Source organism: Streptomyces sp. NPDC044044, from assembly GCF_056434405.1.
In genome coordinates, this window is sequence record NZ_JBWKFG010000003.1 from 618012 (window position 1) to 675682 (window position 57671).

General features: G+C 71.1%; 49 protein-coding genes and 2 tRNA genes (2 of these 51 cut by a window edge). 32 read left to right on the forward strand and 19 right to left on the reverse strand.

The genetic code is table 11. From position 1 onward, the window contains the following. The 3 genes from AC07AG_RS13730 to AC07AG_RS13740 form a co-directional block, all read right to left on the reverse strand. A protein-coding gene (locus AC07AG_RS13730) for an alpha/beta hydrolase (protein ID WP_478754881.1) crosses the window boundary here: on the reverse strand, nucleotides 1–1358 show its 5' portion. The gene continues 205 nt to the left of window position 1, outside the view; 1358 of the gene's 1563 nt are visible here — the first part of the coding sequence; its start codon is at nucleotides 1356–1358; its stop codon lies beyond the left edge, outside the window. A gap of 112 nt (nucleotides 1359–1470) precedes the next feature. Beyond that, nucleotides 1471–3024: an alpha/beta hydrolase gene (locus AC07AG_RS13735; protein ID WP_478754883.1), complete on the reverse strand. Its 1554-nt coding sequence runs from the start codon at nucleotides 3022–3024 to the stop codon at nucleotides 1471–1473. Between the two features lie 105 nt (nucleotides 3025–3129). Further along, complete coding sequence (locus tag AC07AG_RS13740) at nucleotides 3130–5925, reverse strand: lysylphosphatidylglycerol synthase transmembrane domain-containing protein (protein WP_478754885.1); 2796 nt, start codon at nucleotides 5923–5925, stop codon at nucleotides 3130–3132. Between the two features lie 200 nt (nucleotides 5926–6125). Here AC07AG_RS13740 and AC07AG_RS13745 point away from each other — a divergent pair, with 200 nt between their 5' ends. The 6 genes from AC07AG_RS13745 (at nucleotide 6126) to nudC (ending at nucleotide 17447) form a co-directional block, all read left to right on the forward strand. Further along, complete coding sequence (locus tag AC07AG_RS13745; RefSeq protein WP_478754887.1) at nucleotides 6126–6662, forward strand: MGMT family protein; 537 nt, start codon at nucleotides 6126–6128, stop codon at nucleotides 6660–6662. Nucleotides 6663–6829: 167 nt separating this feature from the next. Further along, nucleotides 6830–10441 carry an ATP-dependent helicase gene (locus tag AC07AG_RS13750; RefSeq protein WP_478754889.1) on the forward strand — a complete coding sequence of 1204 codons (3612 nt, stop codon included), beginning with the start codon at nucleotides 6830–6832 and terminating at the stop codon, nucleotides 10439–10441. Between the two features lie 147 nt (nucleotides 10442–10588). After that, nucleotides 10589–11284 carry a hypothetical protein gene (locus AC07AG_RS13755; protein WP_478754891.1) on the forward strand — a complete coding sequence of 232 codons (696 nt, stop codon included), beginning with the start codon at nucleotides 10589–10591 and terminating at the stop codon, nucleotides 11282–11284. A 77-nt stretch (nucleotides 11285–11361) separates the two neighbouring features. Continuing rightward, complete coding sequence (locus AC07AG_RS13760; RefSeq protein ID WP_478754893.1) at nucleotides 11362–15009, forward strand: UvrD-helicase domain-containing protein; 3648 nt, start codon at nucleotides 11362–11364, stop codon at nucleotides 15007–15009. 10 nt (nucleotides 15010–15019) lie between these two features. Further along, entirely contained in the window at nucleotides 15020–16441 is a 1422-nt protein-coding gene (locus tag AC07AG_RS13765) for a dipeptidase (protein ID WP_478754895.1), read from the forward strand. A gap of 58 nt (nucleotides 16442–16499) precedes the next feature. Beyond that, nucleotides 16500–17447 carry an NAD(+) diphosphatase gene (gene nudC, locus AC07AG_RS13770; RefSeq protein WP_478754897.1) on the forward strand — a complete coding sequence of 316 codons (948 nt, stop codon included), beginning with the start codon at nucleotides 16500–16502 and terminating at the stop codon, nucleotides 17445–17447. Nucleotides 17448–17469: 22 nt separating this feature from the next. Here nudC and AC07AG_RS13775 read toward each other — a convergent pair whose 3' ends face one another. Next, nucleotides 17470–17712, reverse strand: coding sequence for a mycoredoxin (locus tag AC07AG_RS13775; RefSeq protein WP_249587883.1), 243 nt, complete (start codon nucleotides 17710–17712; stop codon nucleotides 17470–17472). A 151-nt stretch (nucleotides 17713–17863) separates the two neighbouring features. On the opposite strand from AC07AG_RS13775, the gene AC07AG_RS13780 reads away from it, so the two are divergent. The 5 genes from AC07AG_RS13780 (at nucleotide 17864) to AC07AG_RS13800 (ending at nucleotide 21774) form a co-directional block, all read left to right on the forward strand. Then, on the forward strand, nucleotides 17864–20071 hold the full coding sequence (locus AC07AG_RS13780) for an ATP-dependent DNA helicase UvrD2 (protein ID WP_478754899.1): 2208 nt from the start codon (nucleotides 17864–17866) through the stop codon (nucleotides 20069–20071). Between the two features lie 163 nt (nucleotides 20072–20234). Next, nucleotides 20235–20609, forward strand: coding sequence for a hypothetical protein (locus AC07AG_RS13785; RefSeq protein ID WP_478754901.1), 375 nt, complete (start codon nucleotides 20235–20237; stop codon nucleotides 20607–20609). Between the two features lie 167 nt (nucleotides 20610–20776). Further along, entirely contained in the window at nucleotides 20777–21145 is a 369-nt protein-coding gene (locus AC07AG_RS13790; RefSeq protein ID WP_393405741.1) for a WhiB family transcriptional regulator, read from the forward strand. Beyond that, nucleotides 21142–21465, forward strand: coding sequence for a hypothetical protein (locus AC07AG_RS13795; protein WP_361050391.1), 324 nt, complete (start codon nucleotides 21142–21144; stop codon nucleotides 21463–21465). Before AC07AG_RS13790 ends, AC07AG_RS13795 begins: the two co-directional genes overlap by 4 nt. 117 nt (nucleotides 21466–21582) lie before the next feature. Then, on the forward strand, nucleotides 21583–21774 hold the full coding sequence (locus tag AC07AG_RS13800; RefSeq protein ID WP_478754903.1) for a hypothetical protein: 192 nt from the start codon (nucleotides 21583–21585) through the stop codon (nucleotides 21772–21774). A 15-nt stretch (nucleotides 21775–21789) separates the two neighbouring features. Here AC07AG_RS13800 and AC07AG_RS13805 read toward each other — a convergent pair whose 3' ends face one another. After that, a complete protein-coding gene (locus tag AC07AG_RS13805) occupies nucleotides 21790–23172 on the reverse strand; it encodes an ABC1 kinase family protein (protein WP_478754905.1) in 1383 nt (460 codons plus the stop codon). Nucleotides 23173–23205: 33 nt separating this feature from the next. Then, nucleotides 23206–24363, reverse strand: coding sequence for a ThiF family adenylyltransferase (locus AC07AG_RS13810; RefSeq protein ID WP_478754907.1), 1158 nt, complete (start codon nucleotides 24361–24363; stop codon nucleotides 23206–23208). A 206-nt stretch (nucleotides 24364–24569) separates the two neighbouring features. On the opposite strand from AC07AG_RS13810, the gene AC07AG_RS13815 reads away from it, so the two are divergent. The 4 genes from AC07AG_RS13815 (at nucleotide 24570) to AC07AG_RS13830 (ending at nucleotide 28466) form a co-directional block, all read left to right on the forward strand. Continuing rightward, on the forward strand, nucleotides 24570–25166 hold the full coding sequence (locus AC07AG_RS13815; protein WP_249587876.1) for a M48 metallopeptidase family protein: 597 nt from the start codon (nucleotides 24570–24572) through the stop codon (nucleotides 25164–25166). Nucleotides 25167–25283: 117 nt separating this feature from the next. Further along, entirely contained in the window at nucleotides 25284–27002 is a 1719-nt protein-coding gene (locus AC07AG_RS13820; RefSeq protein ID WP_478754917.1) for a TerD family protein, read from the forward strand. 11 nt (nucleotides 27003–27013) lie between these two features. Further along, complete coding sequence (locus tag AC07AG_RS13825) at nucleotides 27014–27694, forward strand: AIM24 family protein (protein WP_478754919.1); 681 nt, start codon at nucleotides 27014–27016, stop codon at nucleotides 27692–27694. A gap of 16 nt (nucleotides 27695–27710) precedes the next feature. Next, nucleotides 27711–28466, forward strand: coding sequence for an AIM24 family protein (locus AC07AG_RS13830; RefSeq protein WP_478754921.1), 756 nt, complete (start codon nucleotides 27711–27713; stop codon nucleotides 28464–28466). 116 nt (nucleotides 28467–28582) lie between these two features. On the opposite strand, the gene AC07AG_RS13835 is transcribed toward AC07AG_RS13830, so the two are convergent. Next, entirely contained in the window at nucleotides 28583–29113 is a 531-nt protein-coding gene (locus tag AC07AG_RS13835; RefSeq protein ID WP_478754923.1) for an NUDIX hydrolase, read from the reverse strand. Continuing rightward, entirely contained in the window at nucleotides 29110–30597 is a 1488-nt protein-coding gene (locus tag AC07AG_RS13840) for a zinc-dependent metalloprotease (protein WP_478754925.1), read from the reverse strand. The genes AC07AG_RS13835 and AC07AG_RS13840 overlap by 4 nt, the downstream gene beginning before the upstream one ends. A gap of 191 nt (nucleotides 30598–30788) precedes the next feature. Between AC07AG_RS13840 and AC07AG_RS13845 the strand changes: the two genes are divergently transcribed. The 4 genes from AC07AG_RS13845 (at nucleotide 30789) to AC07AG_RS13860 (ending at nucleotide 33970) form a co-directional block, all read left to right on the forward strand. After that, nucleotides 30789–31901 (forward strand): SDR family oxidoreductase, encoded by a 1113-nt coding sequence (locus AC07AG_RS13845; RefSeq protein ID WP_361050367.1) that lies wholly within the window; start codon nucleotides 30789–30791, stop codon nucleotides 31899–31901. 117 nt (nucleotides 31902–32018) lie between these two features. Continuing rightward, nucleotides 32019–32483 carry a molybdenum cofactor biosynthesis protein MoaE gene (locus tag AC07AG_RS13850; RefSeq protein ID WP_478754927.1) on the forward strand — a complete coding sequence of 155 codons (465 nt, stop codon included), beginning with the start codon at nucleotides 32019–32021 and terminating at the stop codon, nucleotides 32481–32483. Between the two features lie 162 nt (nucleotides 32484–32645). Then, nucleotides 32646–32816, forward strand: coding sequence for a hypothetical protein (locus tag AC07AG_RS13855; RefSeq protein ID WP_478754929.1), 171 nt, complete (start codon nucleotides 32646–32648; stop codon nucleotides 32814–32816). A 68-nt stretch (nucleotides 32817–32884) separates the two neighbouring features. Then, nucleotides 32885–33970 carry a YlbL family protein gene (locus AC07AG_RS13860; RefSeq protein ID WP_478754931.1) on the forward strand — a complete coding sequence of 362 codons (1086 nt, stop codon included), beginning with the start codon at nucleotides 32885–32887 and terminating at the stop codon, nucleotides 33968–33970. A 108-nt stretch (nucleotides 33971–34078) separates the two neighbouring features. Here AC07AG_RS13860 and AC07AG_RS13865 read toward each other — a convergent pair whose 3' ends face one another. Then, nucleotides 34079–34621: a PPA1309 family protein gene (locus tag AC07AG_RS13865; RefSeq protein WP_361050358.1), complete on the reverse strand. Its 543-nt coding sequence runs from the start codon at nucleotides 34619–34621 to the stop codon at nucleotides 34079–34081. A gap of 146 nt (nucleotides 34622–34767) precedes the next feature. On the opposite strand from AC07AG_RS13865, the gene AC07AG_RS13870 reads away from it, so the two are divergent. The 4 genes from AC07AG_RS13870 to AC07AG_RS13885 all read left to right on the forward strand — a co-directional run bounded on the left by AC07AG_RS13870 (nucleotide 34768) and on the right by AC07AG_RS13885 (nucleotide 40143). Further along, nucleotides 34768–37689, forward strand: coding sequence for a UPF0182 family membrane protein (locus AC07AG_RS13870; RefSeq protein WP_478755549.1), 2922 nt, complete (start codon nucleotides 34768–34770; stop codon nucleotides 37687–37689). A gap of 50 nt (nucleotides 37690–37739) precedes the next feature. Further along, nucleotides 37740–37813, forward strand: a tRNA-Met gene (locus AC07AG_RS13875). 220 nt (nucleotides 37814–38033) lie between these two features. Next, nucleotides 38034–39866, forward strand: coding sequence for a tetratricopeptide repeat protein (locus tag AC07AG_RS13880; protein WP_478754933.1), 1833 nt, complete (start codon nucleotides 38034–38036; stop codon nucleotides 39864–39866). Between the two features lie 203 nt (nucleotides 39867–40069). Continuing rightward, nucleotides 40070–40143 (forward strand) — tRNA-Met (locus tag AC07AG_RS13885). 58 nt (nucleotides 40144–40201) lie between these two features. On the opposite strand, the gene AC07AG_RS13890 is transcribed toward AC07AG_RS13885, so the two are convergent. The 4 genes from AC07AG_RS13890 to AC07AG_RS13905 all read right to left on the reverse strand — a co-directional run bounded on the left by AC07AG_RS13890 (nucleotide 40202) and on the right by AC07AG_RS13905 (nucleotide 43590). Next, entirely contained in the window at nucleotides 40202–41344 is a 1143-nt protein-coding gene (locus AC07AG_RS13890; RefSeq protein ID WP_478755551.1) for an ABC transporter substrate-binding protein, read from the reverse strand. Nucleotides 41345–41370: 26 nt separating this feature from the next. Beyond that, a complete protein-coding gene (locus tag AC07AG_RS13895; RefSeq protein ID WP_478754935.1) occupies nucleotides 41371–42246 on the reverse strand; it encodes an ABC transporter permease in 876 nt (291 codons plus the stop codon). Next, complete coding sequence (locus AC07AG_RS13900) at nucleotides 42243–43028, reverse strand: ABC transporter ATP-binding protein (RefSeq protein ID WP_478754937.1); 786 nt, start codon at nucleotides 43026–43028, stop codon at nucleotides 42243–42245. Before AC07AG_RS13900 ends, AC07AG_RS13895 begins: the two co-directional genes overlap by 4 nt. A gap of 145 nt (nucleotides 43029–43173) precedes the next feature. Then, nucleotides 43174–43590 carry a Fur family transcriptional regulator gene (locus tag AC07AG_RS13905; protein ID WP_249587862.1) on the reverse strand — a complete coding sequence of 139 codons (417 nt, stop codon included), beginning with the start codon at nucleotides 43588–43590 and terminating at the stop codon, nucleotides 43174–43176. A gap of 165 nt (nucleotides 43591–43755) precedes the next feature. Here AC07AG_RS13905 and AC07AG_RS13910 point away from each other — a divergent pair, with 165 nt between their 5' ends. Next, nucleotides 43756–45225, forward strand: coding sequence for a catalase (locus tag AC07AG_RS13910; protein WP_478755553.1), 1470 nt, complete (start codon nucleotides 43756–43758; stop codon nucleotides 45223–45225). Between the two features lie 89 nt (nucleotides 45226–45314). On the opposite strand, the gene AC07AG_RS13915 is transcribed toward AC07AG_RS13910, so the two are convergent. Together AC07AG_RS13915 and hisN are read right to left on the reverse strand one after the other, a co-directional pair. Continuing rightward, nucleotides 45315–45716 carry a CBS domain-containing protein gene (locus AC07AG_RS13915; RefSeq protein WP_478754939.1) on the reverse strand — a complete coding sequence of 134 codons (402 nt, stop codon included), beginning with the start codon at nucleotides 45714–45716 and terminating at the stop codon, nucleotides 45315–45317. Between the two features lie 146 nt (nucleotides 45717–45862). Next, nucleotides 45863–46663 carry a histidinol-phosphatase gene (gene hisN / locus AC07AG_RS13920; RefSeq protein ID WP_249587859.1) on the reverse strand — a complete coding sequence of 267 codons (801 nt, stop codon included), beginning with the start codon at nucleotides 46661–46663 and terminating at the stop codon, nucleotides 45863–45865. A 163-nt stretch (nucleotides 46664–46826) separates the two neighbouring features. On the opposite strand from hisN, the gene AC07AG_RS13925 reads away from it, so the two are divergent. Beyond that, nucleotides 46827–47432 (forward strand): TetR/AcrR family transcriptional regulator, encoded by a 606-nt coding sequence (locus tag AC07AG_RS13925; protein ID WP_478754942.1) that lies wholly within the window; start codon nucleotides 46827–46829, stop codon nucleotides 47430–47432. 78 nt (nucleotides 47433–47510) lie between these two features. Here AC07AG_RS13925 and AC07AG_RS13930 read toward each other — a convergent pair whose 3' ends face one another. The 4 genes from AC07AG_RS13930 to AC07AG_RS13945 form a co-directional block, all read right to left on the reverse strand. Continuing rightward, nucleotides 47511–47834, reverse strand: coding sequence for a DMT family transporter (locus AC07AG_RS13930; RefSeq protein WP_249587857.1), 324 nt, complete (start codon nucleotides 47832–47834; stop codon nucleotides 47511–47513). Between the two features lie 109 nt (nucleotides 47835–47943). Further along, nucleotides 47944–48957 (reverse strand): ribosome small subunit-dependent GTPase A, encoded by a 1014-nt coding sequence (gene rsgA, locus AC07AG_RS13935; RefSeq protein WP_478754944.1) that lies wholly within the window; start codon nucleotides 48955–48957, stop codon nucleotides 47944–47946. 15 nt (nucleotides 48958–48972) lie between these two features. Then, nucleotides 48973–50289: a 3-phosphoshikimate 1-carboxyvinyltransferase gene (gene aroA / locus AC07AG_RS13940; RefSeq protein ID WP_478754946.1), complete on the reverse strand. Its 1317-nt coding sequence runs from the start codon at nucleotides 50287–50289 to the stop codon at nucleotides 48973–48975. A gap of 41 nt (nucleotides 50290–50330) precedes the next feature. Next, nucleotides 50331–51053: a M50 family metallopeptidase gene (locus AC07AG_RS13945; RefSeq protein WP_478754948.1), complete on the reverse strand. Its 723-nt coding sequence runs from the start codon at nucleotides 51051–51053 to the stop codon at nucleotides 50331–50333. Nucleotides 51054–51114: 61 nt separating this feature from the next. Between AC07AG_RS13945 and AC07AG_RS13950 the strand changes: the two genes are divergently transcribed. From AC07AG_RS13950 to AC07AG_RS13980, 7 genes are all read left to right on the forward strand, one after another. Then, on the forward strand, nucleotides 51115–51930 hold the full coding sequence (locus tag AC07AG_RS13950) for an SOS response-associated peptidase (protein ID WP_478754950.1): 816 nt from the start codon (nucleotides 51115–51117) through the stop codon (nucleotides 51928–51930). Between the two features lies 1 nt (nucleotide 51931). After that, nucleotides 51932–52585, forward strand: a complete 654-nt coding sequence (locus AC07AG_RS13955; protein WP_478754952.1) for an alpha/beta hydrolase family protein — start codon at nucleotides 51932–51934, stop codon at nucleotides 52583–52585. 221 nt (nucleotides 52586–52806) lie between these two features. Further along, nucleotides 52807–53487: a sigma-70 family RNA polymerase sigma factor gene (locus tag AC07AG_RS13960; protein ID WP_361050325.1), complete on the forward strand. Its 681-nt coding sequence runs from the start codon at nucleotides 52807–52809 to the stop codon at nucleotides 53485–53487. Next, a complete protein-coding gene (gene rsrA, locus AC07AG_RS13965) occupies nucleotides 53484–53828 on the forward strand; it encodes a mycothiol system anti-sigma-R factor (RefSeq protein ID WP_249587851.1) in 345 nt (114 codons plus the stop codon). Before AC07AG_RS13960 ends, rsrA begins: the two co-directional genes overlap by 4 nt. A 183-nt stretch (nucleotides 53829–54011) precedes the next feature. Next, on the forward strand, nucleotides 54012–55367 hold the full coding sequence (locus AC07AG_RS13970) for an HD-GYP domain-containing protein (protein WP_478754956.1): 1356 nt from the start codon (nucleotides 54012–54014) through the stop codon (nucleotides 55365–55367). Next, the gene (locus AC07AG_RS13975) at nucleotides 55364–56635 is read left to right on the forward strand and encodes an HD-GYP domain-containing protein (protein WP_478754958.1); all 1272 of its coding nucleotides are present in this window, start codon (nucleotides 55364–55366) and stop codon (nucleotides 56633–56635) included. The genes AC07AG_RS13970 and AC07AG_RS13975 overlap by 4 nt, the downstream gene beginning before the upstream one ends. Nucleotides 56636–56737: 102 nt before the next feature. Then, nucleotides 56738–57671, forward strand: partial view of a tetratricopeptide repeat protein gene (locus tag AC07AG_RS13980; RefSeq protein WP_344530122.1) — the 5' portion only. Its footprint extends 47 nt past the window's final position; 934 of the gene's 981 nt are visible here — the first part of the coding sequence; it begins with the start codon at nucleotides 56738–56740; its stop codon lies off the right edge, out of view.

Sequence of the window (57671 nt, forward strand, 5' to 3'; positions counted from 1 at the left end):
ACGACCAGGACCGGGGCGGCGCCCGGAGCGCTCACGTCGGGGGAGTCGTGCAGCCCGGCCACCGGCCAGTCGTGGCACCAGCCCGCCGTGTCCCAGCCCATGAACTCGCCGAAGACCGGCGATATCTCGCGGAACTCACCGAGCCGCTGCTTCGCCTCGGCCGGCGTCGTCCGCGCCTTGGCGTCGCGGCAGGAGATCGAGCGCTGCGAGTGGCTCTGTGTGCTGTAACGGCCCGACGGATCCCGTTCGTTGTAGGCGTCGGCCAGCTGGAGCAGCGCCGATCCGTCGCCCTTCTCCGCCTGTTCCAGGCCCCGCGTCAGGGCGGGCCAGCTCTGCTTGCTGTACAGGGTGACCGTGATGCCGGTGAGCGCCAGGGACTGGGTGAGCTTCCGGTCGCCCGATCCGGGCAGCGGCTTCGCGTCGAGACGCTTCAGGAGGCGCACTATCTTCTGCGAGCCCGCCTTCGGGTCCTGGCCCGATGACTTCAGATAGTTCTCCAGGGCGCGCTGGAAGCCCCGCGCCTGGTTCTTGGCGTGGCCCACCGAGTCCGCGCTCGGGTCGACGACGGCGTCCAGGGTGAGGCGTCCCACCTTCTTGGGGAACAAGTGGGCGTACGTCCCGCCCAGTTCGGTGCCGTACGAGATGCCCATGTAGTGCAGCTTCTCGTCGCCGAGCACCTGGCGCATCACGTCCATGTCCTGGGCGGCCTCGACCGTCGAGACATGGCCGAGGAGCTTGCCCGAGTCGCGCGCGCAGCCCGCGCCGAAGTCGGCCGCGTCCTTGAAGTACGCCGCTTCCTCGGCCGGGGTGTCCGGCGTGAGGTCGACGGACTCCGCGGCCTGCGTCTCCTTGTCGCTGCGACAGCGCACGCCCTCGCTGCCCGCGACCCCGCGGGGATCGAAGCTCACCAGGTCGTACCGCTCGCGCAGCGTGTCGTACATGTCGGCGAACGAGGGCAGCATGGAGACGCCGGAGCCGCCGGGCCCGCCGAAGTTGAACAGGAGCGAGCCGATGCGCTCGCCCTTGCCGGTGGACCTGGCGCGGATCAGCGCGACGTCGATCGTCTCGCCGTCCGGCTTCGCGTAGTCCAAGGGGACCTTGAGGGTCGAGCACTGCCACTCGGATCCGGGCGCCGGGTCGCTGCCGCTCGCCTTGCAGCCGCCCCAGTCGAGCTTCTGGGTGGTGAGCGAGGCGGGCAGCGTCGAGGAGGGGTCGGGTTTCGGCGACTGCTCGGGACCGGTCGGCGCGGGCTTCGCGTCGCCCTCGCCGCCGTCGGACGAGCCGCCGCAGCCGACGGCGAGCCCCGCGACCAGGAGCCCTGCTGTGGCCAGCGCCGCTGACCGTACGAAACGCGGCATGGAGCGCTTCCCCCCTCGGAAGACAGTCAAGCCATAGTAGGCGGGGCCACTGACAGTGATCCGGGCCGCCCCGGATCACTGTGAGCGGCCCTCGTGAGCGGCCCTCACCACGTCACGAGCAGACCGTGCCTTCCTTCGGCACGGTGCCGTCGAGCAGATATCCGTTCACCGCGCCGCGCACGCACTTGTTCTTGCTGTCGTACGCCCCGTGCCCCTGGCCCTTGTACGTCAGCTCGACCCCGACGCCCTCGCCCAGCGCCTGCGCCATCTTCTTGGCGCCCTCGTACGGCGTGGCCGGGTCGCCCGTGTTGCCGATGACGACGATGGGCGCCGCGTCCGGCGCGCTGACGTCCGGGTGGTCGGCGGCGCCGTCCACCGCCCAGTCGGTGCAGCCGACCATGCCCCACGCCAGATAGTCGCCGAACAGCGGAGAGGCCTCACGGAACCCGGGGAGCTTCTTCTCGACGTACTCCGGCGTGTAGCGCGCCTTGTCGTCCGCGCAGTTGATGGAGATGTTGGCGGCCTGGATGTTGCTGTACGTACCGTCTTCGTTGCGGCCGTTCATGGAGTCCGAGAGCGTCATCAGGATCCTGCCGTCGCCGTCGTAGGCCTGGTCGAGGCCCTCGGTGAGGTACGGCCAGAAGTCCTTGGAGTACAGCGACTGCGCGATGCCGTTCGTGGCGGCGGTCTGCGTGAGCTTGCGCGGGGGCAGCGCGGGCAGCGGCTTGGAGTCCAGGTCCTTGAGCAGCCCCGCGATCTTGTCCTTCACATCCTGTTCGGTGTCGCCGACGGGGCAGTCGTCGACCTTCGACGTGCAGTCCTTGGCGTAGTTGTCGAGCGCGAGCTGGAAGCCCTCGGCCTGGCCGAGCGAGCCCTGCTCCGCCGTCTCGGTGGGGTCGACGACCGCGTCGAAGACGGCTCGGCCCACCTTCTTGGGGAACAAGTGCGCGTAGACGCCGCCGAGTTCGGTGCCGTACGAGATGCCGAAGTAGTGCAGCTTGTCGTCGCCGAGCACCTGGCGCATCAGGTCCATGTCGCGGGCCGCGTCGGTGGTGCGCACGTGGGGGAGCACCTCGCCGGAGTTCTTCTCGCAGGCTCCGTTGAAGCTCTTCACGTTGTCGACGAGCTTCTTCTGCTCGGCGTCGTCGTCGGGCGTGGAGTCCTCCTGGAAGTACGCGTCGAGCTGTTCGTCGTCCTCGCACTCGATGCCCGCGCTGCGGCCGACGCCCCGGGGGTCGAAGCTCACCAGGTCGTAGCGGGTGCGCAGCTTGGCGTAGTCGTCTCCGAAGGCGGGCAGCGTGGTGACGCCCGATCCGCCGGGGCCGCCGAAGTTGAAGACGAGCGAGCCGATCCGCCGGTCCTTCCCGCCGCTCGACGCGGCGCGGATCAGGGCGATGTCGAGGGTGTCCCCCTTGGGCTTGTCCCAGTCGAGAGGGGCCTTCATGGTGGCGCACTGCCACTCGGCGCCGCCGGGCAGCGGGGACGGGGCCTCACCGCCGCCCTCGGAGGCGGCGGGCGCGGGACAGTCCTTCCAGCTCAGCTCCTGGGCCGACAGGTCTGTGTCCTTGGCGGCCTCGGAGTCCTTGGAGCCGTCACCGCCGCAGGCCGCGAGGGTCGCAGACAGCAGGACGACGGTGGCGGCGGCACGCGCCTTGAGGTTGGGCATGCTCCCCATCCTGCGGGGGGCGCAGACGGGGCGCACGGCTGCTTCGGCCTTCCGTGGACCGGCGTCCCTCTCCTAGGAGAAGGCCCTCCCTTGCCCTTCCTCCTCCTAGAGAAGGCCCTTCCTCGTCAGGTGGTTGAAGAACAGCCACCCCGGAAGCACCGGCAGCCACAGCGTGAGCAGCCGGTACAGAAGCACCGCCGGCGCCGCCACGTCCTTGGGCACGCCCACCGCGATCAGACCGAAGGTGAGCGTCGCCTCGACCGCCCCGACACCGCCGGGCGTGGGCGCCGCCGAGCCGAGTGCGTTGCCCGCGAGGAAGACCACGGCCACGCTGGCCAGGGTCAGCGGCTTCATCTCCGTGGTGCTGAAGGCCCGTACGGAGGCGTCGAGACAGAGCACGAACAACAGCGTCAGGAGCAGCATGCCGCCGATGCCGGTGAGCAGCTTCTGCGGGCGCTGCAGTACGTCGAGCATGCGCGGCACGACGCCCGCGAACAGCGAGCGCACGCGCGTGACCACGAACTTCCGCAGGAACGGGATCGCGGTCACCACGAGCACGAGCACGGCGACCGAGAGCAGACCGGCGATGACGGTGCGGGACGGCGACAGGGACGGCGTCTTCTCCGTGCCCGTCACGTAACCGAAGATCATCAGCAGCATGATGTGCGAGCCGAGCCCGAACAGCTGCGATGCGCCGACGCTCGCCACCGCGAGGCCGGAGCGCACCCCGGAGCGCTGCAGGAAGCGTGTGTTGAGCGCGACACCGCCCACCGCGGCGGGCGCCACGATCTTCACGAACGAACCGGCGACCTGCGCCTGCACCGCCCGCAGGAACGGCACACGCTCCGGCACGAAGCCGAGCAGGCTCATCGCCGCCGCGAAGTAGCTCAGCGCCGAGCACGCCACGGCCACCAGGACCCAGCCCCACTCGGCCTCGCCGATGATGGTGTTGAAGTCGACGTGGGTGAGCTGCGAGAGCAGGAAGTACGCGCCGATGGCGCCGGCGATGAAGCTGATCAGCGTGCGCGGCCTGATCCGCTCCAGCTGGGCGGGCTCGACGGGCGCCTGCGGACGGATGAGCAGCACCTGGTGACGGATCTGGGTGAGCAGATCCTCCTCGCGGGCCTGGTCGAGCGCCACGTCTATGGCCTGCTTCTCGGCCTGCTTCTCGGCGCGCACGGTCTTGCGGTCGGGGCCCTTGGTGCCGTCGACCGTCTCCGCCGCTTCCGCCGCCGCGGTCGCGTCCGCCTCCGCCGCGCGGGCCAGCTTGTCCTTGCGGGACGCTTCGAGGACCGCCTCGCGCTCGCGCTGCGACCGCTCCCTGGCGAGCTTGCGCAGGGTGCCGCGGGTGGAGCGGGTCAGGGCGATGGGCTGGAGCAGCGGCAGACAGTCGGCGACCGAGTCGGGGCCGAGGACGTCGACCGCGGTCGCGACCGCGCGCTCGGCGCCCACGCGCAGGCCGAAGGCGGTCAGGAGCTGGGCGATGTCCATCCGCAGGACCAGGTCGCCCGCGGCGATCTCACCGCCCCGCAGATCGGTCAGGATCACCGTGCCGGAACGATCCACCAAAATCGCGTCGCCCGCGAGCCTGCGGTGCGCGATCCGCCGCGACTGGAGCGCCTGCACCTGCCGCCAGGTGTCGCACAGCAGCTCATCGGTGATGACGTCGTCCGGCAGGGAGTCCAGGGTGCGGCCGCCCGTGTGCTCGTAGACGAGGATCACCGCGTCGGGGCCGAGCTCGGAGGTGGCGATCAGCTTGGGCGCGTTGGCCCCGGCCGCGATCGCCGCGTATGCGAGGAGTGCCTCCTGCTCCAGGGCCTGGCGCAGCGACTGCAGGCTGCGGCGCTGGGTGATGCCGCGCAGCGTGAGCCTGCGCCACACGCGGTAGAAGAAGCCCTGCGCCTGTTGCTCGCGGTCGATGACCGTGACGTCCAGGGGCGGGCCGTCCTCAAGGGTGACGAAGTAGCGGCGGCCCCGGTCGTGCTCGCTGTCGGGGGACTCCTCGCGGGCCGCGCTCACCGGGTGGAAGCCGACGTGCCGCAGACCGGCGAGCAGCGTCTGGCCGGTGGGCCGGACGTTCGGCGAGCCGACCGCGTAGAGCGTTCCGTAGGCCACGCTCCAGCCGAGCAGGACCGTCAGGATGATCGAGAACGGCGTCGTGTAGCCGGTGACGAGCATGGTGAAGGCGTCGAGCAGCAGCACCACCCACAGCACCACGCGCCAGCGTGGTCTTCGGGACATCCCGACGGCGGTCATGTACGCGATGACGGGCGCGAGATAGCCGTGCACCGGGTCGGTGAGCGCGTGCAGATCGCCGGGCGAGGGCCGGGTCAGCGCCTCCTGGATGGAGTCCGGGGCGGCCTTGGCGACCCAGAGGTCGGTGGCGAGCGTCACGCCGTGCGCGAGGACGGCCGCGAGGACGCCGTCGGCGATGCGCAGTCCGTCCCGCTTGACCAGGCGCTCGATGGCGAACGCCACGGGGACGAGCAGGACGCCGATGCTCGCGGTGAGTCCCGCGAACTTGATCAGGAGGTCGGGTGCCTGGTCGGTGCCCTTGTCGATGTCCTGGGCGAGACCCGACGTCGTGCCGTGCGCGAACGCGGCGATGGCGAGGACGATGACGATCCCGAGGACGCCGACGAGCAGTCGCATCAGGTCCGACGGACGGTGCACGCGCGCGGAGAGCAGCGGTTCGTCACCGGCGACGCGGTCGGCGTGGGCTCCCTCGCCGTCGGCGCAGTCGTCCCGGACGAGGGAGGCGCCGGTGTCCTGCTCGGCTCCGGGCCGCCCGTCCTCGTCCTTGCCGGACTTCTCGAACTTCTCGTGCTTCTTCAGGGAGTGCCCACCGGTGTCCGGGTGCGCCTCGGCCGCAGGGGTGCCCGCCGACTCATCGGGGTGCACATCCTGCTGCTCCGTCGCCTCTTCTTGATCTCGTATCACCAGTCACCGCCCGCACGATGGTGGCATGCCGCACCGACAGAGGGGGGCATCAGGGTGCAATGCGGGGGCGCAAAGTGTTCACCGGGCTCCAGTTTGTCTCGTGCCGCACACTCTGTCGCGGGCCCGTCACTGTGTCGGTGGGGTACGGCAGGATGGTGCGGATGAGCGAGGAGAGCGGAGCCGCCACCCCACCGGAGCAAGGCCTCTCGGCGTACCCGGAGTACGCCGAGCGGGTCTTCGAGGTCGCGGAGCTGATCCCGCCGGGTCGGGTGATGACGTACGGGGACGTCGCGGAGTGGCTGGAGGAGGGCGGCCCCCGGCAGGTCGGCCGGGTGATGGCCCTCTACGGGGACGCGGTTCCGTGGTGGCGCGTGGTGCGCGCGGACGGCCGGCTGCTGCCGGGCCACGAGCTGCGGGCGCTCGGCCACTACCGCGCGGAGGGCACGCCGCTGCGCGAGGCGGGCCGCGCGTCCGAGGGCCATGTGCCGCGCCTCGACATGCGCCGGGCGCGCTGGGACGGCGCTCATCCGGGTGAGGACGGCAACGCGGATCCGCGCGGGGGCGACGGCACGGCTTCGCGTCGGGGCGGCGGCGACGCGGTGCGTGGCGGCGCGGCGGGAAGCGGCGACGCGCTGCGTGGCGGCGCGGTGGGAAGCGGCGACGCCGCTCGTCCGCAGGCTCCGGGGGCTCACACCTGACAGCTTCGGCCATCCCGCGGCGTCGCGGGGGACCAGTGGCCCGTACGGGGGAAGCCACACGTCCCGCACGCCCGCTGGCGTAGCGTCGACAGCACGCATTTCTCTCACCCCGCAGCCATCGCGCAGCCGTTTTTCACCACGTACACCCACCAGGACCGGCGACCCACGTGAGCTCCACTTCTTCCGCCCGGCACACCCGGCACCCGTCGCACCGTCAGGTGCGACAGGGGGCCCAGGGCGCCTATCGACTGGTGCGTACACCGCCGGTCCGCGTGGACCCCCCTCGTCTTGACGCACGGCAGCGTGCGGTGGTTGACCACCCCGGAGGACCGCTGCTCGTCCTGGCGGGACCCGGCACGGGCAAGACGACGACGCTCGTGGAGTCCGTCGCCGCGCGGATCGCGAAGGGCACGGAGCCGGAGCGGGTCCTGGTCCTGACCTTCAGCCGCAAGGCCGCGGTGGAGCTGCGCGACCGCATGGCGCTGCGCATAGGAGCGGCCAACGCCCCGCAGGCGACGACCTTCCACTCCTTCTGCTACGCCCTCATCCGCGCCCACCAGGACGCGGACCTGTTCGTCGAGCCGCTCCGACTCCTCTCGGGTCCCGAGCAGGACGTGGCCGTACGGGAGCTCCTCGCGGGCCAGATCGACCTGGCGGGGGAGGGGCGCTCCCACGTCCGCTGGCCGGACGAGCTGCGCGCCTGCCTGACGACGCGGGGCTTCGCCGACGAGGTGCGCGCGGTCCTGGCCCGCAGCCGCGAGCTGGGCCTCGGCCCCGACGCCCTGGACGCCTTCGCCCGCCGCGCGGGGCGCCCGGACTGGGGCGCGGCGGCGGCGTTCCTCGCCGAGTACCTGGACGTGCTCGACATGCAGGGAGTGCTCGACTACGCGGAACTGGTGCACCGCGCGGTGCTGCTCGCGCGGCGCCCCGAGGTGGCGCGGGCGCTCGGCGCGCAGTACGACGCGGTGTTCGTGGACGAGTACCAGGACACGGATCCCGCGCAGGTGAGGCTGTTGCACGCGCTGGCCGGGGGCGGACGCTCCCTCGTCGCGTTCGGCGACCCGGACCAGTCGATCTACACCTTCCGGGGCGCCGACGTGAACGGCATCCTGGAGTTCCCCGACGCCTTCCCGCGCACGGACGGCACAGCGGCGCCGGTGGAGGTCCTGACGACGTCCCGCAGATCGGGATCGGGGCTCCTGGCGGCCACGCGCCTGCTGACCCGGCGCATGCCGCTGACCAGGCTGCCCGCGGAGAAGGTGCGGGCCCACCGGGACCTGGCGGCGGTCAGGGACGGCGGCCGCGTCGAGGCGTACACGTACCCGACGTCCGGTGCCGAGCTCGACAACATCGCGGACATCCTGCGCCGCGCGCACCTGGAGGACGGGGTCCCCTGGAGCGAGATGGCGGTCCTGGTCCGCGCGGGGGCCCACACGATCCCGGCGGTCCGCCGCAGCCTCACCGCGGCGGGCGTACCCCTGGACATCGACGGCGACGACATCGCCCTGCGCCACGAGCCGGCGGTGACGCCGTTGCTTACGGCGCTGCGGGCGGTGGCCATGGGGGTGGTCGACGGGGTGGTCGACGGGGTGGTCGACCAGGTGTCGGCTGCTGGGGCGGAGCCGGAGCCGGGGCCGGAGCCTCTGGCGGGGGCTGACACCGAGGCTGGTCCTGAGGGCGCGGTTGATCGTGAGGGCGAGGCTGGTCCTGAGGGCGAGGCTGAGTCTGAAGGCGCGGCTGAGCTTGAAAGTGCGGTTGAGTCTGAAGGTGCGGCTGAGTCTGAAGGCGCAGTTGAGTCTGAAGGCGCGGCTGAGTCTGAAGGCGCGGCTGAGTCAGAAGGGGTGGCTGAGTCTGAAGGCGTGGCTGATGCCGATCCGGGGCCCGCGCCGAACGCCACGGCTCCTACCTGGCTCGACACCGAGACCGCCCTGACCCTCCTCACCTCGCCCCTCGCCGGCATGGACGCCGCCGACCTCCGTCGCCTCGGCCGGGCCCTGCGTGCGGAGGAGCGTGCCGCGGGGAATCATCTGCCGCCGCCCTCCGACGAGCTTCTTGCCCGTGCGCTCGCCGAGCCGGAGCGGCTCGTCGCGCACGATCCCGCGTACGCGCGTGGTGCCCAGCGGCTCGGCGCCCTGCTCCGCAAGGCCCGTGAGCGGCTCGCGGGCGGCGGCACCGCCGAGGAGGCGCTCTGGGAGCTGTGGGACGGCACGCCGTGGCCGCGCCGCCTTGAGCGGGCCGCACGTCGCGGAGGCGCCGCCGGGCGCAACGCGGACCGCGATCTCGACGCGGTCTGCGCCCTGTTCGCGTACGCATCCCGCGCCGAGGAGCGCACCGGCGGGCGCGGAGCTCTCAACTTCCTTGAGGAGACCGAGGCGCAGGACATCGCCGCGGACACCCTCATGCGCAGGGCGGTACGCCCCGACGCCGTACGCCTGATGACGGCGCACCGTTCCAAGGGTTTGGAGTGGCGGCTCGTGGTGGTCGCCGGAGTCCAGGAAGGCCTCTGGCCCGACCTGCGCCGCCGCGGCTCCCTCCTGGAGGCCGACCGCATCGGCAGCGACGGCCTCGCGGAGCCTCTCACTCCCGGAGCGCTCCTCTCCGAAGAGCGCCGGTTGTTCTACGTGGCCGCCACGCGCGCGCGTGAACGTCTCGTCGTCACCGCGGTCAAGGCCCCCGCGGACGACGGCGACCAGCCCTCCCGCTTCCTCACCGAACTCGGCGTCGAGCCCAAGGACATAACGGGCCGCCCGCGCCGCCCCCTGTCCGTCTCCGCGCTCGTCGCCGAGCTGCGCTCCACCACCGTCGACCCCCGCGTATCGGAGCCCCTGCGCGAGGCCGCGGCCCACCGCCTCGCCCGGCTCGCCGCGCTGAGCGACGCCGACGGGCGCCCCCTTGTGCCGTCGGCGCACCCGTACCGCTGGTGGGGCATGTACGAGCCGACGGCCAGCGAAGTCCCCCTGCGGGACCGCGACAAGCCCGTCGTCCTCTCCGGAAGCGCCCTGGACCAGCTCGCCAACACCTGTTCCCTGCAGTGGTTCCTGGGCCGCGAGGTGAAGGCGGACGCCCCCGCGACCGCCGCCCAGGGCTTCGGCAACGTGGTGCACGTCCTGGCCGACGAGGTCGCGTCCGGCACGACCCCCGCCGACCTCGCCGTCCTCATGGAGCGCCTCGACTCCGTCTGGGACGCGCTGGCCTTCGACGCCCCCTGGAAGTCGGCACAGGAGAAGGAGCACGCGCGCGTGGCGCTCGAACGCTTCCTCCAGTGGCATGTGACGGACCGCGCGACCCGCACTCCCGTCAGCAGCGAGCATGACTTCGACGTGACCCTCGAAGCGGGCCCCTACGAAGTACGCGTGCGCGGCTCCATGGACCGCGTCGAGCAGGACGCGCAAGGCCGCGCCTACGTAGTCGACTTCAAGACCGGCAAACAGTCCCCCACCGCCGCCGAAGTGGCGCGCCACCCGCAGCTCGCCGTCTACCAACTCGCCCTTCGCGAGGGCGCGGTCGACGACGCCTTCGAAGGCGTACGTCCGGAAGCGGGCGGCGCGGAACTGGTGCAGCTGCGCCAGGGCGCCGCCAAGAAGGACGGCGGCGAGACCCTCCCCAAGGTGCAGGCCCAGGAGCCGCTCTCCGGGGAGTGGGTGGGCGACCTCCTCGCCACCGCGGCCGGCAAGGTCCTCGACGAACGCTTCTCTCCCACCACCGGCCAGCACTGCACGCACTGCGCCTTCCGCGCCTCGTGCAGCGCGCGGCCGGAGGGCCGGCAGGTCGTGGAGTGACGTGGCGGCAACAGCACCGCCAGTGGCCAACGTCACGTCTCGGCAGCTGCTTTCATAGCAGGCTCACAGGCCATCTAAAGTCTCGGTAAAGCTGATTTGTGCACCAGTGGACCCTCCGATCGTGCACCTTCCCGAGGAGATACAGACATGGCAGCCAACCGGAAGCTCCTGGCCGCGGCAGTCGCGTGTGCCACCGTGTTCGTCGGCGTCACGGGCTGCTCCAGCGAGGAGAAGGACCCCTTCGAGGGGATGAGCGCCGACAAGATCGCCAAGAAGGCGGCCGACACGTCCAAGGGCGCGGGCTCCTTCAAGGTGACCGGTGAGGGCAAGCAGGACGGCAAGCCGCTCCACGTCGACTTCTCGGTCGCCAAGTCCGGTGACTGCAAGGGCAAGATGGACGGCGGCGCGGACGGCACCGCCGAGCTCCTCGTGTCCGGCGACACCCAGTACATGAAGGGCGACGAGGCGTTCTGGAAGGACGCCATGAACGGCAGCGGCCAGGCGTCGCGCCTCAAGGGCAAGTGGGTGAAGTCGCCCAACGCCGGGGGCGAGGGCGTCTGCGACGCGGACGCCATGTTCCAGTCCAAGGAGCTCAAGAAGCTCAAGCGTGAGGACGACTCCGAGGTCGACGGCAAGAAGGCGGCCGTGCTCACGAAGAACAAGTCGGGCAAGAAGACCACCTTCTACGTCGCCGCCGAGGGCAAGCCGTACTTCCTGAAGGTCGTCTCGACCGGCAAGGACGACCCGGGCACGATGAACTTCACCGACTACGGCACGCCCGTGTCCGTCAAGGCGCCGGCCCCGGGTGACGTCATGGACATGGAAGAGCTCATGAAGCCCTGACATCGTCATGGGTGACGGCGGCCACCCGACAACCGGAGATGCCCCGATTGTCAGTGGCCGCCGCTAGCCTCTCTGACGTGCCATCTCGTATCACCGACCCCGAGCAGCTCAAAGAGCTCCTCGGCATCCCGTTCACCCCGGAGCAGACGGCCTGCATCACGGCGCCGCCCGCCCCGCAGGTGATCGTGGCCGGAGCCGGGTCGGGCAAGACGACGGTGATGGCGGCCCGCGTGGTCTGGCTGGTCGGCACGGGGCAGGTCGCTCCCGATCAGGTCCTCGGCCTCACGTTCACGAACAAGGCGGCGGGCGAACTCGCCGAGCGCGTGCGCCAGGCGCTCATCAAGGCCGGGGTCACCGACCCCGAGGCGCTCGACCCGGACAACCCCCCGGGCGAGCCGGTCATCTCCACGTACCACGCCTTCGCGGGACGCCTCCTGACCGACCACGGTCTGCGCATAGGGCTCGAACCCACCGCCCGTCTCCTCGCCGACGCCACCCGCTTCCAGCTCGCCGCGCGCGTGCTGCGCGAGGCGCCGGGCCCCTATCCCGCGCTGACCCGTTCCTTCCCGGACCTCGTCAGCGACCTCCTCGCGCTCGACAGCGAGCTCGCCGAGCACCTCGTGCGCCCCGAGAAGCTCCGCGCGTACGACACCGAGCTGCTGCGCGCCTTGGAAGGCGCCAAGCTCTCCAACGCCGACCTGCGCAAGGTGCCGGAGACGGCGGAGGCACGGCTCGAACTGGCCGAGCTCGTCGGCCGCTACAGGGAGGCGAAGCGCGCCCGCGACCTCCTCGACTTCGGCGACCAGATCGCCCTCTCCGCGACGCTGGCCCGCACTCGCGCGGAGGTCGGCGAGATCCTGCGCGAGGAGTTCCGCGTCGTCCTGCTCGACGAGTATCAGGACACCTCGGTGGCCCAGCGCATCCTCCTGGCAGGCCTCTTCGGAGGCGGCACGGGCCACCCCGTGACGGCGGTCGGCGACCCCTGCCAGGCGATCTACGGCTGGCGCGGCGCCTCCGTGGCGAACCTGGACGACTTCCCCGAGCACTTCGCGTACGCCGACGGACGCCCCGCGGCCCGCCACGCGCTCAGCGAGAACCGCCGCAGCGGCGGCCGCCTCCTGGACCTGGCGAACGGCCTCGCGGAGCCGCTGCGCGCGATGCACGCGGGCGTGGAGGCCCTGCGGCCCGCGCCGGGCGCCGAGCGCGACGGCATGGTGCGCTGCGCCCTGCTGCGCACGCATGCCGAGGAGATCGGCTGGATCGCCGACTCCATCGCGCACCTCGTGAACACCGGAAAGGCCCCCGGCGAGATCGCGGTCCTGTGCCGCACGGCGACGGACTTCGCGCAGATCCAGGGCGCGCTGGTCGCCCGCGACGTCCCCGTGGAGGTCGTCGGCCTCTCCGGGCTCCTGCACCTCCCGGAGGTCGCCGACCTGGTCGCCGTCTGCGAGGTGCTCCAGGACCCGGGTGCGAACGCCTCCCTGGTGCGCCTCCTGACCGGCCCCCGCTGGCGCATCGGCCCGCGCGACCTCGCCCTCCTGGGCCGCCGCGCACGCCTCCTCGTACGCCATGGGCACGCGGCCCCCGACGACCCGGACCGGCGGCTCGCCGAGGCGGTCGAGGGGGTCGACCCCGCCGAGGTGATATCGCTCGCGGACGCGCTCGACACGTTCCTGGAGACGCCCCTGGACGACGACACGGAGGACGACGGGCTGCCCTTCTCGCCGGAGGCGAGGGTGCGGTTCGCACGTCTCGCCGCCGAACTGCGCGATCTGCGCCGCTCGCTGGCCGACCCCCTGATGGACGTGCTGCACCGCGTGCTCGCCGTCACGGGCCTCGAAGTCGAACTCTCCGCGTCACCGCACGCTCTCGCGGCCCGCCGCCGCGAGACCCTCTCGAACTTCCTGGACGTCGCCGCCTCCTTCGCCGCGAACGACAGCGGGGCGAGCCTGCTGGCCTTCCTCGCCTTCCTGCGGACGGCCGCGCAGTACGAGAAGGGCCTGGACAACGCCCTGCCCGGCGGCGAGAACACGGTCAAGGTGCTCACCGCCCACAAGTCCAAGGGCCTGGAGTGGGACGTCGTGGCCGTCCCCGGTCTGGTCACCGGGACGTTCCCGAGCACCCAGGGGCGTGAGAAGTGGACGGCCCAGGGCAAGGTCGTCCCGCACGCGCTGCGCGGGGACGCGGCGACCCTGCCGGACATCGAGGCGTGGGACTCCCGGTCCATGAAGGCGTTCCATGAGGACATGAAGGAGCACCAGCGCACCGAGGAGCTCCGCCTCGGCTATGTGACCTTCACCCGCCCCCGCTCGCTGCTCCTGGGCTCGGGCCACTGGTGGGGCCCTTCGCAGAAGAAGCCGCGCGGCCCCTCGGACTTCCTGCGCGCGCTGTACGACCACTGCGCGGTGGGTCACGGGGAGATCGAGGCCTGGGCGGACGAACCGGAGGAGGGCGAGGAGAACCCCGCCCTGGCGGAGGGCGCCGCCGAGCACGCGTGGCCGCTCCCGCTGGACGACACGTCCCTGGCCCGCCGCCGGGCCGCCGCGCAGACGGTCCTCACTCATCTGGACCGCCTGACGGGCGATCTGACGGGGGATCTGACGGGGGAGGGGGCGCCGGACGACGCCCGCTCGCACGAAGAGCCCCATCCGTCGGCGTACGACGACGTGCCCCCGTCCGAGGACCCGGACTGGCCACCGCCTCCGGAGGACGAAGAGCCGCCCTACGAAGAAGCCGGGTTGCCCGAGGCAGACGACCCCGCCGACCCCGCCGATCCCGCCGACCCCGACGACTGGGAGTCCTGGACGTCGGCCCGCCCGGCGATCCCGCACCAGGCGGCCGCCCCGCCCTCCGGACCCGACGCCCGCCCGCACCCCGCCGACCCCACCGACCCCGCTCCCGAGCCTGTCCCGGAGGCCACCCCGGAGCGGACGGTCGTCCCGGAAGACCCCCGCCTCACCCCGGAGGAGCCCCGCCTCACCCCGGAGGAATCCCGCACCCTCGCCTCCTGGGACCGCGACCTGGACGCCCTCACCGGCGAACTCCTGCGCGCCCGCGAGGCGATCAGGGACATCCCCGTCCCCGCCTCCCTCACCGCGTCCGAAGTGCTGCGCCTGGCCGCCGACCCGGAGGGCTTCGCGCAGGAGCTCGCGCGCCCCATGCCGCGCCCGCCGCAGCCCGCGGCCCGCCGCGGCACCCGCTTCCACGCCTGGGTGGAGACCCGCTTCGAGGAGCTGCGCCTGCCGCTGCTCGCCCCCGACGACCTGCCGGGCGGCGGCCCCGGCGAGGCCGAGATCGCCGACGAACGCGATCTGGAAGCGCTCAAGGAAGCCTTCGAACGCACCGAGTACGCCCACCGCACCCCCCACCGCGTCGAGGTGCCCTTCCAGCTGACGCTCGCGGGCCGCGTCGTCCGCGGCCGGATCGACGCGGTCTACAAGGAGGTCGACGGCGACGACGTGACGTACGAGATCGTCGACTGGAAGACCAGCCGCACCCGCACCGCCGACCCCCTGCAGCTCGCCGTCTACCGCCTGGCCTGGGCCGAGCTGCACGGAGTGCCGCCGGAGTCCGTGAGGGCGGCGTTCCTGTACGTGCGCAGCGGCGAGACCTCCCGCCCCGCGCACCTGCCGGGCAGGGCCGAGCTCGAGCGGATCCTGATCGAGGAACCGGGCGGGCAGCCGGGTGACGAACCACCGGACGATCCGGCTCCCGGGGGCGGCTAGGCTCGTGACCATGAGCCAGTCCGTTGACAGTGACGTCAGTGGCGTCAGCGCCGTTCGTACGTACATCCAGACCCACCGTGCCGCCTTCCTCGACGAACTCGCCGAGTGGCTGCGCATCCCGTCCGTGTCGGCACAGCCCGACCATGCACAGGACGTGCGGCGCAGCGCGGACTGGCTCGCGGCCCAGCTCAAGGAGACCGGCTTCCCGACCGCCGAGGTCTGGCAGACAGCCGGTGCTCCCGCCGTCTTCGCCGAGTGGCCCTCCGGGGACCCCGAGGCCCCCACGGTCCTCGTCTACGGCCACCACGACGTGCAGCCCGCCGCCCGCGAGGACGGCTGGCACACCGACCCCTTCGAGCCCGTCGTCCAGGGAAACCGGCTCTACGCGCGCGGGGCGGCCGACGACAAGGGCCAGGTGTTCTTCCACACACTCGGCGTCCGCGCCCATCTCGCCGCCACCGGACGCACCGCACCCGCCGTGAACCTGAAGCTCTTGATCGAGGGCGAGGAGGAGTCGGGCTCGCCGCACTTCCGCGCGCTGATCGAGGAGCACAAGGAGCGCATCGCCGCCGACGCCGTCATCGTCTCGGACACCGGCATGTGGGCGGAGGACACCCCCACGGTCTGCACCGGCATGCGCGGCCTCGCCGAATGCGAGATCGAGCTGCGCGGCCCCGACCAGGACATCCACTCGGGATCCTTCGGCGGCGCCGTCCCGAACCCGGCGACCGCGGCCGCCCGCCTCGTCGCCGCGCTGCACGACGAGCACGCGCGCGTGGCCGTCCCCGGGTTCTACGAAGGCATCGTCGAACTCACCGACCGCGAGCGCGAACTCTTCGCCGAGCTGCCCTTCGACGAGGAGCGCTGGCTGCGCACGGCCAAGTCGCACGCGACCCACGGAGAAGCGGGCCACACCACCCTGGAGCGCATCTGGGCCCGCCCCACCGCCGAGGTCAACGGCATCGGCGGCGGATACCAAGGACCGGGCGGCAAGACGATCGTCCCGTCGTCCGTCCTCCTCAAGCTGTCCTTCCGGCTCGTCGCGGGCCAGGACCCGGACCGCATCGAAGAAGCCGTACGCACCTGGGTCGGTGACCAGCTGCCGGACGGAATCAGCCACACGATCACCTTCGGTGCCGCCACGCGCCCCTGCCTGACACCGCTCGACCACCCCGCCCTGCAGTCCGTCGTACGGGCGATGGGCCGGGCCTTCGAGCAGCCGATCCGCTTCACCCGAGAGGGCGGTTCGGGACCGGCCGCCGATCTCCAGGACGTACTGGCCGCCCCCGTGCTCTTCCTGGGCATCTCCGTGCCGTCCGACGGCTGGCACGCACCGAACGAGAAGGTCGAACTCGATCTGCTCCTCAAGGGAGTCGAGACGACGGCCTACCTGTGGGGCGATCTCGCCGAGCACGGGCGCGATGCACACTGAGCCCCGCCTTGTAGACCTTGCTGAACCACCCATTCCATCGGGGGAGTTGGAAGCACCTGTGACCACCTGGACCGACCGCACCGCTGACCGTCCCGTCTCGCTCACCGCACCGAGCGGCATCGATCGCGCAGCCCACCACCGCCTCGACGAGGCCTGGCTCGCCGCCGCCTGGAGCCACCCCACGACACGGGTCTTCGTGGTCTCCGGCGGACAGGTCCTGATCGACGAGACACCGGACGGCAGCACCGAACTGGTGATGACCCCGTCCTTCGAGGCGCCCCTCACCGAGGCCCACCGCTACTTCCTGGGCACGGACGACGACGGCGTCAGCTACTTCGCGCTGCAGAAGGACTCCCTGCCGGGCCGCATGGACCAGCAGGCGCGCCCCGCGGGCCTGCGCGAGGCGGGGCTTCTCCTGTCGCCCCGCGACGCGGGCCTGATGGTGCACGCCGTCGCCCTGGAGAACTGGCAGCGCTTGCACCGCTTCTGCTCGCGCTGCGGCGAGCGCACCGTCATCGCGGCGGCAGGACACATCCGCCGCTGCCAGGCGTGCGGCGCCGAGCACTACCCGCGTACGGACCCGGCCGTGATCATGCTGGTGACGGACGACCAGGACCGCGCGCTCCTGGGCCGTCAGGTGCACTGGCCCGAGGGCCGCTTCTCGACGCTGGCCGGCTTCGTGGAGCCGGGCGAGTCCATCGAGACGTCGGTGCGGCGCGAGGTCTGGGAGGAGGCCGGTGTCGTGGTCGGCGACGTCGAGTACGTCGCGAGCCAGCCCTGGCCGTTCCCCTCCAGCCTGATGCTGGGCTTCATGGCCGACGCCACGTCGTCGGAGATCAACGTGGACGGCGAGGAGATCTCCGAGGCCCGCTGGTTCTCCCGGGAAGACCTGCGGGCCGCATTCGAGTCCGGGGAGGTCCTGCCTCCCTACGGGATCTCGATTGCGGCCCGACTGATCGAGCTCTGGTACGGCAAGCCCCTGCCGAAGCCGGGCACCGTCGGCTAGGGCCCGCAAGGGCCCCGGCCGCTCAGGCTGCCAGCTTCTGCTTCACCTGGGCCAGCGACGGGTTCGTCAGCGTCGAGCCGTCCGGGAAGAGAACGGTGGGAACCGTCTGGTTTCCGCCGTTCGCCTTCTCGACGAAGGTCGCGGAATCCGGGTCGTGCTCAATGTTGATCTCGTTGTACGTGATGCCCTCGCGGTCCATCTGGCCCTTGAGCCGGCGGCAGTAGCCGCACCACGTGGTGCTGTACATCGTCACAGTGCCCGGCATGTGTCTCGCGCTCCTTTGTTGCTCGGCATGCGTCATCGCAAAGACTCGAACGTACGCGACCCGGCCACCATTCCCGCATTAGTACGACTGCACCGGCCTCCCTGTGGACAACCCGGCTCACGCGCCTCCGGCGACCTGGCAGCATGGCGGGGTGACAGCAGCAACGCACTCCACCCTCTTCCCGCAGGTCCCGGACTCTGCCGACGCGGTGCTCGCCGGGCTCGACCCCGAGCAGCGCGAGGTGGCCACCGCCCTGCACGGGCCGGTGTGTGTCCTGGCGGGCGCCGGGACGGGCAAGACACGGGCGATCACGCACCGGATCGCCTATGGCGTGCGCGCCGGGATCCTCCAGCCCGCCAGCGTGCTCGCCGTCACGTTCACCAACCGCGCGGCGGGCGAGATGCGTGGCCGCCTGCGCCAGCTCGGCGCCTCCGGGGTCCAGGCGCGCACGTTCCACTCCGCCGCCCTGCGCCAGCTCCAGTTCTTCTGGCCCAAGGCGGTCGGCGGATCGCTGCCCCGGATCGTCGACCGGAAGATCAAAATCGTCGCGGACGCGGCGGCCGCATCCCGCATCCGCCTGGACCGCAACGAACTGCGCGACGTGACGAGCGAGATCGAGTGGTCCAAGGTCACCCAGACCGTCCCCTCGGACTATGCGGCGGCCGCCGCGAAGTCGGGCCGCCTCATCCCCCGTGACGCGGCGGAGATCGCCCAGATCTACGGCGCGTACGAAGACCTGAAGCGCGAGCGCTCCGTCATCGACTTCGAGGACGTCCTGCTCCTGGCCGTCGGCATCCTCCAGGACCGCCACGACATCGCCGACCAGGTCCGCGCGCAGTACCAACACTTCGTGGTCGACGAATATCAGGACGTCAGCCCGCTCCAGCAGCGCCTCCTGGAGCTGTGGCTCGGCGACCGCGACAGCCTCTGCGTCGTCGGCGACGCCAGCCAGACGATCTACTCCTTCACCGGCGCGACCCCCGATCACCTGCTGAACTTCCGCACCCGCCACCCCGGAGCGACGGTCGTCAAGCTCGTCAGGGACTACCGCTCCACGCCCCAGGTCGTCCACCTCGCCAACGGCCTGCTCTCCCAGGCCCGGGGCCGCGCAGCGGACCACCGCCTCGAACTGATCTCCCAGCGCGACGCCGGAGCCGAACCGGTCTACACGGAGTACGCGGACGAGCCCGCCGAGGCCGAAGGCGCCGCCCGCCGCATCAGGGCCCTCATCGCCGACGGCGTCCCGGCGAGCGAGATCGCGGTCCTCTTCCGCACGAACTCCCAGTCCGAGATCTACGAACAGGCACTCGCCGACGCCGGCGTGCCCTATCAGCTGCGCGGCGCCGAGCGGTTCTTCGAGCGCACCGAGGTCCGTGAGGCGGGCGCGGCCCTGCGCGGCGCGGCCCGCTTCGGGGGCAACGACTCCCTCCTTGACGACGTCATCGACCTGCCCTCGCAGGTGCGGGCCGTCCTCTCCACGAAGGGCTGGACGACACAGCCCCCTGCGGGCTCCGGCGCGGCCCGCGACCGCTGGGAGTCCCTGGCGGCCCTCGTACGCCTCGCCGAGGACTTCGCCAGGGCCAAGTCCGACGCGACGCTCTCCGACCTCGTGGGGGAGCTCGACGAGCGCGCGAGCGCCCAGCACGCGCCGACCGTCGAGGGCGTCACCCTCGCCTCGCTGCACGCCGCCAAGGGCCTGGAATGGGACGCCGTCTTCCTGGTCGGCCTCGCCGAGGGCATGATGCCGATCACGTACGCCAAGACGGACGAGCAGGTCGAGGAGGAGCGCCGCCTCCTGTACGTGGGCGTGACCCGGGCCCGCCTCCACCTCTTCCTCTCCTGGGCACTGTCCCGCTCTCCGGGCGGCCGCGCCGGCCGCCGCCCCAGCCGGTTCCTCGACGGGCTGCGCCCCGGCTCGGGGGCGGGCGCGGGAGCGCGCGCCGCGGCCGGGGGACCCGGCGGGGTCGAGCGCGGCAGCGGCGGAGCGGAGAGCGTCGGCGCCAAGAGCCGCCGACGGACCAGCAGGTCCCCGGCCCGCTGCCGGGTCTGCGGGCGGACCCTGACCGACGCGGGCGAGATGAAGCTCATGCGGTGCGAGGACTGCCCGTCCGACATGGACGAGGGTCTCTACGAACGCCTGCGGGAGTGGCGTTCGGGCCAGGCCGAGCTCCTCGGACAGCCCGCCTACTGCGTGTTCACGGACAAGACCTTGATCGCCATCGCGGAGGCCGCACCCGACGAGGAGGGCGAACTGGCCCGGATCCCCGGCGTCGGCGTGCGCAAGCTCAACCGCTTCGGATCTGATGTCCTCGCCATTTGTGCAGGTGGGGACGGTGTAAGGGGCGCCGATGGCAACTGATTCAAACTCGTCGAAAAAATAGTTTGCGCAGGCGCAAGGAAGACCCATAGGTTCTTAAGCACGGGAACGGCGGCTTCTCCGAAGCCCTCGCCCCGTGCTGTACTTAATAGCCCGCAGGATCGGTTCCGGCCGATCCCATAGACGCCGAGAGGAGGCGATTCCAGTGATCAGCATCAACCAGAGCTTCATCAGCACCGCGAAAATGACCGATCGCTCGGTCGTCGCTTCCTGCCTGCTCGGCTTCTCGAACCTGGGCACCGGTCTGTCCGGTGGCATCGCTGCCGCCGCCGTCCGTCCGGAGTCCTCTGTCCTGCCTCTGTCCCTCCCGCGTCTCAACGTTCTTCCGATGCGTGAGGTCAATGAAGGCAGCGAGCGAGCGACCAAGGCACCGGAAGCAGTAGTGACGGCACAGGCGCAGGCCTATGCCTTTGCCGCAGCCGGTGCCGGATCGAAGACGAAGACGCAGCACCAGACGACGCAGCAGCACCACACGATGTGGGCCTTCCGTGGGCTCGAACCCTGGAGTGATCCAGTCTGATCCTCGATCAGACCGGCGCCTTCAGGGCCGCGGAACCCCACCCGGGATCCGCGGCCCTTCTGTTTTCCCAAAAACGGGATGACGGAGCGAAGGGGCCGAGCAAGACCCGGTACCAGCCGCCAACCGGCCGACCCAGGCCGGCACGACCAGACGAGGAAAACACCACCGTGCAACTCGAAGCGCACGCCCCGTCCGTACCGCCTTCAGAGACTCTCCCCCCGCCCGTTCCCACGGAGGACCCGACCTTGACTCCCCTGACCGCGCTCACCGCGCTCGACGACGCCATCGAGAACCTCGGCGTACCCGTCCCCTGCCGTGCCTACGACCCGGAGGTCTTCTTCGCCGAGTCGCCGGCGGACGTCGAGTACGCCAAGTCCCTCTGCCGTACCTGCCCGCTGATGGAGGCCTGCCTGGCCGGCGCCAAGGAGCGGCGTGAGCCGTGGGGCGTCTGGGGCGGCGAGCTCTTCGTCCAGGGTGTGGTCGTTGCCCGCAAGCGGCCGCGTGGCCGTCCGCGCAAGAACCCGGTAGCGGCATGACCATCACCGGAACGATCGATCGCCCCCTGACGCACGACCCCAAGAAGCAGGCCCCCATGAAGGCAGCCACCGCTGAGCCCGCAGGCTCCGCCACCCCGGACTTCACCACCACCGGCGCGAACGGATCGCGTCAGAACAGGACCCGCGAGATGCAACTCATCCCAGAAGCCATGGCTCGTGCGCATATGCACGAACGCATGCGTGAGGCCGAGGCCGGCCGCCCGGCCGCCCGTCTGATGGCGGCTCGCCGGATGCAGCGCCGCGCCGAGCGCGCGTCGCTGCGCGCCAGGCGCGCGCTCGCCATCGCCGTCATGCAGTGACGAGGCGACACGCCGACTGAGCACCACCACGATGCCCGCGGGGGCCGGTCCGAACGGACCGGCCCCCGCGGTGCGTTGTGCCGGGCGAACCTCCGGAAGCGGCGATAGGGTCGCCGGGTGGACCAGCAGACTCCTGAGCCCGCGGGCGCCGAGAATCTCGTGTGTTCCGGCTGCGGCGCGGTCGCCGACGGCACGCCGCCCACCTGGATTTGCTCCGTGGAGAACGGCGAGCGCCGCTACTTCTGTGACACCTGCGCCCGCGAGAATCTCCGGGCCATCGAGGGACGACTCGACTCCGCCTGGTGGTGAGGGCGAGCCGCCGCGTCAGGCCCCGGCCGCGGGATCGTCCGCCTCCAGCTCCTCGGACTCCAGCTCCTCGAGCCCCTCCTCCAGGAAGCCCGGCAGCCACTCCTCGAGCTCGTCCCGCATCCGCACCGTCGCCCCGAGCTGACAGAGCACCCCGATCGTGCTCAACGTCACACGGTGTATCAGCAGATACGACGGCGGGAGGTTCAGCCGCTTGCCCAACTGATAGGCGGGGGAGCGGGGATCGGCGACCCGAGCCGCCTGCCCGCGCATCCAGCCCCGGGTGAAGGTGAACTCCTCCACCAGCATGGGTTCGATGATCGGCAGCAGATAGTCGAGGACCGCGTCCGGTTCGAGCTCGACGGACTCCTGGACGAAGTCCTCCTCGCGCAACATCTCGTAGACCGCGTCGGCCTCGCCGTCGAGCGTCATCCGCAGGGAGCGCCCGATGGTCGGGGGCAGCCCGCCGGGCAACCGGTCCACCGTGCCGAAGTCGAGGACCCCGAGCCGCCAGCCGTCCTTCTCGTCGGGCAGCAGACGGAAGTTGCCCGGATGCGGGTCGGCGTGCAGCAGGCCGGTGCGTGCCGGACCCGAGAAGAGGAAACGGGCGAGGAGCTGTCCCGCCCGGTCCCGCTGCTCCTGCGTGCCGTCCGCGATCACGTCCGACAGCGGAACTCCGTCGATCCACTCGGTCACCAGGACCTGCTCGCACTGGTGCACCACATCGGGCACCACGACATCCGGGTCGTCCGCGAACTCCTCGGCGTGTGCCTGCTGCGCCTGGGCCTCCAGGCTGTAGTCGAGCTCCTCGGAGACACGGTCGCGCAGCTCCGCGATGAGCGGCTTGATGTCCATCCCCGGAATCAGCGGCCCCAGGAGCCGGGCGAACCGGCTGAGCTGGTTCAGGTCGGAGAGCAGCGCCTCGCCCGCCCCCGGATACTGCACCTTGACCGCGACCTCGCGCCCGTCCTGCCACACCGCCCGGTGGACCTGCCCGATCGACGCGGCGGCGGCCGGCTTGTCCTCGAACTCCAGGAACAGCTCGCGCCAGTCCTCCCCGAGCCGCTCCGCGAGCACGGCGTGCACGGTGCGCGTCGGCATCGGCGGCGCCGCTTCCTGCAGCTTCGTCAGCGCCGCGCGATAGGGTCCCGCGACCTCCTCGGGCAGCGCCGATTCGAAGACCGACAGCGCCTGGCCGAACTTCATGGCCCCGCCCTTGAGCTCGCCGAGCACTTTGAACAGCTGCTCCGCCGTGCGCTGCTGCAGCTCACGGCCGACGATCTCCGCCGACTTGCCCCCGATCCGCTTGCCGAGCCCCCAGGTCGCCCGCCCGGCGAAGCCGAGTGGCAGCGCGGCCAGTTTGGCGGTACGGGTTACCGCCTTCCGGGGAAGATCAGACATGCGCCCCTCCAAATCCCAGACAGCCGCGCCTTGTCAGGCGCTTACCCCGGCCATTGTGTCGTGCGGCGTCTCGTCCCCGGCGGGGTGTTCCCCCTTATCCACCACACCCGCCCCGCATGGGCACGTGAGATGCGGTGGCACCGGCCGCGCATGCCAGTCGAATCCGGGCGCGGACGCCTCCCAGCGGACCCCCGCGCTCGCCGGTGCCGCCCCGTCGAGGAAGGCCAGGGCATGCGCGGCGGCAAGGCCCGCGACCGTGGTCGACAGTGCCAGGTCGCACGCGGTGACATGGCGCGCGCGTCCCGAACGCCACTGCGCCAGCATGCGCGGCCAGGTGGGATCCCGATCCGCGCGGTCCAGCGCCAGACAGCCCGCGCAGGCCGTCGCCCCCGGCAGGACGAGCGGCCCCACCACGCCGGTTCCTTCGATCACGCCCGCATAGAGATGAGGTGTCCCCGACGAGACGAGCGGCTCGGCGGCGAGCGGGTCGGGGGCGTGGGCGTCAAGCCCGTCCCGCGGGGCGATGATCACGAGGGAGAGACCCGGCTCCGCTTCCCCCTGTGCCCCCGCTCCCCTCCGGCCCCGGCGGGGCGGCCGGTCCGGGGCCGATTGCCGCACGACCCGCCGCGCCGCCGCGTCCCTGCGGTCGCCGACCGCGTCGGCGGGAAGACCGCCCGGCGCCACGTCCCAGGGCTCGACGACTCCTCCCTCCATCACATCGACCTGCCCCACACCCGCCCCGGACAGCACCGAGGCCACCACCGCCCCCACCCGGCCCGCTCCCCGCACCTGCACCTGCACCGCGCGCCGCGCCGCCAGTCTCCGCATCCCGTCGCCAGGCCCGGGAGTCACGACGGACAGGGAGGCCAGATCCGGGCGCAGCCGGTCCATGGCCTGGACCCGCTTGCGCAGGGCGTCGGCCGCAGCGCCGCCGCCCGTCGCGTCGTCCAGGAGCCCGGCCCTGGACAGCCGCCGGACGAGCCGGTCCACGTGACCGTCGGGCAGGCCCATCCGCTTGCCCTCGTCGCGCAGGAGCGGCAACCCGCGTGTCCCGTCCAGGAGCTGGAGAAAGCTGCCCGTCGCCGTGTCCACCGGCCCGAGCACCAGAGCGTGCGCGGGCGCCACGCCGAACTGGATCGTGTTCAGATCGCGCCATCCGCGCCGCAGCGCCGGTTTCAAGATCGGATGCATGGTCGTCCCCCGTGGTCATCCGGCGCTGTCGGTCCCCGCCCGCATCGCCGGTCGACAGCCAGAATGCCCGCTCCGGCCGACAGCCGCGGAGCGTTGTCCACAGGCAGGGGGTATTCGTCGTACTAATCGATCGCACGGGGAGCGATACCCCGCCGAACCGTCCCGGAGGCGGGACTTCCCCCATGCCCAGCGGGTAACGTCGGGGCGTGCCCGCCGACCCACTGCACCGCGCCGGAAACCCACAGCGCAGCACGACCAGCCCGCCGTCACCCGGCTCGGGGGCGAGCGCGGTCGAGGTCAGACGGAGCGCCCGCCGGCGCAGAACGGTCTCCGCGTACCGAGAGGGCGATCGCACCGTCGTGCTCATCCCCGCCCGCATGTCCGAGGCCGAGGAACAGCGCTGGGTCAACGTCATGCTCGACAAGCTCGCGGCCCAGGAGAGCAAGCGGGTCCTGGGCGACGCGGAGCTCTCCGAACGCGCCGAGCGTCTCTCCGAGCAGTACTTCGACGGTCGGGCCAGGCCCACGTCCGTTCGCTGGGTCACGAACCAGAACACCCGGTGGGGTTCGTGCACCCCGTCGGAGGGCAGCATCCGCCTTTCGCACCGGCTGCAGGGCATGCCCGAATACGTCGTCGACTACGTCCTCGTCCACGAGCTCGCGCACCTCCTCGTCCCCGGGCACGGGCCCAACTTCTGGCAGCTCCTCGAGGCGTATCCCCGGACGGAGCGGGCTCGTGGGTACCTCGAAGGTGTGGTCGCGGCCGACCGGCTGCCCCATCTGCCCGCGGCCCGCGACGAGTGAACTTCCGCCGCGCGCGGAGGTTGTGTACCGGGTCTGTACCGGCTTGGCTCGCTGTCGGACTTTGCGGTTAGCCTGACGCGACGCATTTACATTCGGGATGGGGGACGGTCGTTACGTATGGCCAGGGAATTCCAACGCGGCCACAAGGCCAAGATCAGTGACCTCACCGCGGGCACCGATCTGTACGTAGGTGTGCAGATCTCCGCCCCCGGACTGAGCTTCGACATCAGCTGCTTCGGCCTGGACGCGGACGAGCGCCTCTCGGACGACAGTTACTTCATCTTCTTCAACCAGCCGAAGTCGCCCGAGGAGTCCATCCAGCTCCTGGGCGCGCAGGCCGGTGACACGGAGTCCTTCCGGGTCACGCTCGACCGGATCCCGTCCCAGATCAAGAAGCTGTCGTTCACCGCGACGATCGACGGCGCCGGACAGATGTCGCAGGTCGCACCGGGCTACATCCGGATCGTCGCGGGCGGCGAGGAAGTGGCCCGCTACTCCTTCAACGGCGCGGAGTTCTCCACGGAACGTGCCGTGATGCTGGGCGACTTCTATCTGAAGGACGTCTGGCGGTTCGCCGCGATCGGTCAGGGCTTCGACGGTGGTCTCGACGCGCTCCTGAAGAACTTCGGCGGCGAGGTCGCCGAGGAGGAGCCCGCGCAGGCACCGCAGGCCGCCGGCGCCCCGTCCTTCGCGCCGCCCGGACAGGCCGCCGCGCCGCCCGCGTTCGGCGCCCCCGCGGCCCCCGCAGCCCCCGCGCAGACCCCGGCACCGGCCCCCGCACCCGCTCCGGCCCCCGCGCCCGCCCCTGCTCCGGCCCAGAACTTCGCGCCGCCGCAGGGTGTCACTCCGCCGCCCGCCCCGGCCCCCGTGGACCCGTCGGTGCACGCGGCGCAGACCATCGTGGCGCCGATGAACCAGCCGCAGGGCGGCACGATGCCGCCCCCGCCGGCCCCCGCGCCGTACGGACAGCCGGGACAGCCCGGCCAGCAGCCGCAGCAGCAGCCGCAGTTCGGCCAGGTCCCCGGCCAGTCGGCGCCCCCGCCGCCCGGTTACGGCCAGCAGCCCAGCGCCCCGATGCCTCCCGGCTACGGCCAGCAGCCTCCCGGCCAGTTCCCCGGTCAGCCCGCTGCCCCGTCCCCGTACGGAGCCGGTGTTCCCCAGGGTTCTGTGCAAGGCGGCGGTGTGGCCGCGGCTCTCGCCGCGTACCGCGAGGCCCCCACCGGGCAGCGCTGGACGCAGCAGAACGAGAAGATGGTCCGCGTCGACCTAGGCGTCAGCGAGCAGGCCGTGCTCGCCCGGCAGGGCAGCATGGTGCTCTACCAGGGCAAGGTCGAGTTCAGCTACAAGGGCGCGGGCTTCGCGGGCCGCGTCGTGGGCAACGCGACCGGCCAGGAGATGCAGCTGATGCGCTGCTCCGGCCGCGGCCAGGTCTTCCTCGCCGAGGAAGCCACCCACCTGCACCCCATCGAGCTCCAGGGCGACGCGATCTGTGTCTCCGCGGAGAACGTCCTCGCGTTCGACGAGACGCTCCAGCACGAGGTGCGCAGGATCGAGGGCCACGGCATCCCCGGTGGCGCGCTGTTCGTGATGCAGTTCCAGGGCAGCGGCACGGTCATCGTCAAGACGCACGGCGTGCCCGTCGTCCTGCCCGTCACGCCGACGACGTTCGCCGACTGCCAGTCCGTTGTCGCCTGGTCGGCGGCGGCCCAGGCGATCGTCTCCAGCCAGGTCCGGGTGCGCAGCAACGCGTACGCGGGCTCCACGGGGGAGAGCGTGAACCTCCAGTTCCGGGGCGCTCCCGGCAACTTCATCATCGTCCAGCCGTACGAGGTCTGAGGGAGCCCGTCATGAATCAGCAACTCGCGGGCTTCGCCCCGGCGCCAGTCGCCGCCCGTATGGAGAACCATGGCAACCACATGCTCAAGGTGGCCATGCAGAGCGGAAACGACCTCCTCGCGCGCGTGGGGTCGATGGTCGCCTACGAAGGGTTCGTCACGTACGAGCCCAATCCCCCCGCGGTCCGCCAGATCGCCAAGGAGTGGATGACCGGCGAGGGCGCGCCCCTGATGAAGTGCTCCGGAGACGGCCTGCTCTATCTCGCCGACTACGGAGCCGATGTCGTCGTCGTCAACCTGGCGGGCGACTCGCTCTCGGTGAACGGCACGAACCTCCTCGCCTTCGACACGTCCCTCCAGTGGGGCGTCGAGCGGGTCAAGGGGATGGCCAAGTTCGCCGGGCAGGGCCTGTGGAACATCAAGATCGCCGGCCAGGGCTGGGTGGCGCTGACCTCCCGCGGCACCCCGATCGTCGTCGACTGCGGCCGCGGCGACGACGAGACGTACGTCGACCCGGACGCCCTGATCGCCTGGTCCCCGAACCTCAAGGTGAAGGGCAAGCGCAGCTTCAAGGCCGGTTCGCTCATCGGGCGCGGCAGCGGTGAGGCCTATCAGATGGGCTTCTCCGGGGAGGGCATCGTCGTCGTACAGCCCAGCGAGGACAGCACCGACCGTCTCCGAGCTCGGGGCTGAGGGGGAGCAGGACACCATGCAGAGCCCACTTTTCGCGCACACCGAGCAGCAGACTCAGGAGCGCTACACCGTCCAGAACCCGCAGCTGCTGCGGGTCGCCCTCGAGGGCCACGACGACATCCTGGCCCGCAAGGGCGCCATGGTCGCCTACCAGGGTCTGATGGAGTTCGACGCCGAGTACCAGAGCCAGGGCAACCAGCGGGCCCGCGCGCACACCGGCGAAGGCCTCGACCTGATGCGCTGCCACGGCCAGGGCACGGTCTATCTCGCCAACCTCGCCCAGTACATCCACGTAGTGGATGTGGACCGGGACGGTCTGACCGTGGACAGCAGCTATGTCCTCGCGCTCGACTCGTCGCTGACCCATCAGGTCATCGCCGTCGACAGCCAGTACGGCATCTCCGGGTCCGGCAAGTACCAGCTCAACATCACGGGTCGCGGCAAGGTCGCCCTGATGACATCGGGCCAGCCGCTGATGCTGCAGGTCACCCCGGACCAGTACGTGAACGCCGACGCCGACGCGATCGTCGCCTGGTCCAACGGCCTGCGGGTGCAGATGCAGGCCCAGACGCACTCGTCGGGCGTGTGGCGGCGCCGCGGCAACACCGGTGAGGGCTGGGAGCTCAGCTTCATGGGCCAGGGCTACGCCCTCGTCCAGCCGAGCGAGATGCTGCCGCCGCAGAACGCGGTCGTCGGGCAGGGCGCCCGCGCCCAGTACGGCATGGGCCAGCAGGGCGCTCGGGGGCAGAACCAGGGCAACGTCTGGAGCTGAGCCCTTTCCGGGCGGGATGGAACCCGAAAAAGGAGCGCGGGAAATCTGCGGGCCGGTCGTGGCTGGTCGCACGGTTCCCCGCGCCCCTTCGGGGGGGGCGCCCCCTGGGGCGCTTCTTAAAGCCGTGCCCTTGTTGCTTCCAGCAGGCGTACGACCGACTCGTCCGCCACCTCCGCCACCTCGTCGTACGCGAACCAGCGCAGGTCCAGTGACTCGTCGCTGATCGCCTCGACGGCGTCCTGCGGGGCCAGTGCCGCGTACTGCACGTCGAGGTGCTGCGTGCAGGGTCCCGGGATCGGGTGCCGGTCCAGGCGGACGGGGCCGCCAGGGAGGAGCGTCAGGCCCGGCACACCGGACTCCTCGGTGGCCTCACGCAGCGCTGCCGCGGCCAGCGTCGGGTCGCCCGGCTCGCAGTGGCCGCCCATCTGGAGCCACATCCGCAGCTTCTTGTGCAGAGTCAGGAGCACGCGCCCGCGCGCGGGGTCGATGACCAGCGCGCTGGCCGTCACATGGCCGACCGTGCAGGCCTTCCACATGCCGTCGTCGGGGTGGGCGGCGAGATGGTCCAGGTAGTACTGGCGCAGCTCTTCCTGGGTCTCGTCCGCGTAGCCCTTCAGTACGAGGACCGTGTCGTCGTGAAGGCTCACTTGTCGCTTTCGCCCTTGTCGCTGTCGCCCTCGTCCTTGCCCTTGGTGTCGCCGTCGGCCTCGGTGTCCTTCTTGAGGTCCGGCTTGGCGGAACCGCCGCCCGCCGCCTCGCCGAGCATCTTGTCCAGCTCGGAGAAGTCCACCGGCTCGTGGTGCACGAAGCCGTCCGGGTCGTCCAGGTCCGAGGCCGTCGGCAGCATGTCCGGGTGCGCCCACAGGCCGTCACGTCCGTCCACACCACGGGCGTCCGTGAGCGAGGCCCACAGGCGCGAGGCGTCCCGCAGCCTGCGCGGGCGCAGTTCCAGGCCGATCAGCGTGGCGAAGGTCTGCTCGGCGGGTCCGCCCGTCGCGCGGCGGCGGCGCAGCGTCTCGCGGAGGGCGTCGGCGGACGACAGACGGGGCTTGGCCGCCGCGTGCACGACCGCGTCCACCCAGCCCTCGACGAGCGCGAGAGCCGTCTCCAGGCGGGCCAGGGCGGCCTTCTGCGCGGGAGTGTCCTCCGGCTGGAACATGCCCTGCTGGAGCGCTTCCTGCAGCTGCTCGGGATTCTGCGGGTCGAGCTGGCCGACCACGTCCTCCAGCTTGGCGGTGTCGACCTTGATGCCGCGGGCGTACCCCTCGACCGCGCCGAACAGATGCGAGCGCAGCCACGGCACGTGGGCGAAGAGCCGCTGGTGGGCGGCCTCACGCAGCGCCAGGTAGAGCCGGACCTCCTCCTGGGGGATGCCCAGGTCCTTGCCGAAGGCCTCGACGTTCACCGGGAGCAGGGCGGCCTTGCCGGCCGGACCGAGCGGCAGGCCGATGTCCGTGGAGCCGACGACCTCGCCCGCGAGCACGCCCACGGCCTGGCCGATCTGCTGGCCGAACATGGCGCCGCCCATGGAGCGCATCATCCCGATGAGCGGGCCTGCCATGGCCTGCATCTCCTCGGGCAGCACGTCACCCATGGCGAGGCCGACGCGCTCGGCGACCGGGTCGACCAGTTCCTTCCACACCGGAAGGGTCGCCTCGACCCACTCGGCGCGGCTCCAGGCCACGGCCACGCCGGAGCCGGAGGGCAGCGACGTCGCGTCGTCGAGCCACAGGTCGGCCAGGCGGATGGCCTCCTCGACCGCGCCGCGCTCCGTGGGGCCGACGCTCGCGTCCTTGGTGCCGTCGGGCGTGCCCTGGGAGACGGTCTGGCGTGCGATGTCCTTGGCCATGTCCCAGTTCACCGGGCCGCCCTCGTACGAGAGCATCTGGCCGAGCTGCTGGAAGGCGGCGCCCAGGTCGTTCGGGTTCATCGAGCCGAACATCGCGGCGAACGGATTGTCACCGCCCTGGCCGCCGGGACCGCCCGCGCCGGGCAGGCCGCTGAAGCCGAACGGGTTCCCAGGGCCACCACCTGCACCCTGTCCCCCTCCGGGGCTGTCCTTCTTCTTGCCCTCGTCGCCGTTCTCCGGCTCCTCCGGCGGAAGGCCGAATCCGAATGGGGTGTCACTCACGGGATTCCTCGGCTCGTCAGGCCGCCGGTACTGTTCCGGCGGCGGCTGCCTTACAACACCACCCAGCGTAGACACCGTGACGGGATAGGGCCTCAGTGCTCCGCCGACTCATGGCCTGCGGCAGGATGGATGCCACCTGGTACGTACGCGTCATTCGCGTATCTACTGAAGACAACCGCTGGAGACGCCCGGTGAGTTCCCCAGATCCACAGGTTCGCGCAGCGCGAAACCTTTCTACTCCGGCCCCCGTACGCGGGCCCGTGGTCGCCGTCACCGGCGCCGCGTCCGGCGTGGGCGCGCTGCTGACCGAGCGCCTGGCCGCGTCCGAGGAGATCAAGCAGGTCGTTGCCATCGACGAGCGGCGGGGCGAGTGCGCCCAGGCCCAGTGGCACATCCTGGACGTCAGGGATCCGGCCATCGCCGAGAAGCTGCGGGGCGCGGACGTCGTGGTCCACCTCGCGCTCGATCTCGACCTGGAGACCGACGCCGCTGCCCGCACGGCGTACAACGTGCGCGGCACGCAGACCGTGCTGACGGCCGCCGCGGCGGCCGGTGTCCACCGCGTCGTGCTCTGCACGTCGGCGATGGTCTACGGAGCCCTGTCCGACAACGAACTGCCCCTCTCCGAAGACTCCGAACTGCGCGCCACCGCGGAGGCGACCGGCGTCGGTGACCTCCTGGAGGTCGAGCGGCTCGCCCGGCGCGCGCCCCGTGCGCACCCGGGCCTGAACGTCACCGTGGTGCGGCCCGCGGTCCTGGTGGGCGGCACGGACACAGCGCTCACGCGGTACTTCGAGTCGCCCCGGCTGCTCGTGGTGGCGGGCTCGCGCCCGGCCTGGCAGTTCTGCCACGTCGAGGACCTGTGCAGCGCCCTGGAGTACGCCGTCCTGGAGAAGGTCGACGGGGAGCTGGCCGTCGGCTGCGACGGATGGCTGGAGCAGGAAGAGGTCGAGGAGCTCAGCGAGATCCGCCGCATGGAGCTGCCCTCCACGGTGGCACTCGGCGCGGCGGCCCGGCTGCACCGGATCGGTCTCACTCCGTCCCCGGCCGGTGACCTCGCGTACACGATGTACCCGTGGGTGGTCAGCGTCAGCAGGCTGCACGACGCGGGATGGCGGCCGCAGTGGACCAACGAGGAGGTCCTCGCGGAGCTGCTCGAAGAGGTCGCGGGGCGCCGGACCGTGGCGGGACGCAGGCTCGGGCGCAAGGACGCGACGGCCGCGGGTGCCGCGGGGGCGACGGTCGCGCTGCTGGGCGCGGCTGCGGTGGTGCGGCGCGCGCGGAAGGCACGCCGCCGGATCTGAGATCCCGGAGGTCCGCCGATCTCCTGGTGCACCTGTAGAGAGCTCCAACCCGGCACGCGCGCGTGCCGGGCGAAAGCGCTATTCCGTGATGTCCGTGCCGTGCGGCACCATGGCCGCATGGCACGCACCACGAACGAGCACCCCGGCGAGCAGGCCGCACAGGACCCCATCCGGCTCCTGGCGATCCGTGACGCACCGCTGTCCCTGGACGAGGTCTTCCGGGCCGTCGGCGACGACGCCGCGGGCGGCACGGCGCTCTTCGTGGGGACCGTGCGCAATCACGACGGCGGTGTGGACGTCGACGAGCTCGGCTATTCGACCCACCCGACGGCCGAGGCCGAGATGCGCCGGGTGGCCGAGAAGGTCGTCGGCGAATATCCGGTGCGTGCCCTGGCCGCCGTCCACCGCGTCGGTGACCTGGCGGTGGGCGACCTCGCGGTCGTCGTGGCCGTCTCCTGCCCGCACCGCGCGGAGGCCTTCGCCGCCTGCCGCAAGCTGATCGACGACCTCAAGCACGAGGTGCCGATCTGGAAGCACCAGCGGTTCGCCGACGGGAAGGAAGAGTGGGTCGGCGCCTGCTGATCCCCTCGGCCGGTGCCCGCCGAACTCTTCCTGCCTCCGCCAAGCCAGTTGGCCCAAGAGTCTCCGGTTGCGTAACCCGACCCCTGGCGTGAGCGTTGACGCAGCGGATGGTTAATCTGCTGATCAGTCAGTTGCGGTTGCTCATGGGGTCGGGAGGTCGACATGGCATCACTTGCCTGGTTGCTGATTCCGTTTGCGGCAGCTGTCGGTGCGGGTCTGTGGGGCGGCTGGGCCGCGCGCAACCGTAAGTCGGGCAAGACCGGCGACAACACCGAGCTCAACGGCTACGCGGCGTTCCGCGAGGCGATGGAGAAGTCCCACTCCGGCACGTGAAGGCCGGCGGGCCCCGTACGGACTGGCCCCAGCGGTGCACTGACAGGCAGGTCCCGTACTGTCGTTCCATGCCACGCCGCACCGCGACGATGCTCGCCTCCACCCTCATGCTGATCGCGCTGCTCTGCGCCGGAGTGCTCATCAAAGTGCCGTACTCGGAGATGTCCCCGGGTCCCACGGTGAACACCCTCGGCGACCACGGCGGCGAGCCGGTGCTGCAGATCTCCGGCCGCAAGACCTACCCGACGACCGGTCACCTCAACATGACGACGGTCCGGGTCACGAGCGCCGACTACAACATGAACATCGCCGAGGCCGTGTACGGCTGGCTGGCCCACGACAACATCGTGGTGCCGCACGACACCCTCTACCCGGACGGCAAGACCGAGCAGCAGTCGACCCAGGAGAACGCCGAGGAGTTCAGCCAGTCCCAGGAGAGCGCCAAGGTCGCGGCGTTGCGGGAGCTGGACATCCCGGTGAAGTCCCAGGTCGTCGTCTCCACCGTCTTCAAGGACAGCCCTGCGGAGGGCACGCTCCATGCGGGCGACGTCATCAAGAAGGTGGACGGCACGCCCGTGAAGGAGATGACGGACGTCGCCAAGCTGGTCACCAAGCACAAGCCGGGCCAGGACGTCGTCTTCAGCGTCGTCCCCGTCAAGGAGGCGGCCGCCGCCGAGAAGGCGGGCAAGGAGCCGACCCGGACGGAAGACGTCAAGATCACCACGGAGAAGGCGAAGGACGGCCGGGCGATCGTCGGCATCCAGGCGGGCACCGATCACACGTTCCCGTTCACCATCGACATCAAGCTCGCCGACGTCGGCGGCCCCAGCGCCGGACTGATGTTCGCGCTCGGCATCGTCGACAAGCTGACCCGGGACGACCTCACCGGCGGCAAGTTCGTGGCCGGCACCGGCACGATCGACGACAAGGGCAAGGTCGGCCCGATCGGCGGCATCGGGATGAAGACGGTCGGCGCGCGCGCCAAGGGCGCCGAGTACTTCCTGACGCCGAAGGACAACTGCGCCACGGCAGCCAAGGACGTCCCGGACGGCCTCACGCTGGTCAAGGTGAACACGATCGACGACGCGGTCGACGCCCTCGCCGACATCCGCAAGGGCGACACCGCGGACCTGCCGCAGTGCACCGCGAAGTAGCGGCGGCGGCACCCGGAGCAGACGCAAGGGCGCGGGCGGGGACGAACCCCACCCGCGCCCGATGAGAAACCGCAGCGGAAACAGAAGCCGAAGCCGAAGCCGCGCTGACTACTCGGCGAACGTGGCCGCCAGCGCCTCCGCGAGACCCGGAACCAGGTCGGACCCCGTGAGGACCTCGGTCGGCGAGTCCTTCTCGCGCAGCCGCAGGGCCGACTCACGCGCCCCGTCACGGAGCACCGCGACCGTCATGCGGACCTCCTGGCGGTCGGGGTGCTCGGCCACCCACTTCGCGAGCTGCGCCTCGCCGAGCCCCTCCGGGACGGACGTCTCGGCGGACGGCGGCAGCATCAGGCGCTCCACCGTGAGGGCGCAGCCCGCCACGGCGTCCGGCCAGGCGATGGTGCCGAGGAACTCGTCCAGCGGCTTGCCCGCCGGGATCTCCTCCTGCTCGATGGGGGTGAGGGCGGTCTCCTCGGGGGAATTGTCGAGGCCGAGCTGGGTGGCGAGGCCGGGTTCTTGGGTGCGGAGCCGCGCCGTGTCGACGAGCGCGAAGAGGCGCGCGGGCTGGTCCCAGCCCAGGCCGGACGCGTACTCATCGATCTCGAGCACGGCACGGGTGAGGGGGCTCGCTGCCATGGGAGTGTTGGACATGGTCACAATCCTGCCTCGTTAGTCCCGAGAAACGGGAACCGAGTAAAGCGTAGGTAAGTTGCATAGGTGTGGGTCCACGATCACAGGACCCTGACGGACCAACAGAATCAACATCGAACTTCGAGGTGCGCACCTTGGCTTTCCAGATGCCGGACCGCGGCGGAGGCCCGACGGGGCCACGGATCAGAGTGGGCCGACCGTCCCGTCGCGTCCGGACCCTGCTCATGACACTGGGCATCCTGGCTGTTCTGGCCATGGTGTTCGTCATGTTCGCGGGGTTCTGGACGGACTGGCTGTGGTATCGCTCGGTCAACTATTCGTCGGTCTTCACGACGACCCTGTGGACCAAGATCGGCCTGTTCTTCGTCTTCGGCCTCCTGATGGCGGCCGCGGTCGGACTGAACATCTGGCTGGCGCACCGGCTGCGCCCGCCGCTGAGCGCCATGTCGATGGAGCAGCAGAGCCTCGACCGGTACCGCATGAGCATCGCGCCGTACAAGAAGTGGCTGCTGCTCGGCATCGCCACGCTCGTCGGCCTGATCGCGGGCGCCTCGGCAGCGGGCCAGTGGCGCACATGGCTGCTGTGGGTGAACGGAGTGTCCTTCGGTCAGAAGGACCCGCAGTTCCACCTGGACGTGTCGTTCTTCGCGTTCGACCTTCCCTGGTACCGCTTCCTGCTGGGCTTCGGCTTCGCGGCCACGGTGCTCTCCCTGATCGCCGCGGCCCTCACCCACTACCTGTACGGCGGGCTGCGGATCACCAGCCCCGGCGCGCGGGCCACGGCGGCCTCGACGGGGCACCTGTCGGTGCTGCTCGGTGTCTTCGTGACGCTCAAGGCCGTGGCGTACTGGCTCGACCGGTACGGGCTCGCGGTGAAGTCCAGCGACTTCAAGGCGACGGGCGACTGGACGGGCCTTCGCTACGTGGACGCGAACGCGTACCTGCCGGCGAAGACCATCCTGTTCTGCATCGCCGTCATCTGCGCGCTGCTCTTCTTCGGGACGCTGTGGCGGCGCACCTGGCAGCTGCCGGTCATCGGCTTCGGCCTGATGGTCCTCTCCGCCATCCTCATCGGCGGTCTGTACCCGGCCATCGTGCAGAAGTTCCAGGTCTCGCCGAACGAGCAGGCCAAGGAAGCGCCGTACATCCAGAAGAACATCAAGGCGACGCGCGACGCGTACGGCATCAGCGGCGTGCAGCCCGAGGACTACAAGGGCGCGGGCAAGGCCGACGAGGACCCCAAGCAGAAGCGCGACGACGCGGACTCGGCCGCCAACTACCGGCTGAACGACCCGAACATCGTCTCGCCGACGTTCCAGCAGCTGGAGCAGGAGCGCGAGTACTACCGCTTCCCGACGACCCTGGACGTGGACCGCTACAAGGGCCAGGACACCATCGTCGGTCTGCGTGAGCTGAGCCTCGACAAGCTCGACAAGCGCAACTGGATCAACGACCACTTCGCCTACACCCACGGCTACGGCATGGTCACGGCCAAGGGCACGGAGACGAAGAAGGGCTCCAAGGGCGCCCCGGACTTCACGGAGTCCGGCCTGCCGACCACCGGCATGCTCGGCGATTACGAGCAGCGGATCTACTACGGCGAGAAGACCACCCAGTACTCGATCGTGGGCGGGCCCCAGAAGGAGCTCGACTACGAGGAGGACGGCGGGGGTCAGAAGACCTACAGCTACAAGGGCGACAGCGGCGTCAACCTCTCCAACCCGATCAACCGCGCCGCGTACGCCGTGTCCTTCGGCGAACCGCAGATGCTGTACTCGGGCGCGATCGGGGAGGGGTCGCGGATCCTCTACAACCGCACCCCCAAGGAGCGCGTCGAGTCGGTGGCTCCCTGGCTGACCATCGACGGCGACACGTATCCGACGGTGGTCGACGGCAGGATCCAGTGGGTCGTCGACGCCTACACGACGAGCAACGGCTATCCGTACGCCTCGCGGACCACGCTCGGCGACACGACGGCGGACTCGCTCTCCGAGTCCGACGACGCCCGCGCGGTGGTGGCCCAGCAGAACCGGGTCAACTACATCCGCAACTCGGTGAAGGCGACCGTCGACGCGTACACGGGTGAGGTCAAGCTCTACACCTGGGACGAGAAGGACCCCGTCCTGAAGACCTGGAAGAAGGCATTCCCGGACACCGTCAAGGACAAGGGAGAGATCCCCAAGGCCCTGATGGACCACCTGCGCTACCCCCAGGACATGTTCAAGGTGCAGCGCGAGCTCCTGACGCTCTACCACGTCACGGACCCCGGCCAGTTCTACAACGCGAGTGACGCCTGGCAGGTGCCGAACGACCCGACGAAGAAGGACAACAGCGCGGTTCCGCCGTACTACCTGTCCATGAAGACGCCGGGTCAGGCCCAGCAGCAGTTCTCGCTGACGACGACGTTCACGCCCAGTGGGCGGCCCAACCTACGGGCCTTCATGACGGTCGACGCCGACGCCAGAAGCAAGAACTTCGGCACGATGAAGCTGCTGAGAGTCACGGGCGACGTGGACGGCCCGGAACAGGTCCAGAACAAGCTGAACTCGATGACGGAGGTCGGCAACTTCGTCCGGGACATGAAGGGCGCCGACTCCGACGTCCTCTACGGAAACCTGCTCACCGTTCCACTGGACGACGGTTTCCTCTACGTCGAGCCCGTGTATGTACAGGGACGCAAATCGGCGTATCCGCTCCTGAAGAAGGTGGCGGTGTCGTACGGCACGGAGACCGCGTTCGCGGACTCCCTGAGCGACGGCCTCAACCAGGTCTTCGGCGCCGAGGGGACCACCAAGCCACCGGCCGACGACGGTGACACGGACGAGCCGACCGAGCCGCCCAAGACGAACGACCCGACGGTGCAGGCTGCCCTCGACGACGCCCAGACGGCGTTCGAGGACGGGCAGACGGCCCTGAAGGACGGCGACTGGAAGGCCTACGGAGAAGCCCAGGACAAGCTGCAGGAAGCCCTCCAGCGAGCCGAGGACGCCCAGGCCGCGGCGGACAAGAAGGGCGACAAGAACGCAGACAAGAGCGGGGACAAGAACGGCGACAAGAAGGGCGGCTGACCAGCTGCGAAACACCCCCTCCGCGCCGTGGTACGGTTTGAACACAACGGCGCGGGGTGGAGCAGCTCGGTAGCTCGCTGGGCTCATAACCCAGAGGTCGCAGGTTCAAATCCTGTCCCCGCTACTAGAAGGTGAAGGCCCGGATCCTTATCGGATCCGGGCCTTCGTCGCGTGTGTGGAGGGTCCGTGGCGGCGTGCGCTGGTCTGTGCGAACCGTGCTCCGCCCGAGGGGAGTTGGGAGATCTGTGTTTGACTTATCTCTCTGTGGGCATGTCGACAAAACGCTGAAGTGACCTCACTGGCTGCGGTATACCAGGTGTACCCAGGTTGCAGGTGGTGCGACGATGGACGTTATGGGGGACAAGGCAACTCTGTTGGAGACAGGGCGGTTTGTGCAGCCGGCCGACCGGGAGGATCCCGGGGCGGCCGCCGAGGAGATGCGCCATCGGCTGGCCGCCGAGGCCGGAGACGTCGACGCGATGAGTGTCCTCGGGAGCCTTCTGCTGCGCCGCGGTGATCTCGACGGGGCCGAATCTCTGCTGCGCGCCGCGACCGCCGAGGGCGACCGCGCCGCCGCCAACAACCTCGGAGTCCTCCTCCACCAGCGCGGGTACGCCGACGAGGCGGCCGGATGGTGGCGGGTCGCCGCCGTCGCGGGTTCCGCCGCGGCCGCGCACGCGCTCGGGCGCCACCACCGCGAGCGCGGCGACGAGCCCGCCGCGGAGTACTGGCTGCGGCAGTCCGCAGAGCAGGGCCACGCCCTGGGCGCGTACGCCCTCGCCGACCTTCTGGAGCACCGCGGTGACGTCGGTGCCGAGCGCTGGATGCGGGCATCGGCCGAGCGAGGCCACCGCGAGGCCGCGTACCGCATCGCCCGCGCCCTGGACCGGCGTGCCATGGCCGAGCGCGGCGACACCAAGGCCGCCGCCAAGGCCAAGGCGGACGCCAAGGCCAAAGGAGCACGTTCCGCCGAGGCCGAGGCCGAGCAGTGGTATCGCCAGGCCGCCGCGCGCGGGCACCGGCGTGCCGCGCTGCACCTCGGCGCGATCCTGGAGCAGCGCGGCGAGCTGAAGGAGGCGGGGCGCTGGTACCTGAACTCCGCGAAGGACGGGGAGGCGCGCGCCGCCTGCGCCCTCGGCTTCCTGCTGCGTGACGCGGGCGACGAGGAGAACGCCGCCGTCTGGTGGCTGAAAGCAGCCCAGGACGGCGACGGGAACGCCGCGAACGCCCTGGGCGCGCTGCACGCCGAGCGCGGCGAGACCCAGACCGCCGAGCGGTGGTACAGGGCAGCCATGGACGCGGGCGACGTGAACGGCGCGTACAACCTCGGTCTGCTCTGCGCCGAGCAGGGGCGGACCGCGCAGGCCGACCAGTGGTACAGGCGTGCCGCGTACGCCGGTCACCGCGAGGCCGCCAACGCGCTCGCCGTGCTGCTGCTCCAGGGCGGCGACGCGGCGGGCGCCGAGCCGTGGTTCTCCAAGGCCGCGGAGGCGGGCAGCGTGGACGCGGCCTTCAACCTCGGGATTCTGTACGCGTCCCGTGACGACGAGGGCTCCGCCCTGCCCTGGTACGAGCGCGCGGCTGCCGCCGGGCACACCGAGGCCGCGCTCCAGGTCGGCACCGCGCGGCTGCGGGAGGGCGACGAGCAGGACGCCGAGCGGCATCTGCGGTGCGCGGCGGGCGGCGGCAGCGCGGAGGCCGCCTACCGGCTCGGCACGGTCCTGGACGCGCGGCGGCCCCCCGCGGGTCCGCCCGCGCTCGGGGAGCCCGCTGCCGCGAAGACCGAGTGCGAGGAGTGGTACGAGCGGGCTGCCGAGCAGGGGCACCGGCGCGCGCAGGTCCGGGTCGGCATGCTGGCCGCGGGGCGCGGGGACGTCGTGGAGGCGGCGCGGTGGTACCGCCTCGCGGCGGACGCCGGGAGCCGGAACGGGGCGTTCAACCTGGGGCTTCTCCTTGCACGTGAGGGGAGTGAGCCCGAGGCCGCGCTCTGGTGGACCCGGGCCGCTGACGCGGGGCACGGCCGGGCCGCTCTGCGCCTCGCGCTGCTCTACGCCCGGCGCGGGCAGCTGGTGGAGGGGCAGCGCTGGGCTTCGCGTGCGGTTGATCTTGGGCCCGCCGAGGTCTCCGAGCGGGCGGCGCGGCTGCGGGAAGCGCTTCAGCAGGAGCTGACTGCGTAGCCCTGCGGATGTGCTTACCCGTGCCCGTGCCCGCGCCTGCTGTCTGGCGGGTGCGGGCAGTGGGTGGGCACAGCGGGGGCTTCCAGGGTGGGGGTAGGCCCGCGGAATGCCTGCCCACAGCGGCACGGGACGCCCGCCCCCAGCCAGGCGCCGAACGGATTTGCGCTGGTCGGGGGCTCTGACGTACGGTTGCAACACAACGGCGCGGGGTGGAGCAGCTCGGTAGCTCGCTGGGCTCATAACCCAGAGGTCGCAGGTTCAAATCCTGTCCCCGCTACTAAAGGCCAGAGGCCGGGAAGCATCAGCTTCCCGGCCTCTGGTATGTCCGGGCCACTTCAAGACGGTTTGTGGCCCACCGCCTCCTCGTACAGCCTGCGGTCCACCGCCTTGCTCTCCGGGACCTTGTCCCCCTCGGCGACGCCCGCCGTCTCGTACGCCGCCTGGAGCCGGTCCGTCGTCCCGGCCCGGATCTCCCAGTCCATGCGCAGCGACGGAGTCGACCTCAGGACCGCCTCGTCGGTCTTCAGGAGCTTCGCGAGCTCGGTCACGAAGGCCTTGTCGGCCTTGTAGTCACCGGCGAAGTACGTGTTCACGGTCCTGATGTACGCGCGCAGCAGCGCGACGCCCGCGTCCGGGTCCTCGGTCAGGAGGTTGGGGCCGAACAGCAGGCCGCCGAGCGGTTCGCCCTGGGGCTGGCCGCCGAGGAACGCGTACTGCTTGTCGCCGTCGACCTTGCGCCAGACCGGGTCGAGGAGCCAGGCGGAGTCGGTGCCGCCGTTCTGGAGGGCGGTCAGGATGTCCGCCGAACCCAGCTGCTGGAACTGGATCTTGTCGAGGCCGCCGCCGTGCTTCTTCAGGGTCCTGCCCATGGGGTACGAGATGACCGAGCCCTTGCCGATCATGGTGCCGAGCTTCCGGCCGGCCATCGGGACGTGGCCCGCGCTCTCGCCCTTCTTCAGCTTCACCCACAGGCCGCTCTTGGACCCGGGGCCGGGCGAGAAGTTCCCGGCCGCCCACTTGATGGTGAAGCCGCTGGTGATGCCGTTCATGACGGCGGCCTCGGGGGCGGCCCACTGGGCGTCGATGTCCCCCTTGGCCAGGAGCGGGAGCGCGTCGGGGGTCGGGAGCACCTTGAGGTGGACGTCCAGGCCCTCCTTCTTGAACTCGCCCTTCTCCACGGCCATTTGGAGCGGCGCGACGTACTCGGCGCTCAGCGTGCCGGTCGCGATGGTGAGGCTGCGCTCCTTGGCGAGCGGGCGCGGGGCCGGGGTGCCCTTGTCGCAGCGGGCGGGTGCGCGGTCCTTGGAGAGGTCGGCCGGGTCCGTCCAGCTGCCCTTGCCGCAGCCTGCGACCGCCTTGACGGAGCGGGGCTTCGCGGACGCCGCCGAGTCCGTGGTGTCGTCCTCCTTCGCGCAGCCCGCCGAGGCGAGCAGTGAGCCCGCGATGAGCAGCGCGAGTGCGGGGATGCGGGTGTGCATGGAGCCTCCGTACGCGGACGAATGGTTCATGACTGGCTTCTGCCGCGGTCGCGCGGGGCCCAGGGAGTGAGCAACCGGCCGACGATCCGCACCAGTTCGGAGAAGACGACGCCGAGCACGGCGACGCAGACGATGCCGACGAACATCACGTCGTTCTGGAACAGTGCCCGGGAGTCGAAGATCAGGTGGCCCAGGCCGTTCGACGCCGCGATCTGCTCCGACGCCACGATCACCAGGACCGCGACACCCGCCGCGATCCGCGCACCGACGAGCACGGCGGGCAGCGATGCGGGCAACAGGACGTGGCGGAACATCTGCCACGGCGACGCGCCGAAGACCTGGCCCGCGTCGCGGTGACCGGAGGGCACGGCGAGCACCGCCGCCATCGTCGAGATCCAGACGAAGAAGAAGACGGTGGCCGCGACGAGCGCGATCTGCGGGCCTTCGCCGAGGCCGAACATGTTCAGGAAGACGGGCAGCAGGGCCAGCTTCGGTACGACGTACAGCGCGTCCAGGAGCGGTTCGAGCGCAGCGCGCACGAGGGAGAGCGAGCCCATGAGGAGGCCGAGCGCGTAACCGGTGACCGTGCCGATCGCGTATCCGGCGAGCACGCGCTTGAGCGTGGCCCACACGTCGGGCCACAGGTCGCCGTCCGCCGCGCGCTGCCAGCCGTCCTCCAGGATGGTCTGCGGAGCGGGATAGACGCGGTCGTCGATCCAGGCCTGGGTGGCGGCCAGTTGCCACAGGAGGATCAGGGCGAGGGGGACGGCGGCGGCGAGGCCGATCTCCAGGGTGCGGCGCCTGCGGTGGGTGCGGGCGGGGTGCAGCTCCTGGGGGCCCGGCCTGCGGACGAGTACGCCGGCCTCGGGGCCGGCCGTCTTGCGCGGGGTGGTCGTCGTCATGCCGGTACCGCCTCGTCCTCGCGGACCACCTCGCCGCGCAGCAGGTCCCACAACTCGCCCTTGAGGGCGGTGAATTCGGGGGTCGCGCGTACGTCGCCGGTGCGGGGCCTCTGGAACGGCGGGCGGTGTTCGGCGATGATGCGGCCCGGCCGTGCGGACATGACCAGGACGCGGTCGCCGAGCACGATCGCTTCTTCGAGGCTGTGGGTGATGAAGAGGGTGGTGGTGCGGGTGGTCTGGGTGAGGTCGAGGAGCTCGTCCTGGAGGATCGTGCGGAGCTGGGCGTCCAGGGCCGCGAACGGCTCGTCCATCAGGAGGATCTCGGGTTCCACGGCCAGGGCGCGGGCGATGGCCACGCGTTGGCGCATGCCGCCGGAGAGGGTGGCGGGGTAGGCGTCGGCGAAGTCGGCGAGGCCGAGGCGGGTCAGCCAGTCCCTGGCCCGGGTGTCGGCCTCGCGGCGGGGGACCTTCTGGATGTCCAGGCCGAAGCGGACGTTGGCCTGGACGGTCTTCCAGTCGTAGATGCCGTAGTCCTGGAAGATCATCGCTGCGGGGCGCGGGTCCGCGGTGCGGATCGTCAGCTGACCCTTGCTCGGCCGCAGGAGGCCTGCGGCTATGCGGAGCAGCGTTGATTTTCCGCAGCCGGAGGGGCCGACGATGCAGGTGAATTCGCCGGGGGCGACGGTGAGGTCCACCGGACCCAGTGCGTCCACGGCCCTGGCGCCGCGGCCGAACGTTCTCGTCACTGCGTGGGCTTCTAGTTTGGGGTGCGGATCTCCCACGGGGTCTCCTTGCGGAGGGCAGGCGGATATGGGCGCCGCCGACCATATGACGCACCGTCAGATTCCGGAAGGGGCCTGCCCGCAAACCACACGAGCCCCCGGTGCCTCGTGGGCTCCGGGGGCTTCGTGAACGTAAGAAGAAGTGCTACGCCTTCGCGCAGTTCGGGCACGTGCCTCGGTACGTGACGTCCGCGCCCTCGATCGTGAAGCCGAAGCGTTCCGAGTCGGGGAGGCTGGCCAGGGGGTTGCCCGTGGGGTGGACGTCGCGGATCGTGCCGCACTGCGCGCACACCAGGTGCTGGTGGGGGCGGTGGGCGTTCGGGTCGTACCGCTTGGCCCTGCGGTCCGTCGACACCTCGAGGACCTCGCCGAGGGTCACCAGCTCACCCAGGGTGTTGTAGACGGTCGCCCGGGAGATCTCGGGCAGCTTGTCCACGGCGCGGGAGTGCACCTCGTCCGCGGTCAGGTGTACGTGGTCCCCGTCGAGGACCTCGGCCACGACGCGCCGCTGTGCGGTCATGCGCCAACCGCGTCCGCGCAGTCGTTCCAACAGGTCGCTCATGTGAACCAGCCTAGCAGGCGAAGGACCTAAGTCCCGACGAGGTGTGACTTTGGATGTTTACTTGACTTAGACAAAGTCCATCGTAGGATCGGGATCGGCGGACGCCAAGAGCGGACGTCAAGGGCAGACGCCAAGGCAGACGCCGAAGGACAGGACTTGCAGGAAATGACGCAGGAGGCGCACGTGACGCAGGGACCGCTCACCACGGAGGCCGGCGCGCCGGTCGCGGACAACCAGAACAGCGAGACCGCTGGTGTCGGCGGTCCGGTGCTCGTCCAGGACCAGGCGCTGCTGGAGAAGCTCGCGCACTTCAACCGCGAGCGCATCCCGGAGCGCATCGTCCACGCCCGCGGCGCCGGCGCGTACGGCACCTTCACGCTGACCCGCGACGTCTCGCAGTGGACGCGTGCGAAGTTCCTCTCCGAGGTCGGCAAGCAGACGGAGACCTTCCTCCGGTTCTCCACCGTCGCCGGCAACCTCGGCTCCGCCGACGCCGTGCGTGACCCCCGTGGCTTCGCGCTGAAGTTCTACACGGAGGAGGGGAACTACGACCTGGTCGGGAACAACACCCCCGTCTTCTTCATCAAGGACGCCATCAAGTTCCCCGACTTCATCCACACGCAGAAGCGCGACCCGTACACGGGCTCGCAGGAAGCCGACAACGTCTGGGACTTCTGGGGCCTGAGCCCCGAGTCGACCCACCAGGTCACCTGGCTCTTCGGTGACCGCGGCATCCCGGCGACGCTGCGCCACATGAACGGGTACGGCTCGCACACGTACCAGTGGAACAACGAGGCCGGCGAGGTCTTCTGGGTCAAGTACCACTTCAAGACCGACCAGGGGATCAAGAACCTGACGGCGGCCGACGCGGCGAAGCTCGCGGGTGAGGACGCCGACTCCCACCAGCGCGACCTGCGCGAGGCCATCGAGCGCGGCGACTTCCCGTCCTGGACCGTGCAGGTGCAGATCATGCCGGCGGCGGAGGCGGCGAACTACCGCTTCAACCCGTTCGACCTCACCAAGGTGTGGCCGCACGAGGACTACCCGCCGATCGAGATCGGCAAGCTGGAGCTCAACCGCAACCCGGAGAACATCTTCGCCGAGGTCGAGCAGAGCATCTTCTCGCCCGCGCACTTCGTTCCCGGCATCGGTCCGTCCCCGGACAAGATGCTCCAGGGCCGCCTCTTCGCGTACGGCGACGCCCACCGCTACCGCGTCGGCATCAACGCCGACCACCTGCCGGTGAACCGCCCGCACGCCACCGAGGCGCGCACCAACTCGCGTGACGGCGCGCTGTACGACGGCCGCCACAAGGGCGCGAAGAACTACGAGCCGAACTCCTTCGGCGGCCCGTTCCAGACGGACCGGCCGCTGTGGGTGTCCACCCCGGTCACCGGCGGCACCGGCAACCACGAGGCGCCCTCGCACGCCGAGGACAACGACTTCGTGCAGGCGGGCAACCTCTACCGCAAGATGTCCGAGGACGAGAAGTCCCGGCTGATCGAGAACCTCGCGGGCAACATCGCGGGCGTCTCGCGCGACGACATCGCCGAGCGCGCGATCAACAACTTCCGTCAGGCGGACGGTGACTTCGGCAAGCGTCTTGAGGCCGCGGTCCAGGCCCTTCGCGGCTGAGATCGTTTGTCGTAGGAGAGAAGGCGGGCCGGATCCCCGAGGGGGTCCGGCCCGCCTTCCGTTTCCGGAGTGTGCCGGGGAGGGTGCGCTCAGACCGCCAAGGTCGCCGCGCGGCGCCTGCCGGGGGCCCAGCAGCGGATGATGTCGCGGACCGAGACGATCCCGACGGGTTCGTTGCCCTCCATCACGATGAGGTGCCGGAAGCCGCCGTGCGACATGGCGTCGGCCGCTTCCTCCAAGGTCCAGGACGGGTCGGCGAAGACGACGTCGGTCGTGGTGTGCGTGCCCGCGACCTCGGCGTCAGGGCTCTGGCCCTGGCCCACCGAGATCAGGACGTCGCGCTCGGTCAGAATTCCCAGGCCGCAGGTGTCGGGGTCGAGGACGACGGCCGCGCCGACGCGGCGCGTCGACATCAGCCGGGCCGCCTGGCGCAGTGTGTGGGCGGGACCGATGGTGAGGACCATCGTGCTCATGGCGTCGCGGACGAGCATGGGCTTGAGCCACCTCCTGAGTGGACCGCAAGAGAAGCGATTCACAAGTTCACAAGTGGGGGGACTCTCAGAGTCGCAGCCATGCGGGTCGTCAACAAGGGGGCGCGTGCTGCCGGTTCAGGGCGTGCGGCGAAGAGGCGTGCGCCTCAGTAGCGCTGGTTGAGGTAGCCGAGCAGCTCGTCGTGGAGCAGGCCGTTCGACGCCGCGGCGTTGCCGCTGTGCGGGCCCGGAGCGCCGTCGAGGCCGGTGAAGGTGCCGCCCGCCTCGGTCACGATGATCGCGGTCGCCGCCATGTCCCAGAGCGAGAGCTCGGGCTCCGCGCAGATGTCGATCGAGCCCTCGGCGACCATCATGTACGGCCAGAAGTCGCCGTACCCACGGGTGCGCCAGACCGCGCGCGTGAGGTCCATGAACCCGTCGAGGCGCCCCTGCTCCTCCCAGCCCGAGAGCGAGGAGTACGCGAAGGACGCGTCCTGGAGCCGCGAGACCTTGGATGCCTTGAGCCGGCTCGCGGAGGTCAGGCTGCGCCCGGTGAAGGCACCCGCGCCCTTCGCCGCCCACCAGCGCCGCCCGAGGGCCGGCGCCGACACGACGCCCACCACCGGCTGGAAGCCGCCCTCGCCCGCCTCCATCAGCGCGATCAGCGTGGCCCAGACCGGCACCCCGCGTACGTAGTTCTTGGTGCCGTCGATCGGGTCGATCACCCAGCGGCGTGGGCCCGTGCCCTCGACGCCGAACTCCTCGCCGAGGATCGCGTCGCGCGGCCGTCCCCGCTTCAGGTTCGACCGGATCAGCTCCTCGGCCGTTTTGTCCGCCTCGCTCACCGGCGTCATGTCCGGCTTGGTCTCGACCTTGAGGTCGAGGGCCTTGAACCGGTCCATCGTCGCGGCGTCGGCGGCGTCCGCGAGGACGTGGGCAAGACGCAGATCATCGTGGTAGTCGGGCATGAGTGAACAGTATCGATCTCGTTGTGCCTGAGCCACAGCGCCGTATGTCCGGGCCATTCCGGGACATGACGCATACCGTGCGAGGTCGCGCCGGGACTATTGACACCGCTCCCGAGCACGTCAACTCTGGCCGCAGAGCCGCTTCGGCCCCCGGGAGGCGACGATGCCTGCAGCACGGGAATCCTTACTGGACGCGGCCAAGACGGCGCTCACCCGCCGACCGTGGCCAGGCGTACGCATGGTCGATGTCGCGGCCACCGCCGGAGTGTCCCGGCAGACCCTCTACAACGAGTTCGGCAGCAAGGACGGCCTCGCGCGCGCCCTGCTCCGGCGCGAGACCGACGCGTATCTGCGCGGTGTGGAGCGCGCGTTGGCCGTGGAGGGCGGTCCGGTGGACCGGCTCACCGCGGTGAGCGCGTGGACGATCGCCGCCGCGCGCGGGAACGAACTCGCGCGGGCCATGCTCACCGGCTGCTGGAGCGAACGCCTGCCCGCGCCGAGCAGGCCCGGGGCCTCCACGTCGCCCGTACCGGCGCAGCGGCGCGCGGACGCGGGCGTCCCCTCGCCCGCCGAACTGCTCGCCCTCGTCCGGGACAAGGCGGTGAACGCGCTGGACGGCAGGGCGCGCCCGAAGGACACCGAGGAGCTGGCCATGGCCTGCGAGAGCGCCGTGCGGATGGCGTTGTCCTACGTGGTCGCGCCCTCGCCCGTGGGGGAGGACCCCGTGGAACTGATGCGCGGGGCGCTCGGGCGCTGGATCAACGCCTGAGAGGGGCGGGCCCCTGAGAGGGGCGGGTCAGTGGGCGGAGCCGCTCAGGGGACAGATCCGCTCAGCGGACAGATCCGCTCAGTGGGCGGAGCCCGAGAGCTGGAGGCCGATGACGCCCGCGATCACCAGCGAGATGGAGACGATCTTGAGCGTGGAGACCACGTCACCGAGGAAGACCATGCCGTAGATCGCGGTGCCCGCGGCGCCGATGCCCGTCCAGACCGCGTACGCGGGCCCCACGTCGAGCTTGCGCAGCGCGAGGGTGAGCAGGCCGAAGCTGCCGAGGGCGAAGGCCGCGAAGGTGATCGTCGGCCAGAGCCGGGTGAAGCCGTGCGAGAGCTTGAGGCAGACCGCGAATCCGGTCTCCAGGAACCCCGCGACGATGACCAGCAGCCACGCCATGAATCTGCCTCCCGCAACCGTACGTTCGGTGACCGCCTCGTCCGGCCTGGATCAGGCCTGGTGCGATTATGCCCTTGCCGCGGTGCCTCGGGCGCGAACAACGGCGAGGTCAGTCGTCCTCGCGTCGCTCGCGGGTCGCGAGGAGCCTGCGCAGCGAGTAGAGACGCGCGGGGTCCGCGTGCCCCTCCGCCACCCATGCGTCAAGGGCGCAGTCCGTCTCGTCGTGACTGCACGCGCGCGGACAGCCCTCCGTCCCCGGCACCAGGTCGGGGAAGGCGAGGATGACGCGGGACGGGTCGACGTGGTGCAGGCCGAAGGAGCGCACGCCGGGCGTGTCGATCACCCAGCCGCCGTCCGAGCCCGCCAGCGGGAGCGCGAGTGCCGACACGGTGGTGTGCCGGCCGCGGCCCGTGACGGCGTTGACGTGCCCGGTGCTGCGCCGGCGGTCATCCGGCACCAGTGCGTTGACCAGCGTCGTCTTGCCCACCCCGGAGTGGCCGACGAACGCGGTGACCTTGCCGTCGAGCACCTCGTGCACCCGGGCGAGCTCCGCGCCGTCGGTGAACTCCTCGCGGCTGGTGACGACGTAGGGCATGTCGAGCGTGGAGTACGTCTCCAGGATCTTGTCGGCGGACGCCAGGTCGGACTTGGTCAGGACGAGGAGCGGGGTGAGACCACCGTCGTACGCCGCCACGATGCAGCGGTCGATCAGGCGCGTGCGCGGCTCCGGATCGGCGAGGGCGGTGACGATGGCGAGCTGGTCGGCGTTGGCGACGACCACCCGCTCGTACGGGTCGTCGTCGTCGGCCGTGCGCCGCAGGACCGACGTACGCGGCGAGATGCGCACGATGCGCGCGAGGGTGTCCTTCTTGCCGGAGAGATCGCCGACGAGCGAGACCCGGTCGCCCACCACGGCGGCCTTGCGGCCCAGTTCGCGGGCCTTCATGGCCAGGACGATCCGGTCGTCGACCAGAACGGTGAGGCGGCCCCGGTCGACGGTGAGGACCATCCCGTCGGACGCGTCCTCGTGCTTGGGCCTGATGTGGGTGCGCGGGCGGTTGCCCTTGCGGTTGGGGCGGACGCGGATGTCGTCCTCGTCGGGGTTCTTTCCGTAGCGGCGCATGTCTGGATCAGCCCGTCAGTTCCCGAGCATTCCGGTCCAGAGGTCGGGGAAGTCGGGCAGCGTCTTCGCCGTCGTCGCGACATTCTCGATCTGTACGCCCTCCACCGCCAGGCCGATGATGGCGCCCGCGGTGGCCATGCGGTGGTCGTCGTACGTGTGGAAGATCCCGCCGTGCAGGCGGCGCGGACGGATGTGCAGTCCGTCGGCGGTCTCGGTGACGTCGCCGCCGAGTTCGTTGATCTCCTTGGTGAGGGCCGCCAGGCGGTCCGTCTCGTGCAGCCGCAGGTGGGCGACGCCGCGCAGGGTCGAGGGGGAGTCGGCCAGGGCCGCGACGGCCGCGATGCCGGGGGTGAGCTCGCCGACCTCGCTCAGGTCCACGTCGATGCCGTGGATCGAGCCGGAGCCCGTGAACACGAGCCCCTGCTCGGTCAGTTCGCAGGAACCGCCCATCTCGGTGAAGATCTCCCGCAGCTTGTCGCCGGGCTGCGTGGTGTGCGCGGGCCAGTCGGGGATGGTCACACGGCCGCCGGTGACCAGCGCGGCGGCCAGGAACGGCTGGGCGTTGGAGAGGTCGGGCTCGACGGTCAGATCGCGGCCGAGGAGGGCGCCGGGGGTGACCCGCCACACGTTCGGCTCGCCGCCCGACTCCGGGGTGTCCACCTGGGCGCCGACCGCGCGGAGCATGTCGACGGTCATCCGGATGTGCGGCATGGAGGGCAGGGCGGAGCCGGTGTGACGCACCTCGACACCCTGGTTGAAGCGCGGGCCCGAGAGCAGCAGGGCGCTGACGAACTGCGAGGACGAGGAGGCGTCGATCTCGACCGGGCCGCCGTCAAGGGCACCGCTGCCGTGCACGGTCAGCGGCAGCGCGCCGCGGCTGTCGTCGTCGATACGGGCGCCGAGCACGCGCAGGGCGTCGATCACGCCGTCCAGCGGCCGCTCGTACGAACGGGGGTCGCCGTCGAAGCGGATCGAGCCGTCGGCCAGGGCGGCGACCGGGGGCAGGAAGCGCATGACCGTGCCGGCGTTGCCGACGTCGACCGTGGCGGGGCCCTGCAGGCCGGAGGGGATGACGCGCCAGGCCTCACCGGAGCCGTCCGGGCCCACGCCCTCCTCGATGCCGACGCCGAGGGTGCGCAGGGCGCCCGCCATCAGCAGGGTGTCGCGGGAGCGCAGCGGCCGGCGCAGCCAGCCGGGCTCGGCGGCGAGTGCGGCGAGGACCAGGCCGCGGTTGGTGACCGATTTGGACCCGGGCACATGGACCGTCGCGGCGACGGCTCCGCTCGCGTGCGGGGCTGGCCAGAGGGTGCTGTGCGCTGGGTTAACGGTCATGCCCCCACTTTAGTGGCAGGGAGCTGGGGGAAGTCCGCTGCTCAGAGCCCGAGCAGCCAGCGTCCGCCGCCTATCAGCGAGCACAGTGAGACGGCGTGGAAGAGGAAGAGCCACATCCCCGCGGGCACGTGCGTGAGCCGGGACAGCTGGTCCGCGTCCGAGTCGCCCGCGCCGCCGCGCCTGCGCTTGGACTGCAGCTCGAAGGCGGGACGTACGCCGCCCAGGAGCAGGAACCACACCACCGCGTACGCGAACGCGGCCTGCACCTGCGAGCTGGTCAGCCAGGAGACGAGCAGGAAGGTGCCGCCGGTGATGATCACGGTGAGGGCGCCGTACGCGTTCCGGATCATGACCAGCATCACTATGAGCAGCGCCGTCGCGATCCACAGGAACGCCGTGATGTGGTCGGCGGCGAGCAGTGCGGCGCCGGCGAGGCCCAGGAGGGGCGGCGCGGTGTAGCCGGAGGCCGCGGTGAGGATCATGCCGAGGCCGGTGGGCTTGCCGCGGGAGACGGTGAGGCCGCTGGTGTCGGAGTGCAGCCGGATGCCGTCGAGGCGGCGCCCGGTCAGGAGGGCGACCAGGCCGTGGCCGCCCTCGTGCGCGATGGTGATGGCGTTGCGGGCGATCCGCCAGATGCCGTGCGGGACGACGACGGCGAGCGCGACGACACCGGTGGCGATCACCAGCCACTCGTCGGGGGCCGCCTGCGTGCCGAAGACCCGGTCCCAGAGGTCGGTCAGGCTGGCGTTCGCGGTTGTTTCCATAGCTCGTGCCATTGTCGGGACCGGCTCCTCTGGTCGTACGGGGTCTGGCAGTCTGGCACGTATGTGCGGACGGTATGCATCGAGTCGTAGGCCCGAGGATCTCGCAGGAGTCTTTGAGATCGAGAAGTGGGAGCCGGAGGAGGCGCTGGCCCCCGATTTCAACGTGGCCCCCACCAAGGAGGTCTACGCGGTCCTCGACCGTCCTGTGAAAGACGCGGAAGACCCCCGCCCGGTTCGCCAGCTGCGCACACTCAAGTGGGGTCTCGTGCCGTCCTGGTCGAAGACGCCCGAGGGCGGCGCCCGGATGATCAACGCCCGCGCGGAGACGGTGCACGAGAAGCCCTCGTACCGCAGGGCCTTCACCTCACGCCGCTGCGTCATCCCGGCCGACGGGTACTACGAGTGGGTCACGGGCTCGGGCGAGCGGGACCTGGAGGTCGAGGGCAAGAAGAAGCGGCCGCGCAAGCAGCCGTACTTCGTGACGCCCGCCGACGGCTCGGTCTTCGCGATGGCGGGGCTCTACGAGTTCTGGCGCGACAGGACACTGCCGGACGAGCACCCCCTCGCCTGGTGGGTGACCTGCACGGTGATCACCACGGAGGCGGAGACCTCGCCCCTGGCGGTCGCGCCCGACGAAGGGCCGAGCACGCTGGCCGACATCCACCCGCGGATGCCGCTGATGCTGACGCCGGACCGCTGGGACGCCTGGCTCGACCCCGCGCGCACGGACGTCGAGGACCTGCGGACGCTCCTCGAACCGCCGCCGCACGGCCTGATGCGGGCCTACCCGGTGTCGACGGCGGTCAGCAACGTACGCAACAACGGGCCGGAGCTGCTCAAGGAGCTGGAGGGCCCCGAAGAAGGCACACTCTTCTGACGTGACCAAGAGTGAGCCCAAGAGCGAGATCGTTCCGACCGACGCGGGTGACGCGCGCATCACCTGGCACCCCGCGCCCAAGGCCGAGGCGCGGCTGATCCTGGCCCTCAGCCATGGAGCGGGCGGCGGCATCGAGGCCCGTGACCTGAGGGCCGTCGCCGCCGCGCTGCCCGCACACGGCGTGACCGTGGCCCTGGTGGAGCAGCCCTGGCGGGTGGCGGGCAAGAAGCTGGCGCCCGCCCCCAAGACGCTGGACGTGGGATGGCGGGGCCTGTGGCCCGCGCTCGCGAAACCGGGGCTCCCGGTGATCGCGGGAGGCCGCAGCGCCGGGGCCCGCGTCGCGTGCCGCACGGCCACCGAGCTCGGCGCCGCCGCCGTGCTCGCCCTGAGCTTCCCGCTGCACCCGCCGGGCAAGCCGGAGAAGTCGCGCGCGGAGGAACTGCTCGGCTCCGGGGTGCCCACGCTGGTCGTGCAGGGCGGCAACGACCCCTTCGGGAAGCCCGCCGAGTTCCCCGAGGGGACGTACGAACTGGTCGAGGTGCCGCACGGCGATCACAGCTTCGGGACGCCGAAACGCGCGGGAATCAGCGAGGCCGATGCCATGACGCTCATCACGGATGGCGTCATCCGCTGGACGGGAATGTTGCGCCGATGACCTCTGTTGTGCCGAACAGACGCTAAACGCTGTTAGTACGAGAGGAAGTCCGCCGCATGGGTTCGACCGTATGCCCGGCCCGCTCCAGCGCCTCTGACCTGGAATGGACGGTGCTGAGCGCGCCCAAGACCGCTCCTATTCGGGCGGCGGCGGGACCGGATCGTCGTCTATCCTCCGATTCGAGTGGGGCTGCTTTCGGTCTCACCACGTCTTTGGAGGAGGTGGGTCCGGTCACTGGGACCGACGCAGGGGCCGAGAACGGCCAGGCGGAGCGACCCGACGGAAGCGCCGAGACGCAGGCGGAGCGCACGGCCCGCTTCGAGCGGGACGCCTTGGGCTTCCTCGACCAGATGTACTCGGCGGCGCTGCGCATGACGCGCAACCCGGCGGACGCGGAGGACCTGGTGCAGGAGACCTACGCCAAGGCGTACGCGTCGTTCCACCAGTTCCGTGAGGGCACCAACCTCAAGGCGTGGCTGTACCGCATCCTCACCAACACGTTCATCAACTCGTACCGCAAGAAGCAGCGCGAGCCCCAGCGCAGCGCCGCCGAGGAGATCGAGGACTGGCAGCTCGCACGCGCCGAGTCGCACATGTCCACCGGTCTGCGCTCGGCCGAGTCGCAGGCGCTCGACCACCTGCCGGACTCGGACGTGAAGTCCGCGCTGCAGGCGATCCCCGAGGAATTCCGCATCGCCGTCTATCTCGCCGATGTAGAGGGCTTTGCGTACAAGGAGATCGCGGACATTATGGGGACACCCATCGGTACGGTGATGTCCCGGTTGCACCGCGGCCGTCGCCAACTGCGCGGCATGCTCGAGGACTACGCCCGTGACCGCGGCCTCGTCCCCGCCGGCGCCGCGTCAGAGTCGTCGAACGAAGCGAAAGGCTCAGGCTCATGAGCTGCGGAGAGCCGCACGAGACGGATTGCAGTGAAGTCCTGGACCATCTCTATGAGTTCCTGGACCACGAGATGCCGGACAGCGACTGCACCAAGTTCGAGACGCACTTCGAGGAGTGCTCCCCGTGCCTGGAGAAGTACGGCCTTGAGCAGGCGGTCAAGAAGCTGGTAAAGCGCTGCTGCGGCCAGGACGACGTGCCCGTCGACCTGCGCGCCAAGGTCATGGGACGCATCGATCTGATCCGCTCGGGCGAGGCCGTGCCCGATCACGACGTGACGGTGGAGACGGTGACCGCCGAGGGCGGTGTGCAGGCCAAGGGCCTGCGCGCCAAGGAGGCCTGAGCCTCCGGAAGTTGAGTGTGGGCAGGTCGTGACGGGACTCCGTCACGACCTGCTTTTTTCTGTTCTCCATCACTCGTACGTGCCAATTTCTGCGAGGGGGTCTCGGAGAGAGGGGCAGCCGTTCTAGTCTCCGGACCTTGGAACGTGGTCCCTGGGGACGGTCACGGGGGAGGAGACAGTGCCATGCGGTCCATCGCTCCATGGGCGCGCGCCTACATCCTGTGCGCCGCCCTCGCCGGCGCCGTCTGCGCCGCGCCCGCGCTGACCTCGTCGCGCACGCCGTGGGGCGCGCTCGCGCTGCTCGCCGCGCTCTACGCCGGGTGCGAGCAGGTCACGCGGTGCCGGATCATCGGGCGCCGTGCCGCGCCCGGTCTCGGCGGCCTCGGCACCTTCTTCCCCGTGCTGCTCGCCGCCGTCTTCCTGCTGCCTCCGGCCGCCGCGGCGCTCGTCGCGGTGCCGGGGGCGCTGCTCGCCCGCGTCGAGCGAAAGCCGCGCTGGGTGCGCAGGCTCTGGCGCGCGGCGCAGATCGCCCTGGCCGCCTGGGCCGCCGCGTGGGTGCACGGGGCGCTCGGCGGGCGCGAAGCGGTGGCCGCGCCCGACTTTCCGTACGCGCTGGCGCCCGCCGGAGCGGCCGTCCTCGCCTTCTCCCTCGTCCTGACCGTCCTGGACGGCGGAATCCTGGCCACCGCCGAACGGGTGCCGGTGCGGACCGCCTGGCGTGGGCTCTTCCTGCGGTCGTTCGCGCCGGTCGCGGTGCACGGCCTCGCCGGTCTGATGATGGCGGTGCTGTGGCGCAGTCCGTACGGGCCGCTCGCCGCGCTCCTCGTGCTGCTCCCGATGGGGGTCTCCTGCTGGGTCTTCGCCCAGTACCACCGCGAGCGCGCCGCCCACCAGGCCACGATCAGGGCGCTCGTGCAGGCCGTCGACATCAAGGACCAGTACACCCGCGGGCACAGCGAGCGCGTGGGACGGGCCTCCGTGATGATCGCGCGGGAGCTGGGGATGGCGGACGAGAGGGTGGAGAGCCTGCGGTTCGCCGGGATCCTGCACGACGTCGGCAAACTCGGCGTACCGACCCGGCTGCTGCGCAAGGACGGTCCGCTGACCCCTCAGGAGCGGCGGATCATCGAACTGCATCCCGAGTACGGGCACGAGATGGTGCGCGGGATCGGTTTCCTCGGTGAGGCGCGGGCGGCGATCCTGCACCACCACGAGCGGATCGACGGGAGCGGGTATCCCTACGGGCTGGTGGGGCGGCAGATTCCGGAGTTCGCGCGGGTGGTGGCCGTCGCGGACGCGTTCGACGCCATGACGTCCACCCGGTCCTACCGGCGGGGCCGTCCCGTCGCTGCCGCTGTGGAGGAGCTGACCCGGTGCGCGGGGGCGCAGTTCGACCCCGCGATGGTGGCCGCGCTTCGGCGGGCCCTGGAGCGGCACGGGTGGCACCCAGAGGTGACCGCTGACGTCACGGGGGCCGTGCCGCCGCCTCGGCAGGGCGCTCCCGGTGTTCCCGCGGCCCCGGGGGCGGGAGCGCGGTGAGCGCGGCACGCCGTGCGCGGCGCCTGCCCACGCCGGTGACGGTGGTCGTCTACGGCGCCGCCGGGCTGCTCACCCTGCTCTCCCTCGGCTGGACCCTCTGGCACGGCGTGCACGAGGGCGGGGTCGCGCTCGCCTTCGGGGGGCTCGTCGCCGTGGGGGAGCTCGCCCGGTGGGGTGCAGGGGGGAGCGACCGGGAGCCCGCGCCGCTCGGGGCCGCGGGCGCGCTCGCGTACGCGCTCCTCGGGGAGGTCGGGGGGCGGACCACGCACCACGGCGTCCTCCAGGTGATCGCCGTCGTCGTCGCGGCCGCGCTCGTCGGGGCCGTGCCGCATGTGGCGCTCGGCAGGGGGCCCGCCCTCGATCACGTGGCGCGGCGCGTGCTGACCGTCGGTTTCGCCGCCGCGTGCTTCCAGCCGCTCTACAACGCGGGGAAGTTGGGGGAGTGGGTGGGGCAGGGGCCCGCCTTCGCCGTCGTCATCGCCGCGCTGCTCGTCCTGACCGCCCTGTGCGACGCCGTGCTCGCCGCGGCCATGGCCCACGCCCGGACCCGCTGGCCCTTCGGACCGCTCCTGCGCGACGAACTGCGGGCCATGCTCGGCATCGGGTCCGCCGTGTGCGCGACGGGGGCCGTCATGGCGCTCGCGGTGGCCGTGGCGGGGCTCTGGGCGCTGCCGGTGTTCAGCCTGCCGCTGCTCCTGACCCAGCTGTCGTTCGGGCGGTACGCCGCGGTGCGGACCACCTACCGGCAGACCATCACCTCGCTCGCCCGGTCCACCGAGATCGCCGGGTACACCCCGCAGGGCCACGCCCGCCGCGTCGCGGGGCTCAGCCGGGCCGTCGGGCGTGAGCTGGGGCTCTCCGCGCCGGACCTCGCCGTCCTGGAGTACGCGGCCCTGATGCACGACATCGGGCAGCTCTCCCTCGTCGACCCCGTGCCCGCGGGCGCCACCGCCTTTCTGCCGGACGCGGAACAGCGGCGGATCGCCCTGCTCGGCGGTGCCGTCGTGCGTCAGACGGGAGTGAAGGGCGACGTCGCCGTGGTCGTGGAGCGGCAGGCGGACCCGTACCGCGAGCAGCCGCTCACCGCCCGGATCGTGCGGGCCGCCAACGCGTACGACGAGATGGCCAGGGGAGAAGGTCCCACAGGCCCTCTCAACGCCCTGGAGCGGCTGCGTCTGGGCACCGGCCGTGACTACCAGCCCGAAGTGGTGGAAGCCCTGGCCCGCGTGCTTGCGCGAGGCGGTCATAGCTTGCCGTCGGCTGGGTAACCCATGGGTAATGAGCGGCCGTCCGACCGTACGTGGTTGGATGCAAAGAGGGCCCTCAGGGCACATCGGAACGCAGGACTCAAGTACCGGCAGGCGGGAATCGTGAGGATCTTCGGCAAGGGACGGCACCGGCCCTCCGCCTCATGGCGGCAGGCCACCGACCGCGCCTTCACGCTGATCGGCGACGGGCGGTACGAGGACGCGGGCGCTCTGCTGACCCGCGCGGCGGATCTCGAGCCGTGGCTCTCGGAGTCCTGGTTCAACCTCGCGCTGCTCCACAAGTTCCGGCACGACTGGGAGCAGGCGCGGGCCGCGGGCCTGCGGGCCGTCGCGCTGCTCGACCGGTCGCAGGGCGCCCCCGACTGGTGGAATGTGGGGATCGCCGCCACCGCCCTGCAGGACTGGCCGCTGGCCCGGCGCGCCTGGCAGGCGTACGGCCTGCGGGTCCCGGGCGGTGTGGCCGCCTCGGGGGAGCCCACGGGCATGGACCTGGGCAGCGCCGCCGTGCGGCTCTCGCCCGAGGGTGAGGCCGAGGTCGTGTGGGGGCGCAGGCTCGACCCCGCCCGCATCGAGGTGCTCTCCATTCCGCTGCCCTCCTCGGGGCGCCGCTGGGGCGAGGTCGTGCTGCACGACGGCGTTCCGCACGGCGAGCGGACGACGGGGGCCGGGGACTCGTACCCCGTCTTCGACGAGATCGAGCTGTGGGCGCCCTCGCCCGTCCCCACCTGGGTGGTTCTCCTGGAGGCCGCCACCGAGGACGACAGGGACGCCCTGGAGAAGCTCGCCGCCGACGCCGGCTTCGCCGCCGAGGACTGGTCGTCGTCCGTACGGCTGCTCTGCCGCATGTGCTCCGAGAGCCGCATGCCGAGCGACGAGGGCGACGGCGAGCACCTGGACCCGCACGACCACAGCGAGCCGGGCCACCCCGGACCGCTCGGCCACCGCAGCCCCGGCGCCCTGTGGGTGCCCGAGCGAGAGTGCGGCATCGCGGCGCCCGCGGCACTGGTGCGCGGGTTGCTCGACGGCTGGGTCGCGG

Coding starts and splice junctions, on each gene's coding strand:
- AC07AG_RS13950 (WP_478754950.1), top strand. CDS start 51,115: ATGTGCGGACGGTATGCATCGAGTCGTAGGCCCGAGGATCTCGCAGGA.
- AC07AG_RS13755 (WP_478754891.1), top strand. CDS start 10,589: ATGGCAGCCAACCGGAAGCTCCTGGCCGCGGCAGTCGCGTGTGCCACC.
- AC07AG_RS13895 (WP_478754935.1), bottom strand. CDS start 42,246: ATGACGACGACCACCCCGCGCAAGACGGCCGGCCCCGAGGCCGGCGTA.
- AC07AG_RS13930 (WP_249587857.1), bottom strand. CDS start 47,834: ATGGCGTGGCTGCTGGTCATCGTCGCGGGGTTCCTGGAGACCGGATTC.
- rsgA (WP_478754944.1), bottom strand. CDS start 48,957: ATGCGCCGCTACGGAAAGAACCCCGACGAGGACGACATCCGCGTCCGC.
- AC07AG_RS13765 (WP_478754895.1), top strand. CDS start 15,020: ATGAGCCAGTCCGTTGACAGTGACGTCAGTGGCGTCAGCGCCGTTCGT.
- AC07AG_RS13820 (WP_478754917.1), top strand. CDS start 25,284: ATGGCCAGGGAATTCCAACGCGGCCACAAGGCCAAGATCAGTGACCTC.
- AC07AG_RS13865 (WP_361050358.1), bottom strand. CDS start 34,621: ATGTCCAACACTCCCATGGCAGCGAGCCCCCTCACCCGTGCCGTGCTC.
- AC07AG_RS13925 (WP_478754942.1), top strand. CDS start 46,827: ATGCCTGCAGCACGGGAATCCTTACTGGACGCGGCCAAGACGGCGCTC.
- AC07AG_RS13830 (WP_478754921.1), top strand. CDS start 27,711: ATGCAGAGCCCACTTTTCGCGCACACCGAGCAGCAGACTCAGGAGCGC.
- AC07AG_RS13825 (WP_478754919.1), top strand. CDS start 27,014: ATGAATCAGCAACTCGCGGGCTTCGCCCCGGCGCCAGTCGCCGCCCGT.
- AC07AG_RS13945 (WP_478754948.1), bottom strand. CDS start 51,053: ATGGAAACAACCGCGAACGCCAGCCTGACCGACCTCTGGGACCGGGTC.
- AC07AG_RS13745 (WP_478754887.1), top strand. CDS start 6,126: ATGAGCGAGGAGAGCGGAGCCGCCACCCCACCGGAGCAAGGCCTCTCG.
- AC07AG_RS13915 (WP_478754939.1), bottom strand. CDS start 45,716: ATGCTCGTCCGCGACGCCATGAGCACGATGGTCCTCACCATCGGTCCC.
- hisN (WP_249587859.1), bottom strand. CDS start 46,663: ATGCCCGACTACCACGATGATCTGCGTCTTGCCCACGTCCTCGCGGAC.
- AC07AG_RS13810 (WP_478754907.1), bottom strand. CDS start 24,363: ATGCATCCGATCTTGAAACCGGCGCTGCGGCGCGGATGGCGCGATCTG.
- AC07AG_RS13905 (WP_249587862.1), bottom strand. CDS start 43,590: ATGAGCGACCTGTTGGAACGACTGCGCGGACGCGGTTGGCGCATGACC.
- AC07AG_RS13735 (WP_478754883.1), bottom strand. CDS start 3,024: ATGCCCAACCTCAAGGCGCGTGCCGCCGCCACCGTCGTCCTGCTGTCT.
- AC07AG_RS13910 (WP_478755553.1), top strand. CDS start 43,756: ATGACGCAGGAGGCGCACGTGACGCAGGGACCGCTCACCACGGAGGCC.
- AC07AG_RS13870 (WP_478755549.1), top strand. CDS start 34,768: ATGCCGGACCGCGGCGGAGGCCCGACGGGGCCACGGATCAGAGTGGGC.
- AC07AG_RS13860 (WP_478754931.1), top strand. CDS start 32,885: ATGCCACGCCGCACCGCGACGATGCTCGCCTCCACCCTCATGCTGATC.
- AC07AG_RS13890 (WP_478755551.1), bottom strand. CDS start 41,344: ATGCACACCCGCATCCCCGCACTCGCGCTGCTCATCGCGGGCTCACTG.
- AC07AG_RS13795 (WP_361050391.1), top strand. CDS start 21,142: ATGACCATCACCGGAACGATCGATCGCCCCCTGACGCACGACCCCAAG.
- aroA (WP_478754946.1), bottom strand. CDS start 50,289: ATGACCGTTAACCCAGCGCACAGCACCCTCTGGCCAGCCCCGCACGCG.
- AC07AG_RS13805 (WP_478754905.1), bottom strand. CDS start 23,172: ATGTCTGATCTTCCCCGGAAGGCGGTAACCCGTACCGCCAAACTGGCC.
- rsrA (WP_249587851.1), top strand. CDS start 53,484: ATGAGCTGCGGAGAGCCGCACGAGACGGATTGCAGTGAAGTCCTGGAC.
- AC07AG_RS13850 (WP_478754927.1), top strand. CDS start 32,019: ATGGCACGCACCACGAACGAGCACCCCGGCGAGCAGGCCGCACAGGAC.
- AC07AG_RS13970 (WP_478754956.1), top strand. CDS start 54,012: ATGCGGTCCATCGCTCCATGGGCGCGCGCCTACATCCTGTGCGCCGCC.
- AC07AG_RS13775 (WP_249587883.1), bottom strand. CDS start 17,712: ATGCCGGGCACTGTGACGATGTACAGCACCACGTGGTGCGGCTACTGC.
- AC07AG_RS13880 (WP_478754933.1), top strand. CDS start 38,034: ATGGACGTTATGGGGGACAAGGCAACTCTGTTGGAGACAGGGCGGTTT.
- AC07AG_RS13855 (WP_478754929.1), top strand. CDS start 32,646: ATGGCATCACTTGCCTGGTTGCTGATTCCGTTTGCGGCAGCTGTCGGT.